General features: G+C 43.7%; 50 protein-coding genes and 2 pseudogenes (1 of these 52 running past the window's edge). 33 read left to right on the top strand and 19 right to left on the bottom strand.

The annotated features are described in order from the left end of the window. The 4 genes from pabB to R3D86_14610 form a co-directional block, all read left to right on the top strand. Positions 1 to 1,085: the 3' portion of an aminodeoxychorismate synthase component I gene (pabB, locus tag R3D86_14625; protein MEZ5759452.1), read on the top strand. Its footprint begins 730 nt before the window's first position; 1,085 of the gene's 1,815 nt are visible here — the last part of the coding sequence; its start codon lies beyond the left edge, outside the window; its stop codon occupies positions 1,083 to 1,085. Positions 1,086 to 1,298: 213 nt separating this feature from the next. Then, entirely contained in the window at positions 1,299 to 2,012 is a 714-nt protein-coding gene (locus R3D86_14620; GenBank protein MEZ5759451.1) for a ParA family protein, read from the top strand. Between the two features lie 14 nt (positions 2,013 to 2,026). Further along, positions 2,027 to 2,557, top strand: coding sequence for a hypothetical protein (locus R3D86_14615; protein MEZ5759450.1), 531 nt, complete (start codon positions 2,027 to 2,029; stop codon positions 2,555 to 2,557). A gap of 38 nt (positions 2,558 to 2,595) precedes the next feature. Then, positions 2,596 to 4,047 carry a tetratricopeptide repeat protein gene (locus R3D86_14610; protein MEZ5759449.1) on the top strand — a complete coding sequence of 484 codons (1,452 nt, stop codon included), beginning with the start codon at positions 2,596 to 2,598 and terminating at the stop codon, positions 4,045 to 4,047. 55 nt (positions 4,048 to 4,102) lie between these two features. Here the strand turns inward: R3D86_14610 and ptsN are convergent, their stop codons facing one another. The 7 genes from ptsN to R3D86_14575 all read right to left on the bottom strand — a co-directional run bounded on the left by ptsN (position 4,103) and on the right by R3D86_14575 (position 9,806). Next, positions 4,103 to 4,570, bottom strand: a complete 468-nt coding sequence (ptsN, locus tag R3D86_14605) for a PTS IIA-like nitrogen regulatory protein PtsN (GenBank protein ID MEZ5759448.1) — start codon at positions 4,568 to 4,570, stop codon at positions 4,103 to 4,105. Between the two features lie 27 nt (positions 4,571 to 4,597). Continuing rightward, positions 4,598 to 5,179, bottom strand: coding sequence for a ribosome-associated translation inhibitor RaiA (gene raiA / locus R3D86_14600; GenBank protein MEZ5759447.1), 582 nt, complete (start codon positions 5,177 to 5,179; stop codon positions 4,598 to 4,600). Between the two features lie 214 nt (positions 5,180 to 5,393). Then, entirely contained in the window at positions 5,394 to 6,953 is a 1,560-nt protein-coding gene (gene rpoN / locus R3D86_14595; protein MEZ5759446.1) for an RNA polymerase factor sigma-54, read from the bottom strand. 14 nt (positions 6,954 to 6,967) lie between these two features. After that, entirely contained in the window at positions 6,968 to 7,741 is a 774-nt protein-coding gene (gene lptB / locus R3D86_14590; protein MEZ5759445.1) for an LPS export ABC transporter ATP-binding protein, read from the bottom strand. 79 nt (positions 7,742 to 7,820) lie between these two features. Then, a complete protein-coding gene (locus R3D86_14585; GenBank protein MEZ5759444.1) occupies positions 7,821 to 8,345 on the bottom strand; it encodes an LptA/OstA family protein in 525 nt (174 codons plus the stop codon). Further along, on the bottom strand, positions 8,342 to 9,034 hold the full coding sequence (gene lptC, locus R3D86_14580) for an LPS export ABC transporter periplasmic protein LptC (protein ID MEZ5759443.1): 693 nt from the start codon (positions 9,032 to 9,034) through the stop codon (positions 8,342 to 8,344). The genes R3D86_14585 and lptC overlap by 4 nt, the downstream gene beginning before the upstream one ends. A gap of 157 nt (positions 9,035 to 9,191) precedes the next feature. Then, entirely contained in the window at positions 9,192 to 9,806 is a 615-nt protein-coding gene (locus R3D86_14575) for a ribonuclease H-like domain-containing protein (protein MEZ5759442.1), read from the bottom strand. Positions 9,807 to 9,960: 154 nt separating this feature from the next. On the opposite strand from R3D86_14575, the gene R3D86_14570 reads away from it, so the two are divergent. The 6 genes from R3D86_14570 to eda all read left to right on the top strand — a co-directional run bounded on the left by R3D86_14570 (position 9,961) and on the right by eda (position 16,820). Continuing rightward, complete coding sequence (locus R3D86_14570) at positions 9,961 to 11,238, top strand: PQQ-dependent sugar dehydrogenase (protein ID MEZ5759441.1); 1,278 nt, start codon at positions 9,961 to 9,963, stop codon at positions 11,236 to 11,238. Positions 11,239 to 11,397: 159 nt separating this feature from the next. Beyond that, positions 11,398 to 12,957 (top strand): sodium/sugar symporter, encoded by a 1,560-nt coding sequence (locus R3D86_14565; protein ID MEZ5759440.1) that lies wholly within the window; start codon positions 11,398 to 11,400, stop codon positions 12,955 to 12,957. Positions 12,958 to 13,055: 98 nt separating this feature from the next. Further along, entirely contained in the window at positions 13,056 to 14,471 is a 1,416-nt protein-coding gene (gene zwf, locus R3D86_14560) for a glucose-6-phosphate dehydrogenase (GenBank protein ID MEZ5759439.1), read from the top strand. Further along, the gene (gene pgl, locus R3D86_14555) at positions 14,468 to 15,166 is read left to right on the top strand and encodes a 6-phosphogluconolactonase (GenBank protein ID MEZ5759438.1); all 699 of its coding nucleotides are present in this window, start codon (positions 14,468 to 14,470) and stop codon (positions 15,164 to 15,166) included. Before zwf ends, pgl begins: the two co-directional genes overlap by 4 nt. A gap of 106 nt (positions 15,167 to 15,272) precedes the next feature. After that, the gene (glk, locus tag R3D86_14550; GenBank protein ID MEZ5759437.1) at positions 15,273 to 16,235 is read left to right on the top strand and encodes a glucokinase; all 963 of its coding nucleotides are present in this window, start codon (positions 15,273 to 15,275) and stop codon (positions 16,233 to 16,235) included. Between the two features lie 15 nt (positions 16,236 to 16,250). Beyond that, on the top strand, positions 16,251 to 16,820 hold the full coding sequence (gene eda, locus R3D86_14545) for a bifunctional 4-hydroxy-2-oxoglutarate aldolase/2-dehydro-3-deoxy-phosphogluconate aldolase (GenBank protein ID MEZ5759436.1): 570 nt from the start codon (positions 16,251 to 16,253) through the stop codon (positions 16,818 to 16,820). Here eda and R3D86_14540 read toward each other — a convergent pair. Next, positions 16,817 to 17,590 carry a DUF1080 domain-containing protein gene (locus R3D86_14540; GenBank protein MEZ5759435.1) on the bottom strand — a complete coding sequence of 258 codons (774 nt, stop codon included), beginning with the start codon at positions 17,588 to 17,590 and terminating at the stop codon, positions 16,817 to 16,819. The genes eda and R3D86_14540 overlap by 4 nt on opposite strands. 1 nt (position 17,591) lies before the next feature. Further along, on the bottom strand, positions 17,592 to 18,575 hold the full coding sequence (locus tag R3D86_14535; GenBank protein MEZ5759434.1) for a LacI family DNA-binding transcriptional regulator: 984 nt from the start codon (positions 18,573 to 18,575) through the stop codon (positions 17,592 to 17,594). Positions 18,576 to 18,706: 131 nt separating this feature from the next. On the opposite strand from R3D86_14535, the gene R3D86_14530 reads away from it, so the two are divergent. The 12 genes from R3D86_14530 to R3D86_14475 all read left to right on the top strand — a co-directional run bounded on the left by R3D86_14530 (position 18,707) and on the right by R3D86_14475 (position 32,556). Further along, a complete protein-coding gene (locus R3D86_14530; GenBank protein ID MEZ5759433.1) occupies positions 18,707 to 19,885 on the top strand; it encodes a Gfo/Idh/MocA family oxidoreductase in 1,179 nt (392 codons plus the stop codon). Positions 19,886 to 19,897: 12 nt separating this feature from the next. Next, a complete protein-coding gene (locus R3D86_14525; GenBank protein MEZ5759432.1) occupies positions 19,898 to 20,950 on the top strand; it encodes a sugar phosphate isomerase/epimerase family protein in 1,053 nt (350 codons plus the stop codon). Positions 20,951 to 20,952: 2 nt separating this feature from the next. After that, entirely contained in the window at positions 20,953 to 21,498 is a 546-nt protein-coding gene (locus R3D86_14520; GenBank protein ID MEZ5759431.1) for a gluconate 2-dehydrogenase subunit 3 family protein, read from the top strand. 12 nt (positions 21,499 to 21,510) lie between these two features. Continuing rightward, on the top strand, positions 21,511 to 23,226 hold the full coding sequence (locus tag R3D86_14515) for a GMC family oxidoreductase (GenBank protein ID MEZ5759430.1): 1,716 nt from the start codon (positions 21,511 to 21,513) through the stop codon (positions 23,224 to 23,226). 11 nt (positions 23,227 to 23,237) lie between these two features. Continuing rightward, positions 23,238 to 24,110: a sugar phosphate isomerase/epimerase gene (locus R3D86_14510; protein MEZ5759429.1), complete on the top strand. Its 873-nt coding sequence runs from the start codon at positions 23,238 to 23,240 to the stop codon at positions 24,108 to 24,110. Between the two features lie 5 nt (positions 24,111 to 24,115). Continuing rightward, positions 24,116 to 25,810, top strand: a complete 1,695-nt coding sequence (locus tag R3D86_14505) for a GMC family oxidoreductase (GenBank protein ID MEZ5759428.1) — start codon at positions 24,116 to 24,118, stop codon at positions 25,808 to 25,810. A gap of 11 nt (positions 25,811 to 25,821) precedes the next feature. Beyond that, complete coding sequence (locus R3D86_14500) at positions 25,822 to 26,673, top strand: sugar phosphate isomerase/epimerase (protein MEZ5759427.1); 852 nt, start codon at positions 25,822 to 25,824, stop codon at positions 26,671 to 26,673. Positions 26,674 to 26,709: 36 nt separating this feature from the next. Continuing rightward, entirely contained in the window at positions 26,710 to 27,249 is a 540-nt protein-coding gene (locus R3D86_14495) for a hypothetical protein (protein MEZ5759426.1), read from the top strand. An 82-nt stretch (positions 27,250 to 27,331) separates the two neighbouring features. Beyond that, complete coding sequence (locus R3D86_14490) at positions 27,332 to 27,733, top strand: BlaI/MecI/CopY family transcriptional regulator (protein MEZ5759425.1); 402 nt, start codon at positions 27,332 to 27,334, stop codon at positions 27,731 to 27,733. Then, entirely contained in the window at positions 27,720 to 29,945 is a 2,226-nt protein-coding gene (locus tag R3D86_14485) for a M56 family metallopeptidase (GenBank protein ID MEZ5759424.1), read from the top strand. Before R3D86_14490 ends, R3D86_14485 begins: the two co-directional genes overlap by 14 nt. A 28-nt stretch (positions 29,946 to 29,973) precedes the next feature. Continuing rightward, positions 29,974 to 31,494 (top strand): hypothetical protein, encoded by a 1,521-nt coding sequence (locus R3D86_14480; protein MEZ5759423.1) that lies wholly within the window; start codon positions 29,974 to 29,976, stop codon positions 31,492 to 31,494. 120 nt (positions 31,495 to 31,614) lie between these two features. Then, the gene (locus R3D86_14475; protein MEZ5759422.1) at positions 31,615 to 32,556 is read left to right on the top strand and encodes a complex I NDUFA9 subunit family protein; all 942 of its coding nucleotides are present in this window, start codon (positions 31,615 to 31,617) and stop codon (positions 32,554 to 32,556) included. On the opposite strand, the gene galE is transcribed toward R3D86_14475, so the two are convergent. Continuing rightward, entirely contained in the window at positions 32,553 to 33,566 is a 1,014-nt protein-coding gene (gene galE / locus R3D86_14470) for a UDP-glucose 4-epimerase GalE (protein ID MEZ5759421.1), read from the bottom strand. The two genes, R3D86_14475 and galE, sit on opposite strands and share 4 nt — an antisense overlap. 122 nt (positions 33,567 to 33,688) lie before the next feature. Between galE and R3D86_14465 the strand changes: the two genes are divergently transcribed. Together R3D86_14465 and R3D86_14460 are read left to right on the top strand one after the other, a co-directional pair. Beyond that, positions 33,689 to 35,437: a protein-disulfide reductase DsbD family protein gene (locus R3D86_14465; GenBank protein MEZ5759420.1), complete on the top strand. Its 1,749-nt coding sequence runs from the start codon at positions 33,689 to 33,691 to the stop codon at positions 35,435 to 35,437. Next, complete coding sequence (locus R3D86_14460; protein ID MEZ5759419.1) at positions 35,434 to 35,772, top strand: thioredoxin family protein; 339 nt, start codon at positions 35,434 to 35,436, stop codon at positions 35,770 to 35,772. The genes R3D86_14465 and R3D86_14460 overlap by 4 nt, the downstream gene beginning before the upstream one ends. Here the strand turns inward: R3D86_14460 and R3D86_14455 are convergent. Next, positions 35,769 to 37,211 (bottom strand): annotated as a pseudogene (locus R3D86_14455) (pyridoxal-dependent decarboxylase). The gene R3D86_14460 and the pseudogene R3D86_14455 sit on opposite strands and share 4 nt — an antisense overlap. A 264-nt stretch (positions 37,212 to 37,475) precedes the next feature. On the opposite strand from R3D86_14455, the gene R3D86_14450 reads away from it, so the two are divergent. Next, positions 37,476 to 37,949, top strand: coding sequence for a MarR family transcriptional regulator (locus tag R3D86_14450; GenBank protein MEZ5759418.1), 474 nt, complete (start codon positions 37,476 to 37,478; stop codon positions 37,947 to 37,949). Positions 37,950 to 37,973: 24 nt separating this feature from the next. Here the strand turns inward: R3D86_14450 and dnaJ are convergent, their stop codons facing one another. The 4 genes from dnaJ to hrcA all read right to left on the bottom strand — a co-directional run bounded on the left by dnaJ (position 37,974) and on the right by hrcA (position 43,207). Then, positions 37,974 to 39,104, bottom strand: coding sequence for a molecular chaperone DnaJ (gene dnaJ, locus R3D86_14445; protein ID MEZ5759417.1), 1,131 nt, complete (start codon positions 39,102 to 39,104; stop codon positions 37,974 to 37,976). 96 nt (positions 39,105 to 39,200) lie between these two features. Continuing rightward, positions 39,201 to 41,114, bottom strand: coding sequence for a molecular chaperone DnaK (dnaK, locus tag R3D86_14440; protein ID MEZ5759416.1), 1,914 nt, complete (start codon positions 41,112 to 41,114; stop codon positions 39,201 to 39,203). Between the two features lie 456 nt (positions 41,115 to 41,570). Beyond that, entirely contained in the window at positions 41,571 to 42,158 is a 588-nt protein-coding gene (gene grpE, locus R3D86_14435; protein MEZ5759415.1) for a nucleotide exchange factor GrpE, read from the bottom strand. Beyond that, on the bottom strand, positions 42,158 to 43,207 hold the full coding sequence (hrcA, locus tag R3D86_14430; protein ID MEZ5759414.1) for a heat-inducible transcriptional repressor HrcA: 1,050 nt from the start codon (positions 43,205 to 43,207) through the stop codon (positions 42,158 to 42,160). The genes grpE and hrcA overlap by 1 nt, the downstream gene beginning before the upstream one ends. Before the next feature lie 141 nt (positions 43,208 to 43,348). Here hrcA and rph point away from each other — a divergent pair, with 141 nt between their 5' ends. The 3 genes from rph to hemW are packed head-to-tail and all read left to right on the top strand — an operon-like array spanning position 43,349 to position 45,827. Continuing rightward, positions 43,349 to 44,065 carry a ribonuclease PH gene (gene rph / locus R3D86_14425; protein MEZ5759413.1) on the top strand — a complete coding sequence of 239 codons (717 nt, stop codon included), beginning with the start codon at positions 43,349 to 43,351 and terminating at the stop codon, positions 44,063 to 44,065. Positions 44,066 to 44,071: 6 nt separating this feature from the next. Further along, positions 44,072 to 44,680, top strand: coding sequence for an RdgB/HAM1 family non-canonical purine NTP pyrophosphatase (gene rdgB, locus R3D86_14420; protein MEZ5759412.1), 609 nt, complete (start codon positions 44,072 to 44,074; stop codon positions 44,678 to 44,680). Continuing rightward, positions 44,661 to 45,827, top strand: a complete 1,167-nt coding sequence (gene hemW / locus R3D86_14415; GenBank protein MEZ5759411.1) for a radical SAM family heme chaperone HemW — start codon at positions 44,661 to 44,663, stop codon at positions 45,825 to 45,827. The genes rdgB and hemW overlap by 20 nt, the downstream gene beginning before the upstream one ends. Positions 45,828 to 46,032: 205 nt before the next feature. On the opposite strand, the pseudogene R3D86_14410 reads toward hemW, so the two are convergent. Then, positions 46,033 to 47,223: pseudogene (locus R3D86_14410) on the bottom strand (penicillin-binding protein activator). A gap of 87 nt (positions 47,224 to 47,310) precedes the next feature. On the opposite strand from R3D86_14410, the gene rsmI reads away from it, so the two are divergent. The 4 genes from rsmI to gshB all read left to right on the top strand — a co-directional run bounded on the left by rsmI (position 47,311) and on the right by gshB (position 50,377). After that, positions 47,311 to 48,165 (top strand): 16S rRNA (cytidine(1402)-2'-O)-methyltransferase, encoded by an 855-nt coding sequence (rsmI, locus tag R3D86_14405; GenBank protein ID MEZ5759410.1) that lies wholly within the window; start codon positions 47,311 to 47,313, stop codon positions 48,163 to 48,165. Continuing rightward, a complete protein-coding gene (locus R3D86_14400) occupies positions 48,158 to 48,436 on the top strand; it encodes a YraN family protein (protein MEZ5759409.1) in 279 nt (92 codons plus the stop codon). The genes rsmI and R3D86_14400 overlap by 8 nt, the downstream gene beginning before the upstream one ends. Positions 48,437 to 48,535: 99 nt before the next feature. After that, positions 48,536 to 49,432 carry a transglutaminase-like domain-containing protein gene (locus tag R3D86_14395; GenBank protein MEZ5759408.1) on the top strand — a complete coding sequence of 299 codons (897 nt, stop codon included), beginning with the start codon at positions 48,536 to 48,538 and terminating at the stop codon, positions 49,430 to 49,432. A gap of 3 nt (positions 49,433 to 49,435) precedes the next feature. Next, positions 49,436 to 50,377, top strand: a complete 942-nt coding sequence (gene gshB, locus R3D86_14390; protein ID MEZ5759407.1) for a glutathione synthase — start codon at positions 49,436 to 49,438, stop codon at positions 50,375 to 50,377. 69 nt (positions 50,378 to 50,446) lie between these two features. Here the strand turns inward: gshB and R3D86_14385 are convergent, their stop codons facing one another. From R3D86_14385 to R3D86_14375, 3 genes are read right to left on the bottom strand one after another with little or no spacing between them, the layout of a single operon-like run. Next, a complete protein-coding gene (locus R3D86_14385; protein ID MEZ5759406.1) occupies positions 50,447 to 51,865 on the bottom strand; it encodes an HlyD family type I secretion periplasmic adaptor subunit in 1,419 nt (472 codons plus the stop codon). Further along, the gene (locus R3D86_14380; protein ID MEZ5759405.1) at positions 51,865 to 54,063 is read right to left on the bottom strand and encodes a peptidase domain-containing ABC transporter; all 2,199 of its coding nucleotides are present in this window, start codon (positions 54,061 to 54,063) and stop codon (positions 51,865 to 51,867) included. The genes R3D86_14385 and R3D86_14380 overlap by 1 nt, the downstream gene beginning before the upstream one ends. Continuing rightward, entirely contained in the window at positions 54,056 to 55,759 is a 1,704-nt protein-coding gene (locus R3D86_14375) for an ABC transporter transmembrane domain-containing protein (protein MEZ5759404.1), read from the bottom strand. Before R3D86_14375 ends, R3D86_14380 begins: the two co-directional genes overlap by 8 nt. 421 nt (positions 55,760 to 56,180) lie before the next feature. On the opposite strand from R3D86_14375, the gene R3D86_14370 reads away from it, so the two are divergent. Next, positions 56,181 to 57,671: tandem-95 repeat protein (locus R3D86_14370; protein ID MEZ5759403.1), on the top strand; the 1,491-nt coding region annotated here is incomplete at its 3' end.

Raw genomic sequence — 57,671 nt, 5'->3', positions numbered from 1 at the left:
TCGTTGATCTGCTACGTAATGATCTTTCGAAATTTGCTGACAAGGGGTCAGTTGAGGTTGCTAAGCTTTTTGAGGTTGAGAAATACAGAACCCTTTTTACCATGACATCAACGGTCGAAGCGACAGTCGGTCCTGAGGTTTCGGCCCTTGACGTCATGACGTCAATTTTTCCATGCGGATCTGTGACCGGCGCACCAAAAATCAGGGCGCAGGAAATCATTAGTGAACTGGAAGACGGGGAAAGGGGAATTTACACAGGCGCCATCGGTTATTTTACGCCGGATAATGATATGTGTTTCAGCGTGCCGATCAGAACAGTTACGCTTGATAATAATGGCAGAGGAGAGCTTGGGATCGGCGGTGCAATCGTTGCCGATTCAGTGGCGCAATCGGAATATGACGAATGTTTGCTCAAAGCACAGTTTCTTACACATGATTATCCGTCCTTTGCGCTGATTGAAACAATGTCCTGGTCGGCTAAAGATGGATTTGGATTTTTATCAGAACATCTTCAAAGGCTTCATAGCTCGGCCAGTTATTTTTCTTTTTCATTTGATCCGGATGAAGCGGCTGCTTCGCTTAAAGAACACTGTGAATATATTTCCAATGCCCCGGATCAAAAATATAAAGTCCGCCTGCTACTTGCAAAATCCGGCACGATTTCCATCACATCGGAAAAGATAAAAATGATGGCAGATAATGTGGTGGCAACAGCTAAATTATCAGACCTGGTTATTGATAGCCAGGACCCTATTAGGTTTCATAAAACGACCCTACGAGGGCAATATGTATCGGAATATAATAAACACCATAAGGAACACGGTTGTTTTGATGTGATATTTACCAATGAGCGTGGTGAAGTAACAGAAGGCAGCTATACCAACATATTTATTGAAAAAGACGGTATATTTTTTACACCACCGGTTCAATGTGGTTTGTTAAGCGGTATATTAAGACATTCCCTACTAAAGTCAGATCCAAAGAAATATCAGGAAAAGATCTTATTTCCCAGTGACTTAACGGATGCAGATCATGTTTATTTATGCAATTCTGTTCGTGGCATGATTGCCGTTAAAATGACCTGAAGAGGGGCAAAATTTCATAAAATTATCTCGAAATTAATTAAATGTTTAACAATTAAATGTTTATTTTCAATGGGTTAATACCTTAATCATCCTTAACTATTTTACGATTTATTAAGATATATCAGGCATTATGCATTGGATGGGTGGTTTGGGCGAGTCTGTATATTCTCGCAATTTACCACATTTTAGTTAATTTGAACCGGGGTAAGATAAATGCGTGTATTAGCGGTAACATCTCAAAAAGGCGGGTCAGGAAAAACGACCTTAAGCGGACATTTGGCCGTGCAGGCAGAACTTTCTGGTGCCGGACCAGTTGTTTTGGTTGATACTGATCCGCAAGGCAGTTTGACAGCATGGTGGAATGAGCGTGAAGCGCCAACACCGGCCTTTGCCCAGACAAATGTTTCAAGGCTTCTTTCAGATCTGGATCAGCTGCGTGAGCAGGGCTTTAAACTGGCCATCATTGATACGCCACCGGCCATTACACTGGCTATTCAGAGTGTTATTGCCGTTTCCGACCTTATTATTATCCCGACCCGCCCGAGCCCGCATGACTTGCGCGCAGCGGGGGCGACAGTCGAACTAGCAGATAGAAGCGATAAGCCATTTATGTTTGTGCTTAACGCGGCCACTCCGAGAGCAAGAATTACCAGCGATGCGGCCATTGCCCTTTCGCAGCATGGAACAGTTTCGCCCGCCACTATTCACCAGAGAACGGATTTCGCATCAAGTATGATTGATGGCAGAACGGTTATGGAAATCAATCCGGACTCTAGGTCCTCCAAAGAGATAGCTGATTTATGGGAATATGTGAGCGACCGTCTTGAAAAGAATTTCAGAAGGATCGTGTTTCAGCATCAGGCGCAGCAGTTAAGACGCACACCGGTTCAGAATACAGGGTTTGGTCGCCGTCAGGCCGAAGGTTAAAAGAGGGTAGAGTTATGAGTTCAGTAAAAAAAGAAGCTAGACTTTCAGGATTACTCCTGGCGAGAAAAGGGACTGCCATACCGGCACATACGGATCATCGCCTGACGATACAGGCTTTAAATCCGGTTCAGCATCACCGCGTATTGTCCCATCCGACAGAAGATTTTTATACTGAAGAAGCTGATAGCAGCAAATTTGCTGAAGCGGTAAAGGAAATCAATAACGTCAAGAAAAGACAATATAATAATGTTGATTTTGATGAAGATGCGGCACCAAAAGCGTCAAAGGTGATAGCAAGAACCAATACCGGTCAGCAATCAGTTAAAATGAAAAATGACGAAGTTCCAGCCAGTCGTAAGGATGTAAGCGCTAAAAGGATTGCTATGACACTTCGCATGGAACAGGAAGATCATCTTAAACTCAGAATTTATGCGGCACATTCAAGAAAAAGCTGTCAGGAAATAATTTCTGCTGCTCTTGAAATGTATCTTAATGAAGACAAAAAAGTATGTGATTTGGGCGAGTGTAGTTGTCTTACGAATTAAAGAAAAAGAATGACAGATAAAGTCGAATGGAATTGAAAATGACACAACTCAACGAAGACAGAAAATTGACTGTAAGTATGAAGCAGAGGATCAAATATGATTCTCTTCTTGCTGTTGGATTAACGTTTTTGGTAACAGCGTGTTCCAGTGGAAATATAAATAATCAGGCCACAGCTGTTTATAAGCAAAGCGATAGTGAAACCCGTATGGAAGCGGTAGAGGCTGGTGTCGTAGATAACAGCTTTCTTGCCCTTGCCAATGAAATGGCCGAACAGGGTGATTATAACGCAGCAATTCCTCTTTATCGTCGCGCTCATAGCTATGAAAGCTCAAACATAGAACCGTTGATCGGATTAGGTGAAAGCCTGGCAGCGATCGGTCAGTATAATGAAGCCAATGAGACCTTCCAGAAAGCACTTGGCAAAAATGGCCAGAATATCAGAGCTCTTAAAGGTTTAGGATCCAGCTATCTTGCGCTTAACCGCCCAACACGCGCCTTGCCATTCTTGCAACAGGCAGTACGCGTCAACCCGCGTGATGTGGACGCGATGAGTTCTCTGGCCCTTGCCCTGGATATGCAGGGCCACCGTGCAGCTTCACTTGAAGTCTATAAAGACGGGCTTGCGGTTGATCCTGATAATCTGAAACTTCTGAATAACTATGGGTTATCGCTTGCATTGCAGTCACGCTACGACGAAGCGATTAACATTCTGAAACAGGCCGCACAACATAAGGATGCGGGTGCTGCAAACCGTCAGAATTTGGCGATGGCTTATGCACTTTCTGGAAATGAAATTATGTCTTCTCGACTTCTTTCCATTGACAGTGGACCTGATATTGCTGCTGAAAACCTCCATTATTATCGGATGCTGAGCAATCTTCCTACGGATGACCGGTTTGATTCAGTACTTAATCAGTCTCCAAGTGATATGACCGATAAGACCAAAGCGGCAAACGAAGTTTATAATGACGACGATAATCAGCTGACCAAAGCCATTACGGTTGCACGGCTGACAGAAGTGCCACCGGAACCTGTTGCTGTTGTTGAACCGGAGCCGGAACCAGCAGTGGTTGAGCAGGCAGCAGACGATGATGGTGTTCCCGCCCTTTTAGGCCCTGAAGGATGGGCATTACAGATTGCAGCTTACCGGACAAAAGAAGAGTTGCGCCCGGGCTGGGAAAAACTGAAAGCAAAATATTTTGACATTATCGGTGGGCTGGAACCACGCCGTTCAGAAATTGATTTCGGTAATCGTGATACGCAGCCAACCGGATATTTTTATCGTCTGAATGCTGGCCCGCTTACCAGCTATGAGGAAGCCCGTGATGCCTGTAAGAAAATACAGGAACTGGGTACTGATTGCTGGGTTCGTCCACCTGAGGTTACCGAAGGTGAAATTCCTGAATCTGAAAAAGATAAAAAACTGGCAGAGCAGTTTAAATACAGGGATGAACTCCCGCCCCAGCAGGATGATGGGGAAACGCTTTAAATTCCAGCTTGATAGATTTAATGAACACTCCGTAATGTCATTACGGAGTGTTTTTTTATGCGGCTTTGTTCGTGCTGGCTGCTGAAGTCAGAATGGCATATATTGCATCGGCACTATCAGTGCCGCGCAATTTTTCACAAACAGACTGGTCGCGAAGTACGCGTGAGACCTTAGCGAGGGCTTTCAGGTGGTCGGCTCCTGCCTGTTCAGGAACAAGCAGGAGAAAGACAAGATCAACCGGCTGATCGTCAAGGGCGTCAAAATTTACCGGTTTTTCCAGTTTGGCAAAAATTCCGATAATTTGGTCAAGATCCGGAAAGCGGCCATGCGGGATGGCGACACCGTGCCCGACACCTGTAGAACCAAGTCGCTCTCGTTCCATAAGAACGTTGGCGATCTCATAAACTGGTTTGCCGATTTTATCTTTTGCAATATTCCCAAGTTCCTGCAACAATTGTTTTTTGCTGGATGCTTTCAGATTAGGAAATATCCGGTCCAAATTAATCAAATTTGAAATGTCCATTAAGATTAAGGTCTCTTATTATTTTTATTATGATAATTTAGGATCAATCCATCCAATATTGCCGTCCGGTCTTCTATAGACGACATTGATGCCGCCATGACCGCTGTTACGGAACATTAATGTCTGAAGGTCACCAAGGTCAAGTCTCATAACAGCATCACTTACTGTAACTTCCGGAATTTCCATATCCATTTCGGCGACAATAACCGGCATGCTGTCTTCTTCTTCGAGTTCTTTATTTTCAGAGACATCAAACACATTATAGCTCGCTTTATAGACCGCATTCATTTCTTCCTTGGCTTTACTGCGTTCTTTATGGTGATTTGTAATACGTCTTTTATAACGGCGTAAACGGGTTTCCAATTTGTCAGCAGCAGTGTCAAAAGCGGCGTATATTTCCGTTTCTTCTGCACTAGACTGCAGATAAATACCGTGACCGATATGGATTTTACAATCCGCACGGAATAAATGAGCATTTTTAGAAAGGGTCACATCCCCTTCAATTGAATGACTGAAATATTTTTTTACACTGCCTTCAAGCCGTGATTGAACATGTTCCTGCAATGAAGCGCCAACATCAAGTTGTTTTCCAGTAACCGTAATTCTCATTTTAATTCTTATCCTATCTCAGATAGCTTAAATATTGAACGTGCTGATGACAGCACCGATATTAAGGTCGCGGAACTTAGTGATATGTGACCTGTCTGTCAAGCTTTCACGAAATACCCGCATATTTAATATATCATATTTACCTATGATTATTGTTGTTTCCAGTCCGGTTGAGAAAAAACGCTATCTGTAAATTCTTTCTCTTGGCTTAAAATTAAAGGACCGGATTCTTCATTCTTCTTCTAATAATTGAAGACGGGATTTCTAGGGATTCTCTGTATTTTGCCACGGTTCTCCTTGCAATATCAATGCCTTCGCCCCTAATAATCTCTACGAGTTTATCATCCGATAAAATTTTCTTAGGGTCTTCGTCATCGATCAGTTGTTTAATTTTATATTTAATGGATTTGGATGAATACTGATTATCACTGTCCAGTGATCCGATCGCGTTGGTGAAGAAGAATTTCATTTCAAAAATCCCTCTTGGTGTCGAGATATACTTGTTGGCTGTAACCCGACTCACTGTACTTTCATGCATTTCAATCGCATCGGCAATCGTTTTCAAATTGATCGGTGCAAGATACTGGATGCCATCATCCAGGAATTTCTTTTGCAGCTTAACCAGCTCACTGGATACTTTAAGGATGGTCCGTGCTCTTTGATCCAGGGCCCTGACGAGCCAGTTAGCCTTTGCAACGCATTCGTCAATATACTCTTTGTCTTTTTTGCTGGTTGCTTTTTCACCTATTTCATTCAGGTAACGATTATTCATTAAGACTTTTGGCAGACTGTCATTATTAAGTTCTACCGCCCAGGTGCCCTTGGGGGTCTTTTTGACATAAACATCCGGGACAACCGTATAGACAATATCTTCACCATATTCGAGGCCGGGCTTAGGATTTAACGCTTTGATTTCCTCGACCATATCAAGAAAGTCTTCCTTGCTAACCCTACAAAGTCTTCTCAGTTCATTAAATTTACGGTCGCCCAGCATTTCAAGATTATCAAGAAAAATGGCCATGGCCGGATCATATCGATCAGCCTGGATTTGTTGGATTTTAAGGCATTCGCCAAGGCTTCTGGCAAAGACACCAAGCGGTTCCATAGTCTGGGCAATTTCAAAGATGCGATTGACGTCCTCAACACTGCATCCACAGCGATCGGCAATCAGGGTTGTCTCTTCATTAATATAACCGGCTTCATCCATCAGCCCGATAAGATACTGGATAATAACCTTTTCATAGGGCTGTGCCTGTAAAAGAGCGAGTTGATCTTCAAGATGGGCTTTAAGTGAAAGAACGGTGGATTGTTTTTGTTCAGCAGAACTTTCGGTAAAATCAAAACTTCCGACACCACCTGTGATCATATTACTGCCATTTAGACCCAGATTTTCATTAGGCATTGTACCAATATTATCAGAAAAACTGTTATCGTCATACAGTTCGCTATAATCAGTATCCAGTGGTGAATCGTCCTGTGTATTAACCTGGGTTGTTTCATTCAAATAATCGTCAGATGACTTTTGTGATATATCTATTTCGGAGCTGTTTTTTTCATCATTGCGCTCACTATCGCCATTATTGGCTGATCTGCGATCATCTTCGCCGTCGGAATTTTCGCCATATTCCAGTAGAGGATTTTGTGCGACTTCCTCAGCGACAAATTCAACAAGTTCAGCGCTTGAAAGCTGCAGCATTTTGATAGCCTGCTGCAGCTGCGGTGTCAGCACCAGAGATTGAGATTGTTTTATGTCAAGGCGAGGCGTTAATGCCATTTATACTTTTCCCATTACAAACTGAAATTTTCACCAAGATATACGCGTTTCACATCTTCGTTCTCTACAATTTCCTCCGGTGTTCCGGACATGAGAACCTGTCCGTCATGAATAATATAGGCACGGTCAATAATATCGAGAGTTTCTCTGACGTTATGATCTGTAATCAAAACGCCGATATCCCTGTCTTTCAGGTGAGAGACAAGATTTCGGATATCGGCAATGGCAATAGGGTCAATACCGGCAAATGGTTCATCAAGCAGCATATATGATGGACCTGATGCAAGGGCACGGGCTATCTCGGCTCTTCTGCGTTCACCGCCGGAAAGGGCCAGTGCAGGGGATTGTCTTATATGCTGAATGGCAAATTCATCAAGCAGGCTTTCAAGGGCTTCGGCCCGTTTGGTCGGATTGTGCTCACAGATTTCCAGGACGGACCAGATATTTTCTTCTACGGTCATACCACGAAAAATAGATGATTCCTGCGGAAGGTAGCCAATGCCAAGCCGGGCGCGTCTGTACATTGGCATATGTGTAATATCATGACCGTCAAGAAGAATTCGGCCACTGTCCGGCTTAACCAACCCTACCATAGTGTAGAAGCTTGTCGTTTTCCCGGCACCATTAGGGCCCAGAAGGCCGATCACTTCCCCTTTTTTGATCTGCATGGAAATACCGCGAAGAACTGTTTTTTTTCGGTATTTTTTCTCTACCGCGTCAACAACAAGTCCTTCATCTAATGAGGTTGGATGATGATCCGTTGGTGAGAGCTGTATTATTTTTTCCATCTTTTTATTTTACTCTAAAAGTGATTAACAATAAGTAATTTTTTTCTCGTTATTTCTATTACTATCAATCGCTTACTTGTTAGTTTTTTGGTGGTGTAAATTGTCCGGTTACGCGGTCTGGGCTTCCCTCTACACGTCCACCATCCATTGTTATTTGTCCTGTGGTCAGATTGACCTGCAGGCGGGGACTTTTAATTTGTCCGTCCGAATTATTAAATTCTACATTGCCACCAAGTGTAATGATTTTTTCCGTGAAGTCATAAACACCCCATGTGCTTTTTATGGTTTCAGTTGGTGATGTCAGTGTCACATTGCCGGATGCATCAAGTCTTGAAATCGACGATGAATTATTTTCATCACGCTCTCCCTGATAAAATACGGTGATACGGTCGGACACCAGTGACATATCATCCTGGGTGACCACAACATTGCCGCTAAAAAGAGCAATATTTTCCTTTTGTTTGACTTCAAGCCTGTCGGCACTGATATCAACAGGGTTTTCTACCTCGTGATTTTTTAAGGATGATATCTGCGCCTGAGCAGACATACATAAGCAACTGAAAGCGAGCAAATTAATGCTGACAATATTTCTGAGGCCGATCAATTATTTATTCCTTTTGTGTTTGTTTGTTCGTTCGATGCAAAAATATTCATAGGTTTATTCGGATCGAAACTGATTTTTACATTTCCGCTTAAGGTAATGACCTCATCCTGAATATCCGCTTTAAAGTTATTTGCATTAAAATGACCGAATGGAGCAATGCCGGATACGCCGTTCCGACCAGATGCAATTTTATCCCCAATCAGAAAAGTCGCTTCTGTCGCACGAAGCTGGAACCCTGTTTCAGAGGTAATGGTTATTTCACCGCCAAGATCCATAATCTGGGTTCCGGTGTTCAGCGTTCCATTCTGAGCAAGTATTTCGATACCTTCACCGGAAGGGAGTGACATCTGCGCATCCAGGTTCGTAAAGAAATAATTGGTTTCACCATTTTCTTCACGTGTTGCGGATTCTGCTGAAATGTTTACAGGGTTGTTATGGCTGTCAATATCAACATAACTTGGTTTAATCAGTTTTGCTTTTTCATCACGTTCCGGCAGTTTGTCAATGGCCAGTGTAAAGCTGTTTTCACGGGAAGCCAGAATAGGAAAAAGAACAAGACACAGAAATGCGAGCAACGTTAGGATCGGGATCATTTTCTTCAGCTGACTGGCACGATTGATCTGACGTTCATTTTCATCGAACGTCACATTTTCGTGTGTTTCTAAATAATGATCAGGCTGTGTATTCACTATATTTATTTCCAATATTGCTTCCATAACCCATTAGATATCACCTTGCTAAAATGCAAACGTGGCAAAATAATGAAATAGCCTATGACTATAGTTTAAATGTAGTGCTTTCGCATGAATGCTTCAAGTTAAAAGGCACGATTTTTGCATGGAAATTTTAGCTATGAGCAAAAATATCAGTTTCCTGCCAGCCGGCAAGATCAAGTTCACATCGAGTCGGTAAAAAATCGAAACATTTCTGAGCAAGACTGGCCCGTCCGCTGCTATCCAGCATGTTGTTTAAAATATTCATTAGATCATGCAGGTGATAAACATCTGTCGCCGCATATTCAAGCTGTGCCTGGCTTAGTTCAGTACTTCCCCAATTGGAACTTTGCTGCTTTTTGGAAATATCAATATTCAAAAGTTCATTCAGTAAATCTTTAAGGCCATGACGGTCAGTATAGGTGCGGACAAGTTTAGAGGCAATTTTTGTACAATAAATGGGCGCGACATCTGCATTAAGATATTTTTTCAGAACAGCAACATCAAAACGTGCAAAATGGAAAATTTTTATAATATCAGGATTTTCAAGCAGTTTTTTCAAATTTGGTGCTTCGGTCTGCCCATCGGCAATCTGTATGATATGGGCATTGCCATCCCCCGCTGAAAGCTGAACAAGGCAAAGTCTGTCACGATTGGGATTAAGGCCCATGGTTTCAGTATCGATGGCAACTGAGCCAGAAAATTTAACGTTGTCGTTAAGATCACCTTTATGGAAAGTTATAGTCATTCTTTATCCCGTATTTTTATGAACTTCCTATTTATAACGCATTCACAATAATTTAGAAATAAATAGTTGAACAGCGCAGGATCATTGCTAATCGGATTGATTTGGAAAATGTCTTCTTCTATACTCTGCCGACATAAACCCATGGGAGAGACTAATGAAATTAAAAAAAGGAATTGGCGCCGTATTAACGGGCCTTGTTATGGTAGCGACATCATCGATGTCTACTTCAGCACAACAGGTATCTGAAGGAACGCAGGCAGTCCCGCCACTGTTTGCGGGGCAAACAAGAGCGCCTCTCGCCAGTAAAAGTGCTCCATTTGTTGTCAGCGATTTTGTTGCCGGATTAAATCACCCATGGGCAATGGCCCATATGCCAAACGGCAAAATGATTGTTACAGAGGTACCAGGAAGACTGAGAATTATAACACCTGATGGAAAAGTTTCAAAACCGGTAACCGGCATGCCTGCTGTTCGTGCCTGGGGATCACGAGGATTAAATGAAATAATCCTTGATCCAGATTTTGCAAATAATCGTATGATTTATTTCAGCTATCTGGCGGCACCCGACGGGGTTAAAAGTGACAATTCCGATGCGGCCTATAAAAAATTTGCGGAAGAATGGCAAGCCTGGAATAAGCTTTCCAGAGAAGAGCAGTCAGCAAATCCATGGGGGATATGGCGCGTTGCTAGTGCAAAGCTTTCTGCTGATGAAAAAAGTATTTCTGACCTTAAAGTGCTGATTGAAACAACGCCAAGTCGTATGATGTTTGATGATAGTGGTAAACTTCTTATTTCCACTCAGAGGAAAAGCCCGATGGGCGAACCCAACCTGAAAAGCACTTTTGGTATGATCCTGCGACTTAACAAGGATGGATCAGTGCCAAATGATAATCCGTTCGTTGGTAATCCTGATGTCAATGACATGGCTTATGCAATTGGTCTGCGCAACACTATGGGACTGGCTAAAAACCCCGAGACAGGGGATATTTGGGCCGGGGATATGGGGGGCGATGGCGGTGATGAAATCAACGTCGTCTGTGCGGGCTGTGATTATGGCTGGCCTTATGTTTCCTATGGTCGTATGGGTGGAACAAAACCTGTGGGTACCGGTTATACGACAAAGCCAGGAACAGTTCAGCCTATTTATTACTGGAGCCCCGTCGCTATAGCGCAGTCATCGATGATTTTTTATACCGGTGATATGTTCCCGGAGTGGAAAGGAAACCTGCTTCTGACAGGCTTATCATCAATGCATTTGGCAAGGCTGGTTCTGGCTGGTGATCATATCATCGGCGAAGAAAGACTGCTTGATGAACCTGGCCACAGATTACGTCATGTAAGCGAAGGCCCTGACGGTGCAGTATATGTCATTCAGGATATGCCAAATCCAAAAATTCTGAAGCTGACAGCACCCAAGCCGGCAAATAACTAGGCAATAAGTAATATTGTAAAAAATTTAAACACCCCGTGAGCCAGACTTATGGGGTGTTTTTTATATTCTTGAGATAGCCGAATATTTTTTATTGGCAAGACCAATATATTACGAGTAAGCTAAATTTAAAAATACAGCATAAATAAAAGGGGATGGGAGATGAGGCTGACAGGAGTCGATATCGGCATTTTTGTAGCCTATGTGGTTGGGCTTATCCTGATCGCTAGTCTGGTTTCGCGTGAAAAGGCGGGACATGAAAAAGATACCAAAGATTATTTTCTGGCCGGAAATACGCTGACTTGGTGGGCGATCGGTGCTTCGCTTATTGCTGCCAACATTTCAGCGGAACAAATCATTGGAATGTCCGGTTCCGGTTATGCCGTTGGACTGGGAATCGCCTCCTATGAATGGATTGCGGCAATTATTCTGATGATTGTGGGAAAATATTTTCTGCCGATCTTTTTAAAATATGGCATCTATACCATGCCACAATATCTGGAAAAGCGATATAACCATAATGTGAGACTGGTGCTCGCCATATTCTGGATTGGGGTCTATATTTTCGTTAACCTGACATCGGTACTGTGGCTTGGCGCTCTCGCCATTAATACGGTAGCCGGCGTTGATCTTGTATATGGTCTTGTTTTTCTTGGTGCATTTGCCGCGGCATATTCCTTATATGGCGGGCTAAAGGCCGTTGCCTTTACCGATATTATTCAGGTCGTGCTTCTGATCATCGGCGGTCTTTATCTGTCCTATCTTACTCTGAATATGATCAGTGATGGGGACGGGGTGATTTCAGGGTTTATAACCCTGACAGAAAAGGCACCGGAAAAGTTTGATATGATCCTGTCGCCGGATAATCCGTATTATAAAGATCTTCCCGGCATTACCGCATTGATCGGCGCCGTCTGGGTTCTGCATTTTGCCTATTGGGGATTTAACCAATATATTATTCAGCGGGCTCTAGCGGCCAAAAGCATTCAGGAGGCACAAAAAGGGATTGCTTTTGCTGCCATTCTTAAACTCATCACGCCGATTATAGTGGTGCTTCCCGGCATTGCTGCTGTCGTTATAAAACCGGGACTTGAGACGCCTGATCAGGCCTATCCCCAGCTGATGACATTAATGCCTCCAGGGATGATGGGACTTGTTTTTGCGGCACTGGTGGCGGCGATTGTTTCATCGCTCGGTTCAATGACCAATAGTATATCGACCATCTTTACGATGGATATCTATAGTTATTATAAGCCAGGAAAAACTCAGCATCATTATGTAAAAGTGGGCCGAATTGTCAGCTTTTCATCGCTTATTATCGCTATGATCTGTGCCAAGCCGCTTCTGGGTAATTTTGATCAGGCCTTTCAGTATATACAGGAATTTACCAGCTTCTTTACCCCCGGGATTGTCATCATCTTTTTCCTCGGTATGTTCTGGAGCAGGATGACACCAACGGCGGCTCTTGCAGCAGCAATCGGCTCATTTGTCACATCGCTTGGTTTTAAAATTTTCTGGCCTTCTTTGCCGTTTCTTGATCGGATGAATTTTATTTTTGTGATTTGTCTCGCTCTTGCCGTAGGAACTTCCCTTCTGGTCAAAGAGGAAAGTGTGCATGTTCATAAAATTGAAAAGGCGGATTTCCATACGACAACGGGCTATAATCTTGTTGCGCTCGCAATTTTCATGGTATTGACAGCCATATACTATACCTGGTGGTAAGGGCCTTTCGAATTTTTGGACTTAGGAATAATAGATGTTGAATAAGATTGTGTAACCGATTACATTTTTGAATATTGAATTAGTAAAGCGCAAAAAATATGCTTGATATTGTTATATTTGGTGGAATGGGTGACCTTGCATTAAGAAAGTTGCTACCGTCACTTTATTATCTTTTTAGAGACGGAAAAAGGGAGCAATGCCGCCTATTATGCGTTTCCCGATCGCCGCTAGAAAGAGATGCATTTTTAAAACAGGTAAAAGAAAAACTCGAACAGTTTGTCGGTGCCGATTTTAATGAACAGGGCTGGAAGAAATTCAAATCAATCCTTTCCTATATGGATATTGAACTTTCGGGGCAAGATGGTTGGGAAAAACTGGTTGATTTTATTAATTTAAAAGATAACAACTGCAAAAGGGATATTATTTATTATTTATCTGTAACACCATCGCTTTTTGCACCGATCTGCAGACAGCTTGGCAGAAAGGAATTAAATCCTGACTGTTCCCGGGTGGTGGTGGAAAAACCGCTTGGGGAAGATTATGAAAGCGCCAAAGAAATTAATGCTATTCTGGCATCATGTTTCAATGAGTGTCAGATTTACAGAATAGATCATTATCTTGGCAAGGAAGCAGTACAGAATATACTCCATCTTCGGTTCAGCAATCATCTGATTGAAACGGTATGGAATAATCAGCATATAGACCATGTGGAAATTACCGTATCGGAACAGGTAGGCGTTGAAAGCAGGGCCCAGTTTCTTGACCGGATCGGTACGTTGCGGGATATGGTGCAAAATCATCTGATGCAGCTTCTGACCTATATAACAATGGAAACGCCTAAAAGCCTGTCAGCGGATGATATTCGCGATCGCAAGATTGAAGTGATCAATGCGCTTCAGCCAATAACGGTCAGGAATGTTGCCGAGAGATCAGTCAGGGCGCAGTATACCGCCGGCGAAATTGACGGTAAAAAAGTGCCGGGATACCTTGAGGAGCTGGAACCGGTTCGAGATAAGGTCACTGGTAAAGGGGAGACTTTTGTAGCCCTCAAAGTCAATATTGATAATGGTCGCTGGCGCGGTGTGCCGTTTATTTTAAAAACGGGAAAACGCATGGCCCGGCGCATTGCGGAAATCAGGGTAAAATTTAATCCGCCTTCAAACGATTTATATGATACGCGTGACGGCAATCAGATGGTGATTGAAATTCAACCCGCTCTTACCGTTTCAATCCAAATGTTGATGAAGCAGCTTATGGGGGCTGATGCCGCTGTTAAATCGCATGCAAACCGGATGCAGATAGCAACTGATGATGAAAATTTCAAACGGGTTCCCGAAGCATATGAAAGACTGATAGGCGAGGTCATAAAGGGCAACCAGACATATTTTGTCCGTGATGATGAAATAATGGCTTCCTGGAAATGGATTGACCGTATCCGCAATGCCTGGGAAGAAACGGGACAGGAAATGAAAACGTATGCGGCCGGGACCGACGGTCCGGATTTTGAAGAATGACAAAACTAAGTGAATATATATTCAGTAGCCGGGAAGAACTATTTCAGCAATTGGAACTGGATAGTCTGGAAAAACTTCGTGAAGGAATTTTGGCGCGCGGAAAAGCGTCCATGCTGCTTTCCGGAGGGACAACCCCGGGTCCTCTTTATGAACGATTGTCGAAGCGGAAATTTGACTGGGATAAGGTTTGGTTCTCTCTAACCGATGAAAGGTGGGTAAATACAGATCATCCTGAGAGTAATGAAAAGCTTATCAGAAATACTCTCATAGAAAAGGAAGCTAAGAAAGCCCATTTAATCGGATTAAAAACCCCTGACAAAGATGTGTGGGAAGGATATAAGGTCACTGAACAAATTTTAAAAAATCTTCCATTTCCAAGTGATGTAGTTTTACTTGGGATGGGGGAGGACGGTCATATCGCATCATTATTTCCGGGACTTGAAGATACTAAAACGGCGATGGATTTAAATAATAAAAATCTTTGCCAGGCGATTATCAGGGAAAATGGGGAAATTCCCCGTATCAGCATGACCCTTAGTGCATTACTGGACACAAAACATATTTTTTTATTATTTTTTGGTGCGAAGAAAAAAGAAGTATTTGAGAGGGCAAGAAAAATAAAAACCTCAGATTTACCTGTAAGTTGCATACTTCATCAGGAGAGTGTCCCCATCAGCCTTTACTTTGCAAATTAGTCCCCTTCTTATTTGGGAGTGCTATTGACTTTGCCTTATGATAATGATGAACTTGAATTCAGGAAATTTACATTAATAATGATATTAATCGGGATAGCAAAAAATAATGAGTGAGGAATTTCTGGTTGCTGATATTGGTGGAACCAATGTGCGGTTCGCTATTGCTCATATCAACAATAAAAATGATATAAGACTTGAAAAACTGACAGTTCTGGCGACAGAGAACTGGTTATATCTGGAAGACGCCGTTACAGATTATCTCAATCTAGTAGGGGCAAGACCACGACGGGCAGCGATAGCTTTTGCCGGTCCGGTCAATAAGGATGAAGTTTCCATGACCAACGGGACATGGCAATTTAACCAGTCTGAACTGGCGCCTTTCTTAAAAATGGATGAAGTTAAGGTCTTTAATGATTTTTGTGCCAAGGCCTGTTCATTACCCCTACTAAAAGATGATCAGCTTTTACAAATTGGCGGCGGCGCTATTGAAGAGCGAGGCAATAAAATTGTTGTGGGGCCTGGTACAGGTATAGGTGTGGGTGCGCTTGTTTCTGTTGGTGATAAATGGAAAGCGGTGGCAAGCGAAGGGGGGCATATCGGCTTTTCGCCAAGCGGTGATCTGGAAAAAGAAATTGTTTCAGTTCTTTATAAGGAGTTTAACAGAATTTCGGTTGAGGATATGGTCTCGGGGAGAGGCTTAAGCCATATTTATTATGCGCTGGGTTTGATTAAAGGAAAGCAATATTCCAAGCTGGATGCAGAAATAATTAATTATCAAGCGCATGAAGAAAGCGACCCGGACAGTATCGAAACTTTCAAAGTGTTTTCAGGAATGCTCGGATGTTTTGCCAGTGATATGGCCGGAACATTTAACGCGACAGGCGGGGTCTATTTGGCAGGAGGCGTGCTTCCAAAATTAAAGAACCTTTTTGTTACGGAGGATTTTAGAACAAAATTTGAAGAAAATAACAATCTGCCCTTTGTCAGGGAAATCAGGACAAGTTTAATATTGGAAGAACAGCCCGCGCTTTTTGGAGCAGCGGGTTACTTTAGCGGTATGTTTTTATAATTAGGGGTTAAAAATATGGCTCATAAGAATGCCGACCTAGGCAGGCTATTAAAGGGTACATCAGTAATACCGGTGCTCGTCATTAAAGAGATGGACGAAGCGCTGCCCCTTGCCAGAAAGCTGGTTGCAAAAGGATATAAAACCCTGGAAATCACTTTAAGAACCGAATTCGGACTTATAGCGATTATGGAAATTGCCCGGGAAATGCCGAATGTTATCATTGGTGCCGGTACCGTAATCAATAGAGGCCAGTATGAGGCGGCGATTGCCGCAGGGGCACAATTTATTGTGAGCCCCGGACACACGGATGAGTTAATTGAAGAAGCTGATCAAAGTGAAGTGCCTTTCCTGCCCGGTGTGGCAACGCCTTCTGAAGCGATGAAACTTTATAATCTCGGCTATGAATATTTTAAGCTTTTTCCGGCAGAAGCGGTTGGCGGACTTAAATTGCTAAAGTCGCTTATATCGCCCCTTCCTAACCTAAAATTCTGCCCGACAGGCGGGATAAATGAGAAAAGCGTCAGTGACTATCTGGCACTTTCAAATGTTTTTTGTGTTGGCGGGTCGTGGATGGTGACTTCTTAATCCTGATCCAGATTTAAAAGCATTATATTTCTAAAATCAAATCCCTGACTTTCTGCCTGAAGAGCAATATAGCCATCATAAAGCGGAGTAAGATCAGGTAAATCATGAACTGGTGTTTCCGGGTCATGGGCATCAATTTGCGGATTGGTATATTCCATAACGACAATGCCATTGATTTTATGGCGTATCAGCTTGTTTCCCCTCACTTCCACTTCAACCTGTACCCAATCTTCACCTTTATTGGTTACGGAGTTGGAATTTATACAATGTTGCCTGATCAGCTCGCCATTCATGACAATATGGGTGCCGGGGGTACAGACATTTCCATTTGGGGTTTCAATCTCATCATTACCGTTTAATATCTGAACCTCAATAGACCGCGGGAAGAACTGCTCTTTTTCCATGCTTTCAGGGGACTGACTATGGACCATTATGCCATTATTGCGATCCCCCCAATCAGGGCCACCTTTGGCTTGTTTCCCTCTCATCCTGTATTCGAGTTTCAGAATATAGTTTGAAAATTTATCCTTATAAAAAAGATGGCCGAAATTATTGTCAAATACATCATAATCATCATAACTGACTGACAGATTACCGTCTGTTGCGCGAAATGTGTTTTTATAATTAACACCCGCTTCATAACCGACAAATTTTGGCGTCCAGCCATCAAGATTTTCGCCGTTAAACAAAGATATCCATTTTTCCTCAGCATGGGAAAACTGAACCGAAAGCAGAAGCGCTATTAAGGTAAATATAATTTTTTTAGTCATATCAGATCGGTCCTGTGCTGTTGCGTATGATAAGTTCAAAATCCAGAAAAACATTTCTTTTGACGGTCCCCTCCTGGTTTATAATCCTGTAAAGAGTTGACATTGCTTTTGAGCCGAACTCTTCTGCCGGTTGGGAAATAGTAGTGAGTGGAGGATCACAATATTCTGAAAAACTGATATTATCAAATCCGGCGACTGAAATATCATCAGGAACTTTTAACCCCATTTTTTTGACCTGCTTAATTGCCCCAATGGCCATTTGATCATTCATGCAGAAAATGGCGCTTGGAGGAATCTGATTTTTCATCAGCATCCGGGTAGCCGACATGCCGGAGAGAAAGGAATAATCGCCGACATTAATATTTTCAGGTTTAAATTTAATTTCTGATTTTTTTAGGGCTGCTTTATAGCCGCTTAATCTGTTCTGGGTTATGGTGCTGTCCAAAGGTCCGGTAATGATCGCTATATTATTATGTCCTAGCGAAATAAGATAATCGGTCATTTTTTCGGCTGCCGCGGCATTATCAAGTTCAATGGTCGGTATATTGGCACCACGTACACAGTCACAGGCATTAACAATTGGTACGTCTGAATTATTTTCAAACGGGTTATGGCTGTCGAGCTGAATTATGCCATCCACCTGTGATGTATTGACCATATTGGCGTATGTGCTTTCCCGTCCCAGATCTCCTTGCGTATCGCCTAGCAATACGGCATAGCCCAGGCTTTGGGCCGTTTGCTCAATACCGCGAATTACCCTGGAAAAAAACGGGTTGGCAATATCAGGGACAAGTACCACAATGGTTGAAGATTTTCGGGTTCTGAAATTGCGGGCCAGGATATCAGGTTTATAGTTCGTCTCTAGGATAGCCGCATTGACAATTTCACGGGTTTTAGCGGAAACTTTGTCCGGTTTGCTTAGGGTTCGTGATACAGTGGCGACTGATACGCCGGCTATTCTGGAGACGTCACGAATGGTGGCCATCTAATTTCCTGACTTATTTTTTTATTTAAATTTGTTGTTCTGAATTTCATCTTACACGAGGAAATATAGCTTGCCAATTAAAATGTAATTGATTACATTTTTGAGAATGGGGAGACGGACGGGGAGGTTCAATGTCTGAAAATAAAACTAATTCTTCAAGCCGCAGAATAAAAATGGGAATGATCGGTGGTGGTCCAGGCTCATTCATTGGTGAAGTTCACAGAATTGCAGCGCGACTAGATAATCAGATAGAACTGGTCTGTGGGGCCTTTAGCAGTGACCCGGAAAAATCAAGGCAGACGGGCAATGACCTTTATCTTGATCCGTCACGGGTCTATGATGATTTTGAACAGATGATTGAAGCTGAAAAAAAACTTCCCGAAGGCGTGCGGATGGATTTTGTCGCTATCGTCACACCAAATCATATGCATTATCCACCCGCTGCAGCAGCGTTACAAGCCGGATTTCATGTAATGTCCGATAAACCTGCTACCCTTAATTTGGAAGAGGCAAAACTGCTGCGCAATCTGGTCAGGGAAAGCGGACTTCTTTATGGGCTGACACACACTTATCTCGGCTATCCCATGGTCAAGCAGGCAAGAGCGATGGTTCGTGATGGGAAACTGGGTGAGATTAGAAAAATTCTGGTTGAATATCCACAAGGCTGGCTTTCGCAGTTTGAAGAGGGCTCTGGTGAAAACAAGCAGGCGGAATGGCGTACCGACCCTGCAAGGTCCGGGATCAGCGGGGCGATGGGGGATATCGGAACCCATGCCCACAATCTGTCTGAATATATTTCCGGGGCGCGCATGACCCAAGTATGCGCTGACATTAATATTTATGTGCCGGGCAGAAGGCTAGATGATGATGGTTCTGTGCTATTCAAAATGGATAACGGTGCCAGCGGTACTCTTACCGCCAGTCAGATTTGCGCGGGCGAGGAAAATGCCCTTAAAATTAAAATTTACGGTGAAAAAGGCGGGCTGGAATGGCATCAGATGATGCCTTTTAACCTGATTTATAAACCGTATGGGGCGGCAATGCAGACTTTAACCGCAGGGCTTGATAAAAATAATCTGTCTGCCGAAGCTTATGCCGCCTGCCGTCTGCCATCAGGGCACCCTGAAGGGTATCTGGAAGCATTCGCCAATTTATACACCGGATTTGCTGAAGCTATTCGGGCGCAGGGCGGTAAATACCGTGGCCACGGCATTATCGGGATTGAAGAAGGCGTGCGTGGAATGGCCTTTGTCGAGGCGGTGATAAAAAGCAGTAATTCGACAGAAAAATGGATCGAAATAGAAGCTTAAGGATAAAATAATATGAAGGAAATCAAAGGACCGGCATTGTTTCTTGCACAATTCGCCGGTGATGACGCCCCCTTTAACAGTTTTGAAGCTATCATAGAATGGGCCGCATCGATCGGGTATAAAGGGGTTCAAATTCCCTCATGGGATAAGCGGTTATTTGATCTTGAGCGTGCTGCTGATGATCAGGATTATTGCGATCAATTAATAAACACTGCGGCGAATTACGGAGTGGAAATCACAGAGCTATCCACCCATATACAAGGACAACTTGTGGCCTGTCATCCGGCTTATGATACGCTTTTCAATGGCTTTGGCCCGGATCATGCCCGGGATGATCCAAAAGCAAAACAAAAATGGGCAACGGAACAGCTTAAGTGCGCAGCGAAAGCCAGTGCGAAGCTTGGGTTAAAAGCTCATGCCACATTCCCCGGTGCGCTGCTCTGGCACACCGTTTATCCATGGCCACAGAGGCCAGCCGGACTGGTTGAGGACGGTTTTAAGGAACTGGCAAGACGCTGGGGACCAATCCTTGATGCATTTGATGAAGCAGGTGTCGATGTCTGTTATGAAATTCATCCGGGTGAGGATCTGCATGACGGGGTAAGTTTTGAGCGGTTCCTTGCCGCGGTTGATCATCATCCGCGCTGTAACATTCTTTATGATCCCAGTCACCTGATTTTGCAGGGTATGGATTATCTGGAATTTATCGATATTTATCATGAACGGATCAAAATGTTTCATGTTAAGGACGGGGAATTAAACTGTAACGGCCGTTCCGGTGTTTATGGCGGGTATCAGGCATGGATTGACAGGCCGGGGAGGTTCAGGTCCCTTGGCGACGGGCAGATTGATTTTAAAGGGATTTTCAGCAAGCTGACCCAGTATGGTTTTGATGGCTGGGCCGTCGTCGAATGGGAATGCTGTATCAAAGACCCCGAGGACGGTGCCCGCGAAGGGGCACAGTTTGTCAAAGACCATATTATAAAGCCATGCGCCCGAAGTTTTGATGATTTTGCCGGTGCAGGGGCAGACGACGAATTGAACAGGAAAGTGCTGGGGATTTAATCATGGACCGGAAGAATGAATTAAACAGACGCGAGCTTCTTAAACATGTGGCGATCATGACGGGCGGGGTTTTGTCAGCATCGGTGATCAGTGGCGTTCTGTCCGGTGCCCTGGCGCAGGAAGTGATCAGTGTTGATCACCCGGTCTTTTCGGATGATGAGCTTAAACTTGTTGCGGAAATAGCGGATATGATTATTCCAGATACCGATACGCCGGGGGCTAAGGCGGCACTCGTCCATGATTATATTCATGCGATTGTCGGGGACTGGTATTATGACGATGAGCGGGAAAATTTTATGCGCGGCTTAAAAGCCGTTGATGGCAATTTCCTGAACGGATCACCGGCCGAGCGCATGGCGATAATGACGGCGCTGGATAATGAAAAAAGCGATAAGAAAACTTTTTTTGAAGAATTTAAGGAACTAACCCTCGTTGGATATTTTTCTTCCCAGATCGGGGCAGAGGAAGAACTTCGCTATGAACAATATCCCGGGCCATATCAGGGGTGTGTCCCGTTTGAAAAAGTCGGCCGGACATGGGCGACATAGCAGAGCTTAATTATGGAAAAAACTAATCCACAATCAACAGAATTTGACGTGCTTATTGTTGGTTCCGGCATTTCCGGCGGCTGGGCGGCAAAGGAATTCTGTGAAAAGGGAATGAAAACCCTAGTGGTGGAACGCGGTAGATTTGTTGAGCACGGCACCGATTATACCGGTGAAAATAAAGACCCCTGGGATATGAAATTCCGTGATGATGTTGACCGTAAGCTGGCCGATACACGCTATCCGGTTCAGAAACGCTGTTACGCCTTTAAGGACAGCACCAAACATTTCTTTGCCGATGATATTGATCATCCCTATTCAAAAGAGCAAGGAACCAATTTTGAATGGATCAAAGGATTTCATTTAGGAGGTCGTTCCCTGCTCTGGCATCGGCAAAGTTATCGCTGGAGCGAAATGGATTTTGAAAGCAATGCCCGTGACGGCCATGGCACCGACTGGCCGATCCGCTATCACGACCTTAAGCCATGGTATGATTATGTGGAGGAATTTGTCGGCGTCAGCGGCACTCTGGAGGGTTTGCCACAGCTTCCGGACGGTGTGTTTCTGCCACCGATCGGCTTTAACTGCGCGGAGGCGGATTTCAGCAAAAGGATCAGGGAAGCCTATGATGACCGGGTTCTAATACCCGGGCGCTGCGCCCATCTGACGGAACCGCAACCGATCCATATTGAACTGGGGCGTGGCACATGCCAGTCGCGAAACCAGTGTCAACGTGGCTGTTCGCTTGGCGCCTATTTTTCCAGCCAGTCGGCAACATTACCGGCGGCGGAACGTACAGGCAATCTGACCATTGTAACTGACAGTCTTGTCCATAGTGTTATTTATGACGGGGACAGCAAAAAAGCTACCGGTGTGCGGGTGATCAACAGCAAAACAAAAGAAACCAGAGCATATAGCGCCAGGGTGATTTTTCTTTGCGCCTCGACTTTGGGGACTACACAGATACTCCTTAATTCCACAAGCGAGCATTTCCCGAACGGCTTTGCCAACAGCAGTGATGCGGTGGGACGCTATCTGATGGATCATCTTTGCTCCGCCGGGGCAACGGGAGAAATTGACGCCTTTGAAGACCGTTATTATATCGGGCGAAAACCAAACAGTATCTATATGCCGCGCTTTACCAATCTCAATCGCGATGAAGAGGATTTTGTCCGCGGGTTTGCCTATCAGGGCAGTGGCCGTCGAAAGGACTGGACCGACCGACTGACCGATAAAGGATTTGGTGCGGCATTTAAAGAAAGCTTTAAAACCCCCGGTGTCTGGGAAATTAATCTCGAAGGTTATGGTGAGATGCTGCCCGACGCGGGTAACCGGGCCAGCCTGCATAAAACAAAAAAGGACCAATGGGGCCTGCCGCAAATTCACATTGATGCGAAATTTGGCGAAAATGATAAAAAAATCCGTAAATCAATGATGGAAATGGCAGCGGAAATTATGAAAAAAACCGGCCTTAAAAATGTAAAAACCTATGATACTGAAGATTCACTGGGGCTTGGCATCCATGAAATGGGCACGGCTCGGATGGGCAGGGATCCCAAAACATCGGTGCTCAATGGTCATAATCAATGCCATGATGTGGATAATGTTTTTATCACCGACGGTTCGGCAATGGCGTCATCAGCCTGCCAGAATCCGTCACTGACCTATATGGCCCTGACGGCACGGGCTGTTGATTATGCGGTTGCGAATATGAAAAATCACAAAATATGAATGGAAATATCATGACACACTTAAATAGGCGAACATTCATGAAATCCACCCTTGCGAGCGGTATTGCCGTGTCAACAGGCTTTGGAAGTTGTTTTGAAACCTTTGCTGCCGCCAGAAATATAAATGCGGGCGGTAAAATTAATGATATCGGGTTACAGCTTTATACGGTTCGTGGTCTGATGCGGGAAAATCTTGAAAAAACTATAGCTGATGTTGCCAAAATCGGATATTCGCAGGTTGAATTTGCCGGATATTTTGACCGGACAGCTGCTCAGATAAAAAATATGCTTGATCAAAATGGCTTAAGTTCCCCTTCGACCCACGTGGATCTTAATCTGGTTCAGGGCGATAATCTGAAGCGGACCATCGAATATTCAAAAACAGTTGGTCATAAATATGTGATCGTGCCATTTCTTCAGCCGGAGGATCGTCAGACACTGGATCAGTATAAAAAACATGCTGAGGCGTTTAACCGGATCGGTGAGGAATGTCATAAAGCAGGGCTTAAATTTGCCTATCATAATCATGATTTTGAATTGAAGGCCATTGATGGAGTGGTTCCGCTTGATATTCTGCTTCAGGAAACTGATCCTGATCTTTTTAGTATTGAAATGGATCTGTTCTGGACCATTGAAGGCGGTGGTAACCCGGTTGACTTTTTTAAAAAATACCCGGGCCGGTTCCCGCTTTGTCATGTCAAGGACCGCACTGGTGATGGTCAAATGGTTGATGTCGGGCAGGGTGTCATAGATTTTGCGGGCATGTTCGCGCTTAGTGAACTGGCAGGGCTTGACTATTATATTGTTGAACATGACCAGCCGGAAGACCCACTGGCCAGTATTAAAAACAGTTATAAAACGCTTAGAGAAATGAAGATCGGATAAGCGAGATGGATTTTGATGCAATCGTTGTCGGCTCCGGCATGTCAGGGGGATGGGCGGCAAAGGAATTTACCGAAAAAGGATTAAAAACCCTGGTGATTGAACGGGGTCGCCATGTCGAGCACCGGGAAGATTATATCGGTGAAGGACTTGGGCCGTGGGAAATGAAATTTCGTGACAAGGTTGACCGCAAACTGGCCGACAGAGAATATCCCATTCAAAAACAGTGTTATGCCTTTCTGGACAGTACCAAACATTTTTTTGTCAATGATCAGGATCATCCCTATTCACAGGAGGAAGGAAAGCCATTCAGCTGGATCAGGGGTTATCACCTCGGTGGCCGGTCATTGACCTGGCATCGGCAGAGTTACCGGCTGAGTGATCTTGATTTTGAAGCCAATAAGAAAGACGGGCATGGGGTCGATTGGCCGATCCGTTATGCGGATCTTAAAAAATGGTATGATTATGTTGAGGTTTTTGCCGGTATTACCGGCAATAATGATGGCCTGCCGCAGCTGCCGGACGGGAAATTTCAGCCGCCGATGGAGCTTAACTGTGTTGAGCGTGAAATTAAAAAACGGATGGAAGAGCTTTATGAAGACCGCCGGCTTATCATTGGTCGGGCCGCCCACCTGACAGAACCGACTGAGGAACAACTGGCTCTGGGGCGTGGCACATGCCAGTCGCGCAATCAGTGCCAGCGGGGCTGTTCATTCGGGGCTTATTTCTCAAGCCAGTCAGCAACCCTGCCAGCGGCAAGGAGAACCGGCAATTTAACGGTGATTACCGATAGCATTGTCCGCAGCCTGATTTATGATGAAAAAACCGGAAAAGCCGTTGGGGTACGGGTTATTGATGCCAAAACCAATGAGATGAAAGAATATAAATCACGGGTGATTTTTATGTGTGCCTCGACACTTGGGACCACACAAATCCTTCTTAATTCGACCAGCGAGCATTTTAAAAACGGTTTTGCCAACAGCAGCGGCGTTTTAGGTCATTATCTGATGGATCACCTTTATGCCCAGGGAGCGAAGGGGGAATTTGAAGGCTTTGATGACAGATATTATATCGGCCGTCGGGCAACCGGTATTTATATTCCGCGCTTTCAAAACCTTCGCGGTCAGGAAGAAAAATTTTACCGTGGTTACGGGTTTCAGGGCGGGGCTGAGCGTCGTGGCTGGAAAGATAAGATTGGTGAAAAGGGCTTCGGGGCTGATTTTAAGGAAAGTTTCAATAAGCCCGGTCCATGGATTTTCAGTATTGCCGGGTTTGGTGAAATGCTGCCGGATTATAAAAATATGGCAAGCCTGCATAAATCCAAAATAGATAAATGGGGTATTCCACAACTTCATGTTGACTGCGCATATGGGGAAAATGACTGGAAGATGAGACGGGAAATTGTTGATGTGTCGGTTAAAATGCTGAAAGATCTGGGGCTTAAGAATGTTGAAGGCTATCTTGATGAAAATGCCTATCCCGGTATCGGTATTCATGAAATGGGGACGGCACGAATGGGGCGTGACCCCAAAACATCAGTGCTTAATGGTCATAACCAGTGCCATGATGTGGATAATGTGTTTATAACGGACGGGTCCTGTATGGCTTCATCAGCCTGTCAGAACCCGTCACTGACCTATATGGCGCTGACCGTACGGGCAGTTGATTATGCGGTAACGCAAATGAAGGCGAATATTTTATAGAGAGGGAAGAAATGGACAGAAGAAAATTTATAAAAACTGCGGCAGGCGCCAGTTTGGCCAGCATGGCAGGGATGACCGGCATAATGAATGCAGCAGCAACTTCCGGAAAAATTAGCAATTACGGGGTTCAGCTTTATACCGTAAGGCATCTGATAGCGGAAAATATGCCACGTACTATTGAACAGATCGCGCAGATGGGGTTTAAGGAAGTTGAGGCGATTATTAATCTGGGTGGCACGGCGAAAGAATTTAGAAACGCGCTTGACCAGAACGGCCTTAAATGTGTTTCCCGCCATATGGACCCTATCCAGCTTGAACTTGAAACTTTAAAAAGCTTTATCGAGGATGCCCACACATTAGGGCAGGAATATCTGATATTGGGCTGGATACCGCCGGAAGACAGAGTGAGGCTCGACCAGTATAAATCACTGGTCGAAAAAATGAATGTGGCCAGTCATATGTGTAAGGATGCGGGTATTCAGTTTGGCTATCATCATCATGATTTTGAATTTGTCGAGCTTGAAGGTGAACTGCCCTATAAGATTTTATTTGGTCAGACCGATCCTGAGCTGACCAAAATTGAAATGGATTTTTACTGGATCACCTATGCCGGGGTTGATCCATTTATGCTATTTGATCTTTATCCAGGCCGTTTCCCAATGTGTCATTTGAAGGATATGGACAAAAACCACTGGTTTGCCGATGTGGGCAAGGGAACTGTTGATTTTGAAAGATATCTAAGCCGCATCAGTCAGGCAGGGTTTAAGCATTTCTTTGTAGAACATGATGAACCGGAAGATCCGCTGGCGACAATCCGTTATGGTCTTGAAAGCATGAAAAAGCTGACCATCAGTGGTATTTAAGGGAATTCTCCAGATATAAATACAAGGTAAATTATTATGTATCAGCAGAAAGTCGGAGATAGCCTCAAACAATTAATCGATGATGTTTGTAAATTGCAGGGGAGCGGTGATAATTCCGGTATATTATCACGGCTGCAAAAAATGGCGGAAAATCCGGATGATATAATCATGGCGCTGCCGGACTTCGATTGTGAAGAGGTGCTTTTATATAGCGATGATAATCTGGCAGTTTATTATATAGCCACACCGCCGAAAATATTATACCCACCCCATGAACATGGAATGATTGCCATTTCCGCTCTTTTTAAAGGAACGGAAACCCATGTTATTTATGATCGGCACGGAGAAAAAGTGGTTGAACGATCCCGGGTTACATTTGAAGCGCCTGCGGTCGTTGATCTTGATATTAATGCCGTTCATGCAATCTGTACCCATGATACTAAACCCAATGCAGGCATTCATTTTTATCTGGGGGATCTTGAAAATCAGGAAAGAACCATGTGGGATGTTTCGGGCGACAATCCACGTCAATATGTCCATGAAGATTATCTGAAATCTGCCCGTCCTTTGAATTAATACTAAAAAATTAGTATTTTGTTCTTGACTCCTGTCTTTAAATCCTAAATTATTAGTAATTAAAAATATAAGGAAGCAATTTATGGCAAGAAAAGCGTCATCAACACTTACTGAAGCGGAAAGCAGGATTATGGATGTGCTTTGGCAGAAGGGAGAAGCCAGCGTTCATGATGTCATTGAGGCGACCGCGGATGAAAAGAAGCAGGCTTATACCACCGTACAAACGTTTCTGGGAATTTTAAAGGAAAAAGGGTTTGTTGAGGCCAGAAAAGAAGGACGGGCATTTTTATATCGCCCTTTAATCAGCCGTGCTGCCGCCAGAACACAGGCTTTAAAGCAGTTAATCGGCAATGCTTTTGGTGGTTCAACCAATGCACTTGCCCAGCATTTGTTAAAAGACAGCGATATTGATGAAAATGAAATTGCAACATTGGAACAGGCAATTGAACAGGCTTTAGGCACAAAGGAAAATGATGATGATTAATCTGGATCTGAATTTTGGCATTATTGCCGGACATAATCTGTGGCAGAGCATGATTATTTTTGCAGTTGTTATGGGCGTTTTGAAAATGCTGAAGGATACAAGTGCCGAAGAAAAATCATGGAGCTGGAGTGCGACACTCTTTGCCCTTGCCGTGTTACCGCTAGCCACTTTTTTACCGGGAAAAGGGGTCAGCTGGCAGAGCGTTCAATCACCATTTCAATCCGGGTATGCTCAGGTTCAGAGCGTGATACCATCCGGTCCGTCAGCGGTTGCGACCCTTATGGAACAGTCAAAGAAAAACAAATATAAGCTAAAATTTGATGCGTCGCCGATCCCTGTGAAGGAAAAAGCGGGTATAAATGAAGAAATAATACTGACAAGCTTATTGGGATTTTGGATTTTGGGAATGCTGATTGCTTTTTCACGATTGGCGCTTGCTGCAAATAATGCCTGGAAATTAAGAAAATATGCTTATCCATTCGCCGCAGGCTCTACTGATCTTGATGAAAAATGGCCGGACCATGTGGAAATTGCTGTCAGCGATGAAATCACCGGCCCTATTGTGGTGGGGTTCTTAAATCCAACGATCCTTATTCCGCACACTTTTTCGCAAAAAATGAAAATGGATGAATTATTACCGCTGCTTTATCATGAACTTGCCCATATCAAGCGTCATGACAATATTCTACATTTGTTTGAGCGCATCATTCTTGCCATATATTGGTGGAACCCGGTTATGCATTTTATCGCCAGCCATATATCTGAAGAACGGGAGCTCGCCTGCGATGACAGGGCGGCAAAAAGCTGCGGTGATAAGATTATATATGCAAAGTCGCTTGTTAAAGGGGCAAAACAGTTAATCGGGTATAATAAACCTGTGCTGGGCCTGGCGGTGTTAAGACGGGAAAGTCCCTTAAGCAAACGTGTTAAACGTCTGACATCAACGCGTGTCTTTAACAGCCTGAATTTCGTCAGCCTAGCCAGAAATCTGGCGATCGTATTTATCAGTATAATTGTACTTGGTCTTATGACACCACGGGTTGCCCGGGGGCAGATGGAAATTAACAGTGATGGTCACAGCTCTGTTGAGACCACAATCGAGGATAAATTCCTTGAAGTCGAATGGCAGGGTAAAATTGAACTGAATGGAGAAGAAACGGATATCACAGGCTTGGATAGTGATGGATATTTTTCACTCGAAACAAGACAGAATGGTGAGAGCCGTAAACTCGTTCTGACCGGCAAAGATAATAAAATTGACCGTCGCTACTTTAAGGAAGGTAAACCTGCTGATCTGGATGAGATGGAATATGCCTGGCAGGCAGATAATCTTAAATCCATGCTGCGCCTGTCTGGTATAAATGCAGAAAAACGGGTTGATCAGATTTATGGCCGTGGCGGTGCGGATGCGGTTCTAGAAGAAATGGACCTGCTTCTCAGTGATTATGCTGTTCGTCTTTATACGGAAAGTCTGGTTGATGTTTATGATCTTGATCAGAAGCAGATTACCCGCCTTATCAAAAAAGTTGACAGTATGAAAAGTGATTATGAAAAAGGATTGGCCCTTTCTGCGATTGGATCAGAACAAAAACTTGATCAGACTACGGAAGTTTTACTCAGTAATGCTTCAGTAGATATTCCGGATTTTTATCTTGATACGCAAATGAGTATTAAAGGTCTGCCAACAGAGGAAGAGATTAAAAAAATAGTCAAGGAAGCGAAAAAGAATGCGCTGAGCAAAGAAGAACTTGAACGGATTATAGAGGATGCAAAGAAGGACGTTCCGACCGAAGAAGAACTTGAAAAAATCATCAAAGAGTCACTGGCAAATCTGCCGACGGAAGAGGAACTGGCAGAAATCGTGAAAGAAGCCAAAGAAAATATGCCAGATGCGATTGAGCTTAAGAGAATTGTCGAAGAGGCCAGAGCCAATGTACCTGACCAGGAAGAATTAAAACGCATTATTGAACAGGCAAAAGCAAATGTACCGACTAAAGAAGAGCTGGAAAAGATTATAAAGCAGGCTATGGCCAATATGCCGAGCGATCAGCAACTTCAGGAAATGCAGATTGAGTTGAATAGGGATTTGAACGAAAATTTGAGTAAAATTCCCAGCGTTGATGGAAGAGCAAAAATGAAGGAAAATATCCAACGGGATATTGAAAATGTAAGACGTGACCGTGAGAGATTAAATCAGAATATACAAAATTAATTTTCTCTGGGGCCGGAAAATCCTAAAAATGCAAATGCCAAAACATATAAAAACTATTCTGACCGGAATTTTATACTCCTTTTTTAGCTTTTCTTTTTCAGTGCACGGGGCGGGTAAGAACTCGGACTTTTTTCAAATCACAATTCTCTCCATCGACGCACCATATGCCAGTGTTAATGCCAGAATGAAGGTAACAGAGGGAAAGATCGTTACAGGGACAGGCGGGTCATATGACTGGAAACGGGGATGGGCAGATTTTATTACCAATCTTAATGTAAAAACGGTTAGCGGAGATAAACTGTCGATCGAGCAAAAAGGTGATGGTTTTGATGCTTATTGGTTATTGTCAAGAAAAGGGGAACCATATAATGGAGAAGTTTTACTCAACTATAATGTTGATTTAAGCTATGCCCGAAAAGACTGGAGCTTTGGCAACGAACAGGCGGGAAAAATCTATAATGGCGGTCTTTATTCGGTAACTAAGCCTTTTTTTATGAACTCTGACGGGAAAAGAAGTGCAAAAGTAAGCTTCGATGTTCCGGTCGAATGGGAAATTGCTGTTCCATGGCCTGAGATAAACGGGAAGAAGTACTTATATTTTGTTGAAAACTGGCAGTCCTTGGAAAAAAATGGCTTCGCCTTGGGCCACTTTAATCAGGCGAATATGAGTGCAGGCGGTTTTGATCTGAGCATTATATTGCTAGGGGACTTCGGTGGGGCATCGCCACTTGTCGGGCAGGTAATAAATAAAATCGTTCCCGTGTATCTTTCCATTTTTCCGGGTACGCCAAAAACTAAATACATCATGTTTTATTTAAGGGGGGAAGTGGAAGATGCAGAAGCCTTTAATAATGGTGCTGCCTTTACCACAAATCTTACCCTGTCTGAAGATAATACGATTTTCTGGGCGGATTTTATTGCCCATGAACTTTTCCATTTTTGGAATGGACAGAGGATCCGTCCGGCTGATCGCGGACAGGGTAGCTGGTTTTCGGAAGGGCTGACCGATTATTATGCCAATCTGGTTCTTGTGAATAAAGGTATTCTCAGTGAAGACTGGTTCGTCCGGCGAATGGAAAATATTATCGGTAATTATATCTGGTTTGAAACCTCAGATGTTTTTAAAGGGTTGAGCGTAGTTGATGCAGGAAAGGAAAAGGGCAGAAACCGGTTCGGTGTATATGATGCGGGCTGGGTGCTTGCCTTCGCGCTTGATACTGAAATAAGGACAAAAACAAAAGGTCAAAAATCCCTTGATGACGTTATGACGTCATTATTTGTACAATATGGTAAAAGCGGAAAGCAATTTCAGCTTGAAGACCTGATAAAAACTATGTCAGAATCAACTGGCGTTGATTTTTCACTTTTTTTTGAAAAATACCTGAAAACTAGAGTAGCGCTGCCGATGACTGAAATTATGAATTCCTATGGCTGGATCGGATATTCAAACCCTTATGCCAATGAATTTTATCTAACGAGAAAGGCTGATGCTACATCCGTAGAAAAAGAAAACTGGATTAGCATCACCAAAAACAGATTTTCCCATTAAAAAGTGGCATAGCGACATTCCTGACGCTGTTAAATGCATATTATTTTCATTTGTATCTGGACTATTCTGTCCAAAAATGTGTAAAACGTGAATGCACAAATATAAAACTGGAGACAGAATATGAGCGGTGAGTTGGTTACTATTTTTGGTGGCTCGGGCTTTATTGGAAAAACGCTGGTACAGCATCTTGCAAAAGCGGGTTATCGCATCCGTGTGGCAGTACGGCAGCCAAATAATGCTTTATTCCTTAAACCGCTGGGCGAGCTTGGCCAGATACAAATTGCCCAGGCCAATATCCGCAACCGATTATCTGTAGAAGCAGCCGTGAAGAATGCCGATTACGTCATCAATCTTGTTGGTATTCTTTATGAAAGCGGGTCCCAGACCTTTGAAGGCGTTCATCATAAAGGGGCGGAATTGATTGCCGAAATTTCGGCAATTGCCGGAGTTAAGCATCTTATACATTTGTCGTCAATTGGTGCTGATAAGGAGTCCTCATCGAAATATGCCCGCTCAAAGGCGGCAGGGGAGGAAGCCGTTTTTAAGAATTTTCCAAATGCCACAATTCTTCGCTCAAGCGTTGTTTTCGGGCCGGATGATGGCTTCTTTAATAAATTCGCGGCTCTTGCCAAAATGTTCCAGATTTTACCTGTTGTTTGTGGCGACAGTAAAATGCAGCCGATTTATGTCGGTGATCTGGCGTCTGCCATGGGTAAAGTTTTAGGGAACAGCAATGCTTATGGCAAAACTTATGAATTGGGCGGGCCGGAAGTTTATAGCATGCGGAAATTGATGAAGCTGGTTAATGAAGAAACCCAGCAGAATGTACCCATGATCAACCTGCCGCTGAAGCTTGCCTATTTTAAGGCATTTTTCCTCGGTATGCTGCCAAACCCGATGTTGACGATGGATCAGCTCAGAATGCTGGAAAAAGATAATATTGTCAGTGGTGAATTACCGACATTATCAGATTTGGGTGTAACCCCAACGCCGGTAGAAGCGATCATCCCAAAATATCTTATTCAGTACAGACCGACAGGACAGTTCAAAGCGGCACATTAATAACCGTTTGGATTTTTTGACTGCCAGTTCCAGGCATCACGGACCATGTCATTAAGGTTTTTTGTCGCCTGCCAGTGTAGGTCAGTTTTTGCGCGGGTGGGGTCGGCGTAGCAGCTGGCAATATCCCCGGCACGCCGTGGCGCGATTTTATAAGGGATTTTGATTTTATTCACGTTTTCAAAAGCGTGAATGGCATCAAGCACACTATAGCCGTTGCCTGTACCAAGGTTAAAAGTTACCAGCCCTGGCTTTTCCTCTAATTTTTCTAATGCTTTTAAGTGACCGTTTGCCAGATCGACAACATGGATATAATCACGTACGCCTGTGCCGTCCGGTGTGTCATAATCATCACCAAATACCGATAACTCCTTTAATTTGCCGGCGGCAACCTGGGTGATATAGGGCATCAGGTTGTTGGGAATTCCGGTGGGGTCCTCACCAATCAGGCCGCTTTCATGGGCGCCAACCGGATTAAAATAGCGAAGACGGGCAATATTCCATGCCCCGTCGGAATTATATAGATCGGAGAGCATCTGTTCGATCATCAACTTTGATGTGCCATATGGATTGGTGGTTCCACCGGTTGGAGCATCTTCATTAATCGGCACGGTTTTGGGATCGCCATAAACGGTTGCGGATGAGCTGAAAACCAGTGTTTTAACCCCCGCTTTTTTCATGGCTTCGCAGAGAACCGTGGTGCCGCCAACATTATTGTCATAATATTCAAGGGGCTTTTGGGTGCTTTCGCCGACTGCTTTAAGTCCGGCAAAATGGATGACGGCATCGAAATTATGATCACTAAACAGTCCATTCAGGCGGTCAGCATCACGAATATCCATCTCATAAAAGGATATTTCGTTGATGCCGGTAATATTTTTAATCCGGTTTAGGGATTCGGGCGACGAATTGCACAGATTATCAATTACCGTGACCTGATGTCCTGCTTCCAGTAATTGTAATACGGTGTGGCTTCCTATATATCCGGTGCCCCCGGTAACCAGAATGTTCATATTTCTGTTTTCTCCGATCCGATTATTTTTTAATAACCATAGTGACTATATATTAAATAAGTGTGTGCGTTACAGATAAAATTTGCTTGCCCTGAATGTTTAAAAGGGTGTAAGTCAGAGGCATGATAAGTCGTCCATTCAGGCAGGTGTTATTAGCCACAATTCTGATGTTCCTGTCTTCGCTGACCGGCAGCATTGCGGCGGTTGTACAAACGGATCTTGCCACGCTGGAACTCAATGCCGATCAGAGTTCGGTTTCCCCGGGGGATCATTTTCAGATTGTGATTCAGATGACCCCTAATCCCGGGTGGCATGGGTATTGGGAAAACCCGGGGGATGCCGGGCTTAAGCTCACCATGGACTGGAAGTTGCCTGAAGGACTGGAAATCGGGGATTTGCAGTTTACCACACCACATCTGATCCCGTTTGAAGATATTGTGACATATGGTTATGAAAGCACGGTAACCATGATTGCAGATGCCAGCCTTTCAGAAGATTATAAAGGCGCTGACCTGGATATAGGTGGAAATGCCTTCTGGCTGATTTGCTCTGATAGTCTATGCGTGCCGCAGGAAACGGGAATAACATTCAAACTGCCGGTTGGACAATCCGTTCCGAATGAGCGGATGGCATCTGTTGTCCAGATGGCAAAGGCTGATATGCCGGATACAGTAAATTGGCAAAGTTCTTTTTATACCGATGAAGAAAATTTTACCGTTAAGGCAAGAATCCCTTCTGATTATCCGGTCATTGAAAGCGCATATCTGTTTCCTTTTAATGAAGGTATGATGGCCAATAGTTACCGGCAGGATCTTTCATTTGTGGACGGTGAAATTATTGGCCGTTTTAAAAAAGCCTATGGGTATACTGATAATGAAGAATTCAGCTATGTCCTGACTTTTAAAACAGGTGACGGGAAAAATCTTGCATTTCAAATTTCTGCAAATAAGTCCTCATTGCCGATTGCTTCGCCAATGGAGAGAATGAATACGGAAGCCGCTGTTCCAAAGTCAACACTTAACCTTTTAAGTGCACTTGCCTTTGCTTTTATCGGTGGCATTATCCTTAATTTAATGCCCTGTGTTTTCCCGATTTTAAGTCTGAAAGTCATGAGCATTGTTGCCTTAAACAATAAGGAAGAGAAAGAAGCGCGACTAAGCGGTCTTCTTTATACGGCAGGGGTTGTAGTCTGTTTTGGCCTGATTGGGGCGGTCGTTAGCTTGCTGTCTGTTGGGTGGGGTTTTCACATGCAGATGCCGGTGGTTAATTTTGCTCTTGGCCTTTTGATGGTTTTAATCGGTCTTAATCTGCTGGGTTATTTTGAATTTGGAAGTCAATTTGCGGGTCTCGGGCAGGGACTTATTAATTCTGAAAGCAATAGCCGACGGGCTTCATTTTTTACTGGGTTTCTGGTGGTTGTGGTAGCCACACCCTGTACCGCACCCTTTATGGCCAGTGCATTAGGGTACGCATTTATTGCTGGCGGCTTAAGCGGGTTTTCCATTTTTATTGCGCTTGGGCTTGGGCTTTCTTTTCCCTATCTATTATTCTGTTATGTGCCATCGCTTAGAAAGCTATTGCCACGTCCCGGGGCATGGATGGAAACGATGAGAAATATACTGGGATTTCCAATGCTGGCAACGGCCGTCTGGCTTTTCTGGATATTGGGTAACCAGGCTGGCGTTGATGCAATGGCCATTAGTATTATTGCCAGTTTGTTGCTGGCCCTTCTGTTACTTTCCTTAAAGAAAGAAGGTATTGTCTGGAAAGCGGTGCTGGGGCTTTGCTTGGGGCTAATCGTTTATTCAGGATTTTATATTTCAGATCATAAAGCGGAACAGCTGACGACTGTCTCAGGGAAGATGGATTGAATGCCGTTTCATTTGCACCTGATAAACTAAAATCATTACTTGACCAGAAAAAACCGGTATTTGTTTATTTTACTGCTGACTGGTGTGTCACCTGTAAGTTGAATGAACGGGTTGCTCTTTCCAGAAGCGAGGTTCATCAGGCTTTTCAAGAAAAAAATATTCAGGTTATGGAAGCTGACTGGACCAACCAGAACCCCGAGATTACAAAAACCCTTCAAAGTTATGGCCGGATTGGCGTGCCGCTTTATCTTTATTTTCCGGCAGGCAGAACATTGGATAATCCGGAAATCTTACCACAGATTTTAACAGCTGATACGATCATTAACGCCCTTTAGTTTTGATCAAGTTCGCTGTTTATTTTCCGGACTTCATCAAACAGACCTTTAAGATCATTCAGTGTCGTTTCCGGATTAATCAGTACGCATCTTAACCAGCGGGCATTTTTATATAATGTTGTTGAAATATAATAATGACCCTTTTGCAGGAGCTTTTTCCGTATTTCAAGCTGACGTCTGTTATCGCTTCCAATACGAAAACAAAGAATACAAGTTTCCGGCATCACAGGGCATTCAAAATCGTCAAGGTTATTAATATAATTTGCAGCATCAATGGCAAGCCTGTTGCGGCTACTGATATAATCACATAGACCTTTTTCACCCATTGCCGCCAGGGACATAAACATTTTTAACCCAAGGCCGCTTTTGGTACATTCAACAGCGCGCATCATAAGATCAATGCCGGGCTGTTCCTTGTCATGGACAAGGTAGCTTGCTTCCTGGGAAAAGGCATGCTCGATATGGCGATGATCCTTTACAAGTACTGCAGCACACAACACTGGAGTTCTGAACATTTTATGGGCGTCCCAGATCACACTGTCAGCGCTTCTGATGCCCCGCACCAGATGACGATATTCATCACATACAATGGCACCGGCGCCGTGGGCGGCATCAACATGAAACCAGATTTTTCGCTCATTGCAAATTACGCCAATTTCCTCCAACGGATCATAAAGCCCCGCTGCCGTGCCACAGGCATTCCCCACAATAGCCATGATCCTTTTGCCGTCATTTTCAAGTTTGTCGATTAACGCTGGAATTTGGGCTGGAAGCACTCTTCCATCCTCATCGGCAGGCATCGAAATGCAGTTTTTCTCTCCCAGTCCGATAATGCCGACCGTACGTTTAAGGGACTAATGGGATTGTTCTGGTACCAACACCACTATATTGCCCGGGTTGCCATCCCGCCATATTTCAGGGAACATGGCAGTCCTGGCAGCTGTCAATGCTGTTAAATTGGCAAGTGATCCGCCGTGTGTCATTACGCCACCACCATAAGAACGAGCAGGATCGATGCTGCCCGTTCCCGGCACAGGGGATGGGGTCCAGCCAATTTTTTCAAGCATCCAGTTAATCATAAAAAATTCAATTGCCGTGGCAGAAGGGCCCATTTCATAAATGGCCATGGCATTATTGGTCACGCCATCAATGAACGAGCCAAGTGCACCCATTGTATGAGGAACACTCACCTGATGAGCCATATAATGCTTATGATGTAGTCTGGTTGTATTTTTTAGATAGGTTTTTAAAAAGTCAGATAATTTATCACCGTTCAAGCCACCTGTTTTTACATATAGTTCCAGGCTTAGGTCTTCAATAATATTTGAAATCGGTTGTTGGTTTATTACAGGACACTGATCATTTTCACAGTCTTCCAGGTAATCAGTCAGTGCTTCAATAACCAGCTTTGAGTTAAAATGGAAATTTTCTTTTACCATCTTTGGCCTATGAATTAATCCAATAAAAAACCTATTGTTATCGTTATGTTAATTAAATTGCAATAGAAGCAGTTAACGGTTTTTTAAGATGTATAAAATATATATGTTTGATTTATATCAATGATCTTAATATAAGTAAAATGTTACATAGTAAGGGGAAAAGCTAGACAAATAATAATCTAGTGATATTGTAACAAATCTTGTCGCAGGGTGTTTGTGGTTTTTCCAGTAGAGTATTTGAGTTGGGTGTTAGGAGTAGTTTCTATGAAGTTTGCAAAAATTGTAGGGGGACCTTGTCAGAAAACCAAGCTAATGAGCCGAATGATTGGAAACAGTTATCGCCTCACACAGGAGCTTGACCGCCGGATGAAACAGGCATTTTCCATGTCCCTAGCTCAGTATGAAGTGCTTCTTGCAATTGACTGCACTGAGGGCGGGCAGATCACAATGAGCAACCTTTCCCGTACATTAAATGTATCTAACGCCAATATGACCGGAATGACTGCGCGCTTGCAGGCAAGTGGGCTTTTGAAAAAAAAATCGCTTCCGACAGATCGGCGCATCTATAGTGTTGCCTTGACGGAAGAAGGAAAATCCAGATTGTCAGAAGCAATTGAAAAATACAATATCTGGATAAATGAACTGATGTCCTTTGCCGATGGTGAAGAAGTTGATCTCATGAACAGCTTCCTTGAAAAAATGGAAAATCAGGCAGGGTTTGTTTTGGAAGAAGAATAAACCAGTTATCCTGTTCTTATTTTTCTAGTCCGTTAAATCTTCCCATAATTCCTTAACTTTATTAAAAAAACCGGATGCTTCAGGGCTGACATTATCTCCGCATTCCTCAGCGAAGGCCCGTAACAGTTCTTTTTGTTTTTTATTGAGATTGACCGGCGTTTCAACGCGCGCCTCAATCACCATGTCACCATATGTATCCCGGTTCAAAATGGGCATGCCTTTACCTTGTATTCGGTATCTTTTACCGCTTGAAGTGCCCGCCACGATTTTAACTTCGGCTTTTTCTCCGCCGACAGTTGGAATTTCTATTTTGCCGCCCAGTGTAGCCGTTGTCATAGGGATTGGAACTTCGCAGAAAACGGTTGAGCCTTCCCGTTTAAAGATCGGGTGATATTCTATATCGATAAATATATATAGGTCTCCACCTGGCCCACCACGGGAACCTGCTTTTCCTTCACCAGCGAGACGAATTCTTGTTCCTTCCTCCACACCGGCAGGGATTTTAACATCCAGTGTTTTATTTTTATTCTTTTTGCCGCTACCGTGACATTCTTTACAGGGGTTTTCAATAACAAGCCCTTTGCCCTGGCAGGTCGGGCAGGTTCGCTCAACCATGAAAAAACCCTGCTGGCTTCTGACCTTGCCGATACCGTTACAGGTGGTGCAAGCTGATGGTTTTGTACCATCGGCCGCCCCGCTGCCGTCGCAGGTGTCACAGTTAATTTCTGTTGGGATCGTTATTTTTGCAGACTTGCCACGGAAGGCGTCTTCCAGGGTTATGCTGAGATTATAACGGAGGTCCGCTCCGCGTCTGGCCGCATTTGGATCTCTTCGATGCCCACTGGCCATGCCAAACAGATCTTCAAAAATATCAGAAAAACCCGAAGCTTCAAATCCATGAAATCCTCGGCCTCCACCCATGCCGCCATTTTCAAAGGCGCTATGGCCAAACTGGTCATATGCGGCGCGTTTTTGATCATCCTTAAGGATATCATAGGCTTCATTGACTTCTTTAAACTTTGCTTCTGCCTCGTTATCATTCGGATTTCGGTCCGGGTGATATTGCATGGCAAGTTTGCGATATGCGGCTTTGAGCGTGACAGAATCGACTGTGCGACTGACACCCAATAATTCATAATAATCCTGTTTTGACATATAACTACCCGATTAGCCTCTGTTTATAATAATTGCGCCGCCTGTCATAAATGAAGCGACGCAATCATTATTTAGTTATTATCGAAACATGTCCGATTATTTTTTATCATCATCAACTTCTTCAAAGTCAGCGTCAACAATATCGTCATCGCTTCCTTCTGCATCGGATGATCCGGCACTTGCTGTACCGGCATCACCGCCCGCTTGCTGATCCTTGTAAATCACTTCACCAAGTTTCATCGCGGACTGCTCAAGCGTTGCTGTGGTTGATGAAATTGTGTCAATATCATCACCTTCAAGTGCTTTTCTGACGGCACTGACGGCATCTTCAATTGCAGATTTATCACCAGCCTCAAGCTTGCTGCCATGCTCCTTAAGCTGACCCTCAATGGTATGGGCAAGGGATTCTGCCTTGTTTTTGGCATCTACCAGTGCACGACGCTTTTTATCCTCTTCAGCATTGGCTTCGGCCTGTTTGATCATCTCTTCGATGTCTTCCTCGCTTAAGCCACCTGATGCCTGAATTTGAATATTCTGTTCTTTTCCGGTTCCTTTATCTTTGGCGGAAACATTCACAATACCGTTGGCATCAATATCAAAGATAACCTCGATTTGCGGAACACCGCGAGGGGCCGCAGGAATGCCGACAAGATCAAACTGGGCAAGATATTTATTATCTGCAGCCATTTCGCGTTCACCCTGGTAAACACGGATGGTCACCGCTGACTGGTTATCTTCCGCTGTTGAGAATGTCTGTGACTTCTTGGTCGGAATTGTTGTGTTTCTGTCAATCAGGCGTGTAAACGCACCACCCAGTGTTTCGATACCGAGTGACAGTGGTGTCACGTCAAGAAGCAGTACGTCTTTAACGTCACCCTGAAGTACACCCGCCTGAATGGCGGCACCCATTGCAACAACTTCATCCGGGTTAACACCTTTATGTGGTTCCTTACCAAAAAATTCCTTAACGGTTTCGATTACCTTAGGCATACGTGTCATACCACCAACCAGCACCACTTCATCAATTTCGGATGCTTTAACGCCTGCATCCTTAAGGGCTGCCTGACATGGTTTAACAGTGCGCTGAAGAAGATCTGAAACCAGTGACTCCAGTTTCGCCCGTGTAAGCTTTAGGGTTAAGTGTTTGGGTCCGCTGGCATCGGCAGTGATAAACGGAAGGTTGATTTCGGTCTGTGTTGCAGATGAAAGCTCAATCTTGGCTTTTTCAGCGGCTTCTTTAAGGCGTTGAAGGGCCATTTTATCATTTTTGAGATTAATGCCATTTTCTTTTTTGAATTCGTCTGCCAGATATTCAACAAGACGCATGTCAAAATCTTCACCACCAAGGAATGTATCGCCGTTGGTTGATTTTACCTCAAACACGCCGTCACCAATTTCAAGAATGGAAACGTCGAAGGTACCACCACCAAGGTCATATACAGCAATTGTTTTGCCGTCACTTTTATCAAGCCCGTAAGCGAGCGCGGCAGCTGTTGGCTCGTTGATAATCCGCAGGACTTCAAGACCGGCAATTTTACCGGCATCCTTTGTTGCCTGACGCTGGGCATCATTAAAATAAGCAGGTACTGTAATAACAGCCTGGGTTACAGGTTCACCAAGATAATGTTCTGCTGTTTCCTTCATTTTTTGCAGGATTAATGCAGATACCTGACTTGGGCTCATTTTTTCGCCGCGTGTTTCAACCCATGCATCGTTGGTGTCTGATTTGATAATTTTATAAGGCACCATTTCAATATCTTTTTTGGTTGCCGGATCATCAAATGAACGACCAATCAGACGCTTAATTGCGAATAGAGTGTTTTCTGCGTTGGTTACCGCCTGGCGTTTTGCAGCCTGTCCAACCAGTTTTTCGCCATCCTCAAGAAAGGCGACCATTGAAGGTGTCGTACGACCCCCTTCTGAATTTTCAATAACTTTTGGTTTTGACCCATCCATGATCGCAACACATGAATTGGTTGTTCCTAAATCTATGCCAATTACTTTTGCCATACTGTCCTCGTTTTCTAATCACCGAAGCCAGGTCAATTATGCCCCTGATCCCGGTATTGTCATTAAATTAATAAATTATCATGCGCTTTTTTTGCGCTTTACTCATGGAGCTTATATAGGGGTGTTTTTTATGACTGCAAGGTTTTTCTTGTAAGTTTTTTTATTTTTTAAAAATTGCGACAGTGTTGCTGTTTGTGAATAGGGAACAAACTTTAAAAAATACCATAAAGACTCATATTCGGAGGCACCAAAATGAAGAAAATCCATAAGGTGTTTTAGCCCTGACAGCACTGCCTGTATATCGTTTTGCGCAATCAGATTGTGTTGTCGCATCAGACGGCTGGGCACGGTCGCCAAAGTAAACCATCTTAAAACTCATAAAAAATAAAACATAAAATATAAAAAAGGGATGAGCCAGAAAGATCATCCCTTTTTTCATTCACTTTAATTACATCGTTATGCAGTGGTATCAACACCTTCTACAGGTTTGCCAGAGCCACCTTTAGAAACACCGACCATAGCGGGCCTGAGCAGGCGGTTTTTGATTTTATAACCAACCTGCATCACCTGAATAACCGTGCCGTCAGGATCATTTGTTTCGCTTTCATACATTGCCTGATGGTGATTATGGTCAAATGCTTCACCTTTTGGATCAATTTTATGAATGCCGTGTCTTTCAAAAATGTTATGAAGCTCACGGTCCGTCATTCTGACACCTTCGATAAGATTTTTAATTTTTTCCGGCAGTTCGGCATTTTCAGGAATTGAGTCCAATGCACGGTGAAGGTTGTCACCAATCGCCAGCATATCACGGGCGAAGTTGGTGACGGCATAATTTGCGGCATCGGCTTTTTCTTTTTCAGCACGACGGCGCACATTTTCCGCTTCAGCGACAGCGCGCAGCAGTTTGTCACGAAGATCATTGATTTCTGCTTCGGCAACACTAAGTGGCGTTACTTCTTCTTCCTTTTTGGAAGAATTTAGCTGATCAACCAGATCTTCTTCCGGTGTTTCAGCATCCTGTTTTTTGTTTTCGTCAGTCATTAGAGTATTTTTCCAATTATTTTAGCAGTGTAATCAACCATGGGAATGATACGTGCGTAATTAAGCCTTGTTGGACCTATCACGCCGATCACCCCGAGTAAATTATTATTTTCATCCATATAAGGGGCAGCGATAACAGAAGAACCTGAAAGAGAAAAGAGATTATTTTCGGAACCGATGAAAATTCTTACCCCTTCGGCATCTTTTGCCAACGCCAATAATTCGATCAAATCTTTTTTCCGCTCCAGATCACTGAACAGCAATCGGATCCTCTCCAGATCCTCTTTTGCCTGCAAATCCTCAAGCAGATTTGCCTGTCCTCTGACTATTAAGGATTCTCTTGTTATTTTATCCTTGTCGCCAAAACTTCCGCTCCATACGGCCAGTCCCTGTTTAACAAGATCCTTGGTCAGGTTATCCAAATCAGCCTGGTGAATAAGGATTTCCCGTTCTATCTGTTCCTTTGCCTGTTCAAAACTTTGGCCGATGAGCTTTGAATTGATATAATTTGCGGCCTGGATTAATGCAGAGGATGTAATCCCTGGAGGTACATCAATAATACGGTTTTCCACATCGTCGCCCTCGCTGACCATCACAACCAAAGCCCGGCCAGGGCTGATGGCGACAAATTCCACGTGCTTTAGTGGTCTTTCCTTTTTAGGAGCAACAACGACACTGGCACATTTGGAAAGTCCGGAAAGCATACTTGTTGCCTGCACAAGTAGATCTTCCATTCTTTCCCCATTATTTTTGCAGTGGACTTCAATTTCGTTCCGTTCTTTTTTGCTGAGGTTGCCGATTTCTAGCAGGCCATCGACAAAAAGCCGCAAGCCGATCTGTGTTGGTATCCGACCGGCAGAGGTATATGGGGAATAAATCAAACCGCTTTCTTCAAGATCGGCCATGACATTTCTGATAGAAGCAGGGGAAAGCGGCATTTGAATTTTTTTTGAAAGCGTGCGTGATCCTACTGGCTCGCCTGTCATAATATAGGCGTCCACTATCTGGCGGAATATTTCCCGTGATCTGTCATTCAATATATTCATCATAATTCTCTGTCATAATGTAGGTATGCTCATTCATCAGGTCAACGGTGGAAGCTAAAAAATAAAATTCCCTATATTTTGTGGAAAAGAATTCAATTAGCATGTAAAACCGTTGAAATCATTTTAATCATATGGAGAAAATATATGCGTCCCTCTGGCCGAAGTGCGGATCAAATGCGAGACATTTCTATGGAGCCCGGCTTCTCAAAATATGCCGAAGGATCATGTCTGATAAAATTTGGTGATACCCATGTTTTATGCACGGCAACATTGGAGGATAAGGCACCACCATTCCTAAAAGGAACTGGAAAAGGATGGGTCACCGGTGAATATGGTATGCTGCCCCGTTCCACCCATGGACGAATGGGTCGGGAAGCTGCCCGGGGTAAACAGTCAGGGCGCACGCAGGAAATTCAGCGTCTTGTTGGCCGTTCTTTAAGGGCGGCGGTTGATATGGATGCACTTGGGGAATGTCAGATAAAAATAGATTGTGATGTCATTCAGGCGGATGGGGGTACAAGAACCGCATCTATCTCCGGTGGTTATGTTGCCCTTTACCAGTGTTTACAGAAAATGGTGGCGGATGGTATGCTTAAATCTATTCCCATCAAGCATGAAGTTGCGGCCGTATCCTGCGGCGTATTTAATGGTCAACCGATCCTTGATCTTGATTATGATGAAGACAGCAGTGCTGAAACCGATGCCAATTTTGTCATGACTGGCTCGGGCCAGATTATTGAGATTCAGGGCACAGCTGAAGAAAAGCCATTTAGTGAAGAAGAATTACTGCGCATGATGCGCCTTGCCCGAATGGGGATTGATCAGATAACAAAAATGCAGCGAAAAACGCTGGGGATTTAACGTTTGATGGCCCGAAAATTTGCAGAGAATAAACTGGTTGTTGCCAGCCATAATAAAGGGAAAGTACGCGAAATAAGTGACCTACTCGCCCCGTTTGGGGTGGAGGTTTTATCGTCAGCGGAACTTAATCTTTCGGAACCTGTGGAAGACGGGGACAGTTTTATTGCCAATGCCGAGATAAAATCAAAAACGGCCAGTCATGAATCAGGGCTGGTTGCCCTTGCTGATGATAGCGGTCTGGTTGTACCGTCGCTTGATGGGGCGCCGGGCATACATTCAGCACGTTATGCCTATAACCCCTGGAAAGAAGAACGGGATTTTAATTATGCCATGGGCAAGTTAAATCTTGAACTTGGGAAAAAGGACCGTGGTGCCTATTTCGCTTGTGCGTTATCGCTGGCATGGCCCGACGGGCATGTCGAAACTTTTGAAGGGCAGGTTCATGGAAAACTGGTCTGGCCGATCAGGGGCGAAAATGGATTTGGCTATGATCCGATGTTCGTTGCTGACGGGTATGAGCAGACCTTTGGTGAAATGAATGCTGATGAAAAACATGCCATCAGCCACAGGGCCAATGCCTTTAAGAAATTGATCGATGCGTGTTTTAAATCCTGAAACAATTTCCGTTTATGTTCACTGGCCATTTTGCCTGTCCAAATGCCCATACTGCGACTTTAACAGTCATGTCCGTGAAAAAATAAATGAAATGGAAATGGCAAATGCCTTACTTAGCGAAATTGATCATTTTTCCCAACTTGTCGGTAAGAGACTTTTAAAAAGTATTTTTTTCGGTGGTGGCACGCCATCATTGATGTCGGCCGGGACGGTGGAAGCGGTGATAAGCAGGCTGGTAAAAAATTTCACAATCAGTGACGATATAGAAATCACGCTTGAAGCCAATCCGACCAGTGTTGAGGCGTCAAAATTTGCCGATTTTTCCGGTGCGGGGATCAACCGGGTTTCATTGGGGATACAGGCCCTGAATGATCAGGATTTAAAAGCGCTCGGCCGGGAGCATTCAGCGGCAGAGGCCATGGCAGCAATTGAAATTTCACAGAAATATTTTAAAAGATCAAATTTTGATCTGATTTATGCCCGCATGGGACAAACCACGGCTGAGTGGGAAAAAGAACTGATGCAAGCCATTAAAATGGCGAACGGGCATTTGTCCCTTTACCAGCTGACTATTGAAAAAGGGACGCCCTTTTACGGCCGTTGGCGGTTAGGAGACCTTATCATTCCGGATGAGGATTTATCAGCGGAAATGTATGCGCTTACAAATCAAATATGCGCTGAAAATGGCTATCCGGCTTATGAAATTTCCAATTATGCAAGACCGGGTGAGGAAAGCAGACATAATCTCTGTTACTGGACTTATCAGGATTATATTGGTGTGGGCGCGGGAGCCCATGGCCGCATTACGATAAAAAATGAGACTTACGCAACTGAACAGAATAAAAAACCCGAAACCTGGTTAAAGTCAGTTTTATCGCGCGGTCACGCAACAAAAATATCAGACCCATTAAGCGGCACTATGATGGCAGAAGAAATGATTATGATGGGGCTGCGGTTAACAAAAGGAATTGACATCAAAGATTTTGAAACACGTATTGGTTTTCCACTGGAAACTTTTATTCAAAAGGAGAAGGTGGAATTGCTGAAAGCTCAGGGTTTCCTGTCGGCAGAGCATTCAGATCTGTTTCAATTGACAGAGAAGGGCCGTCCCCTGTTAAACCAAATACTGGGTCAAATTTTGGTTTGAAATCTATCGGCAGTTCGACATAAAGCGGTCTGTCTTTTTCAACAAAGCTCGTTGGTGCCGGATCAATTTTCAAAAATTCATTAGTGGTGATTTCATAGACCGCAAGGCCGCGTTCGACCAGACCGGAGCGGTGAAAACGGAAAATGCCGTCAAGACCGGCAAAACCATCAGGATTAGTCAGAATTCTGTCAGAAAATGTCGGGGCTTTCTGGCTGCGGACAATATTGGCAACCAAGGCCATGGCGTCATATCCCAGCGTGACAAGTCGTGGCGGCGTTCTTGTAAATGTTTTTTTATAGCGCTCAATGAATTTATTGGCCAGTTCATCTTCGGGGGAGGCAAACCAGCCGCCCTGAAGCTGTGGTTCATTAAAGAGCATCGGGTCATGCCAAAGTCCGGTTCCAAGGACTTTTACCTTTTCCAGATCAATTTCATAATAGGAAAGCAGTGGCGCAATTGAGCCCAGCATTGAACCACCTTCCGGCACCAGTATGGCATCAAAATCGACATCTCCAAGTGTTTCCATATTTTTTATCTTATTCATATATTCCTGACCCATATCATCATTCTGACCTAATGATCGCAGGAACCTCATTTCATCAATAAATTCTTTTCGTCTATAATCATAATTGGCGATACGTTTTACGGGGTCATCCAGCATTGATGAATCAGACGGGTAAATTTCCAGTTCGGTCAATTCATTAAACTGGCTGGCAACAAGTGGTTCGAGAACGCTCATAATGCGTTTGCCATAAAGTGTATCCGGGATCAGGGCGGCAAATTTTGTATGTTTCTGCCTGGATGCATATTTGATAATTCGTCCCACCTGTTCTTCAGGTCTGAAGCTGAAAAGATAGACACCATCACCAGCAACTTCCTCATCCGTTGAAAAGCCGATCATTTTTATACCGGCTTCTTTGGCAATAGGGTGTGCCGCTTTAATATTTTCTGAAAATAACGGGCCGATGATAATATCCACATTTTTTTCAATCAGCTGATTGACTGCGTCAATAGCGCCCTGTGGTGTGCCATGGGTGTCGGTCGGTATCATCACCAGGCGTTTATCTTTTGCATCAAACAGGGCCAGTGTCGCTGCATTCAGCAGGGCCTGACCGACCTCTGCCGTATCACCGGTCAGTGGCAACATAATGCCAATATTGATTTTCAGGCGTGCCGGCCGATTATCCTCCTCAGCGAAATAGTCATCATCATCCGGTACTATGATATTCTGCGGTGGTGCATGTTCAATGTCCCCGTCTGGTGCAGGTGGTGCACTAAGGGCAACAGGAGTGGACCCTTCTTCAGGGCCACAGGCAGTAATAATCACGGAAGCTATAATTATTATAACAAAGTCTGCGAGTTTTCTAAGTGACAATTGCCAACCTTCTAATTTCATTGCAATTTCAATATTTCATTAGTTATACCAAAGGAATTCAGTTAGGCTAGTGCTGAATTATGGCAATGGTGTGGAATTCACGTAAAAATGGATAAAAAAAGAAGAAATACCTTTACCAGTGGGCTCTATATTACCGCGACACCCATTGGAAATCTGGGTGATATTACCAGTCGTGCGCTCGATCTTTTGAATGAAGCCGATCTTATTGCCTGCGAGGATAAAAGGGTCAGTGGAAAACTTTTATCCTATTATGATATCAAAAAACCATTGATATCTTATCACGATCATAACGCCACAAGCGTTATGCCCAAACTGATTGAAGACTTAAAATCCGGAAAAATTGTTGCCCTTATCAGCGATGCAGGAACGCCATTGATTTCAGATCCCGGATATAAGCTGGTTAATGAATGCCGCAAAGAAGGCATAATGGTTACAAGTCTTCCCGGTGCCAGTGCCGTTTTATGTGCGCTGACCGTTTCCGGTATGGCAAGCGATAATTTTCTTTTCTGCGGGTTTCTTCCTTCCAAAACTGTGGCAAGGCAAAAGGAAATTGAAAGATTTTCATCCGTTCCAACCACGCTTGTATATTATGAATCGCCTAAAAGACTTCTGGATTCACTCAAAGATTTGAGAACCGTTCTGGGTAATCGCCCGGCAGCTGTTTGCCGGGAGCTTACAAAACTATATGAAGAGGTTCAGAAAGGCGATCTTGATCATCTTATTGAACATTTTGAAGCGCGGCAGACACCCAAAGGGGAAATTGTCATCATTGTCGGCCAGCCCGCAAAAAATGATCAGCAAATTGACGATCTTGATGACGCCCTCATAAATGCCTTAAAAACACTTTCCGTTAAAGAGGCGGTGGCCGCGGTGACTTATATGAGCGGGCGCAAGCGTAAGGAAGTCTATAAACGCGCGCTAGAGCTTTCGGATAATGGTTAAACCGGCAAAGAAAAAAGCATATAAATGGGGGCAACTTGCCGAGTTATTTGCAAGCCTGATGTTAAGGTTTAAAGGCTATTCAATTGTTGCCAGGCGCTATAAAACCCGGGTCGGCGAAATTGATATTATTGCGAGAAAAGGACCGCTCACTATTTTTTGTGAAGTGAAGGCACGGGATGATTATTCAAAAGCTAGCATATTCCCTTTCACAAAAACAGATCAACCGTATCAACAGGGCAGCAGAATACTATATGGCACACTTGAAAAGTGAATCTGATCACAATAATAATGAGAATAACCTATACAGATGTGATATGATTCTGATTATCCCCTGGAGGTGGCCTGTTCATATTAAAAATGCGTGGTAGGAATGATCCCGACTTTAGATAAGCAAATTGAATTTTTAAAAAATGTTGGGAATATCCCGGAAGACGAAATTGAGCTGGCAGAAACGGCACTGATGCTTGCCAGTCTCGACCGTCCGGGGGTTTCCTTGCAGAAATACCGTCATCACCTGGAAATCATAAAACTGGATATGGCAACCGAAGGTCAGGAAGCAATCAGTGCCGAGGAAAGAGCCGCAGCCCTAACCGAAGTCATGTGGGGCCGCCATGAATATAAAGGGGATGATGAATTTTATGATGATTTGCAAAATGCGAACCTGATGTCTGTTATCGACAGACGCAGGGGGTTGCCGATCAGTCTGGGAATTTTATATCTTCATGCAGCTCATTCGCAGGGATGGATTGCTGAGGGGGTAAATTTTCCGGCTCATTTTCTTATCCGATTATATGGTAAGAATGACCAGGTGATTATTGATCCTTTTCATAAGGGAAAAATACTTGATGCCAAGGATTTAAGAGAACTGGTTGAAACAATTTCCGGCGGGAGTCAGAAATTGGAGCATTGGCACCATGCGCGCCTTGGTAAAAGGGCAATTTTGGTCAGGCTTCTTAATAATATTAAAATACGCTGTCTAAATGTCAGTGATTTTGATCTGGCGATGAATGCATTAAAAAGGATCGCGTATATTGATCCCGGGAAAATCATACATAAATATGAACTTGGCATGCTTCAGATCCATACCAGAAGTGTTGAGGAAGGAAAGAAAAACTTGCTTGATTGTTTGGATTTTATGGACGAAAACATGGATAGCAATGATGAGGAAATGAGAAAACAGATTCTCAGAACATTAAAAGAAATGCGGGCCTATAATAAACCGAACGTCTTCGAACTTATTAAAGGTGATATAGATAAAGGTGAATAATAAATGAGCTTAAATGTGGCACTGCAGATGGACCCTGTGGAAACAATTAATATAAACGGGGATAGTACATTTGCGCTGGGGCTTGAGGCACAAAAGCGTGGTCATAAGCTCTTCCATTATCTTGTAGAGGATATGTCCTATATTAAGGACAGAGTGAAGGCACACGCCAAACCGCTCACTTTCAGGCGGGAGCTAGGACATCACTATACTGTCGGTGAGAAAGAACAAATTGATCTTGGTTCTGATATTGATGTGATTTTAATGAGGCAGGATCCGCCCTTTGATATGGGCTATATCACAGCAACACATATTTTAGAACATATTCATCCAAAAACGCTGGTTGTAAATGATCCGGCGTCGGTTAGAAATGCCCCTGAAAAAATATTTTTAACCCGTTATCCGGGACTGATGCCACCAACGCTGATTACCAGAAATAAGGACGATGTTAAGGCTTTTAGGAAAGAATTTGGCGATATTATTATAAAGCCGTTATATGGCAATGGCGGCGCCGGAGTATTCCGGATTGCAGCAGGTGATCAGAATATGGGCAGCCTTATTGAAATGTTTCAGGAATTTTATGTCGAACCTTTTATCGTACAGAAATATTTACCTGAGGTCAGAAAAGGCGATAAAAGGATTATCCTTGTTGACGGCGTTGCTGTTGGTGCCATTAACAGGGTGCCCAGCGATGATGAGGTCAGATCAAACATGCATGTGGGTGGGGATGCGCGAAAAACGGAGCTCACCGCCCGTGAAAATGAAATTTGCGAAGCCATTGGTCCGGAACTTAAAAGGCAGGGACAGATTTTTGTTGGTATAGATGTTATTGGCGACTATTTAACGGAAATCAATGTAACATCCCCAACCGGCATTCAGGAAATTCAACGTTTTGACGGCACTGATATAGCCGCATTAATCTGGGATGCGATTGAGCAGAAAATTTGATTTTCTAGTGAATCAGAAATAAAAAAGCCCCTTCAGAAATGACGGGGCTTTTTTTGAAATTCGATATAATCAACGTTCCCGGAATGAGGTGCTGACGGCATTTCTGATTGGTCTCATCAGATAGGCCAGAAGCGATTTTTCACCGGTTTTGATATCGGCAACGAGTGTCATACCAGGGGTTAGACGATTGGCAGACGGATCAGAACCAACATAATTCTGCGGCAGGTCAATATAACCTTTGAAATAGGCATTGCCATTTTCATCGACAAAGGATGAGGCAGACACATTTGTCAGCTTTGTTGAAAGACCGCCATAAAGAGAATAATTATAGGTATCGACTTTGAGAAGGACTTCACTGCCAATTTTCACATGACCGACATCACGCGGTGAAATGCGAACCTCAGCGGTAAGATTATCCCCATTCGGGACGATCTGGGCAACCATATCCCCAGGGGGAATAACACTGGCATAGGCACGGTATTTTAAACCCTTAACAACACCATCAACGGGGGAGGTGATGGCAAGTCGGGCCACTTTATCATTTAGTCTTTTTAGTTCAGATTGCAGCTGTGTGCTTTCTTCAACCATCTGGCCAAGCTGATCAAGTGCATCCGAATTCAGTCTTTCGCGAAGCTGAACAAGATTTCCTTCGGCTTCGTTAATATTAGCGATAAGACCTGTTTTTTGTTCAACGGTTGTATCGTAAATGCTTTTGGCGCCATTATATTCCCGCTGAATTTCAAGCAGGCGAATTTTTGATCCCAGTCCTTTTTCAGTCAGTTCTTCACGAATTTTGAGCTGTTCACCGACAATATTCATGGCTTCAAGCTGGGATTTTTCCTGTTGCTCAAGAACAGAAAGCTGGTTTCTGGAATTGTCAATTTTGGACAAATAAACACTTTCCTGCGCTTTTCTTGTCTGTTTCTGCTGATTTAGGATTTTTTCCTGGTCCAGCGCGATGACAGGATATTCATCTTCATAATCGGAAAAGTCGGCCTTTTCCCCAAGAGCAAAATCACGCAGGCGGCGCATCTGCATATCCAAAGACACATAACGGGCTCTTACCCTGTCCAGCTCGGAAAGTGTTGAGGTCGCTTCAAGCTGAATTAGCGGCTGTCCTTTTTTAACAACATCACCGTCTTTGACAAGAACAGCTTCGACAATCCCGCCTTCAAGATGCTGGACAGGCTGTACGGATGTGGAAGGAACAATTTCCCCCTGAGCGACACTGGTTTCGTTCAATGTTGCAAATATAGATCCGACAATCAGCAATAGAATAATTGACGCAATAATTCTTATGGTGCTGATGGATGATTTTGGTGGTCCGGATTCCTCAAGCAAAGTCGCGCGCGAAAGAAACTTGGCATAATATTGGGTCGGTTTCTTTGTGTCGACAAGTAATGAAGCCAGTTTTTTCCTTTCAGAACTAACGGCCAGGGCTTTTGCATTTTTTCCATCAATTGTTGGATTTACATTTTCGTCAGTCATTATGCTCTATTTCCGTTTTCAACTTGCTTTGTTTTTGGGGCCTGCTCTGGATATAAATCTTCAGGCGTGCCTAAATTGACAACCATGCCATTTTCCAGCGAAAGGACCTTGTCACAAAGTTTAATATGGCTGGGACGGTGCGAGATCATAATAATGGTACACGTCCCCTTTAATTTTTTCAGTGAATCGATAAATGCTTTATCTGCTTCAAAATCAAGCGTTTGTCCTGGTTCATCCAGTAATATAATTGGTGCTTTTTTAAGAAATGCCCTGGCCAGTGATAATCGTTGTTTAAAACCGGACGGCATGCTGTAAATGGATTGATCACCAATTCTGGTTTCAAATCTTTCCGGGAGCAGTTCAATATCCGGCATCAGGTTCGCCAGTTCACAGGCTTCAAAAAGTTCTTCATCCGAAGCCGTTGGGTTTGAAAGGCGAAGATTCTGAGCAATCGTACCATGGAAGAAGCGTGACTCCTGTGGCACATAGGCAATATTTTGCCTTAATGTAATTGGGTTAATCTGCCGGATATCCATACCATCAATAATAACTTGGCCGGCCTGGTTCTGATACATGGCGAGAATAATTTTCAGGATCGTTGATTTACCGGAGGCATTGGGGCCAACAATTGCCAGCATATCATGCGGAAGCACTTCGAAACTGGTGCCAAGAAGCGCAGGTTCGCTGCCCTGACGATAACGGAAGCTGACGCGGTCAAAAAGAATGTGACCGGAAAATTCGCGTTGGCTGATATTATCCGGGCTTGGGTTGGCCTCAGTTTTAAGCTTCATCAGCGCGTTAATCTGTTTAACGCTGTTCAGTGTATATTCAAGTCTTGTGAGCGTCAGAAACAGATTTTGAAGTGGTGAAAGAACACGCCAGATCAAAGCCATTGTCGCGATCATAGCACCGACCGACATCTCACCATCAATTACTTTGATGACACCAAAGCCAATGGTTGCCACCCCTGAGCCAAGCATGATTGCCTGGGCAAGATTTTGCAGCAAGAATGACAGCTGGGATGACTGAAACTGGGCATATGCAGTATCTGCGGAAAGGTTTCTGTAACGCTCAATCCATGCGTCTTCTGATGCAGTTTGTTTTATTGTGCGAAGATTTGTCAAAGTTTCAACGAGAAAACCATGCCTGTGAGCACGTGCCCTTGTTGATTTGCTAACCCTTCTTTTTGTTGCGGGGATCATGATTGCAGCAATTATAAAGAATAAAAGCATCATCACGACAGGGATCAGGGCCAGCCATCCGGCAAGAGCGGCAATGACAGCAATAAACATAAAGACAAATGGCAGTTCAAGCACCACATTTATGAGTGTGCTTGAAAATAGTCCTTTTATGACATCAAATTCTTTCAGTCGGGAGACCTGGGTGCCAATAGGCGCAGATTCAGTCATAATTGATGGAAGACCAAGCAGTTTCTCAAACGTCGCGGTGGCCACAATATTTTCAACCCTTGCCCCGATATAGGCGACAAATTTAGACCTGTGCAGACGAATAACAATTTCACATAAAATGGCGAAACTGATGCCAAGGACAAGATAAAACAGGGTTTTTCCTGATTGAGACGGGATAACCTGATCATAAACGGCCATAATAAATAGCGGGACGAGCAGGGCAAAAACATTCAGAAGAAACGTCATCCACAGAAGTTCTTTTATCTCTTTCTTAAATCTTAAGAACAGATCGCCAATCCAATTTTCCGGCGGGATTTCTTCTTTTTCCTTGTTGGTTTGACTTGCATATTTGGTGGAAAGGAAATAGGCATTGCCTGTCATTTCCCCTTCATCGAGATAGACTTCCGACTTGAGCTCACTGTCAAAAACCTTTATTCCATTATCATCTTTTGATAAGAGTACATATGGCTTGCCATCCATGTTAGTGAAAAGGCAGGGAAAAAGCCTTGGATCAACTGTATCAAGATCAACATCTTCAACGGGCTCTGTTTTATAATGCAGATTTGCCAGCGTGTTTCTGAATTCTGTTAAGGTTAGTGTGTCGGCAAAATGCGGAAGTGCTTCAAACAGGTAGCGTATCTGTCCACGCCAGCCGAGGGCTTGTAGAAGCGGAAGCATACAGGCAGCAAATGATGATGTTGCAGTGAATGACCCTATCTTTCCGCTGTTTAATGCCTGCTCGAACTGATCAGCTTTGGCAATTATCAATCGATTTCCGGATTTAGCCATTTGTCAGCTCCCCCACAGATTTCGGTGATTTGATTTCGGTCAGCTCGCCATTTTTCAAATCATAATGTCTGTCTGCCAGTTTAAGCAATGACGGACGGAAACTGACAAGAACTATGGTGCATTTTCCTTTTAATTTTTCCAGTAATTCCTTCAAGTCTTCATCAGAACTACTATCAAGGCCGGAGTTTGCCTCATCAAACAGAATAACGTCAGGATTTGAAGCCAGTGCCCTGACAATAGCAATTCTTTGCACTATACCAGCGGGCAATTCATTTTGGGACGCGTCGCCCACCATCGTTTCAAAACCTTCGGGCATGCGCACCAGAATTTGGCCAAGGTCCATTTGTTCAGCGGCTTTCATGACGGCATCAATTTTATCGTCTCCCTGAAACATTGTCAGATTGTCAAGTATGGTGCCCTGAAATAAGACCGGTTGGCTTGGCAGGTATGCCATTCTTTTCCTTAGACTGTTTGTGCTGTATTTTTCCGGGTTTTCACCGTTGATCAGCAATTCACCACTGGTTGGTTCAAGGCCGCCCATAAGTGACCAAAGTAATGTTGATTTACCGCTACTATTGCCGCCACGAATACCAATAATATCGCCATGATCAAGTTTCAGATTTATATTCTTAAGTGCAAATTCATTATTATTATTATATTTGAAGCAGAAATTTTTGAGTTCAACTGTCCTGACAGCTCCCAGTTCTTTGGTCTCTTTAGTGCGTTCCTGACCAATATTATTAACAAGAGTGAGCTTTTCATGCGCAATCTGAATGTGTTGATATCTGGTCCAGATGCCCAGCGCCCGAAGCAACGGCTGAACGGTACGACCGGATAGCAAAATACTTGCGGCCAGAATACCTAAGGTGATTTGATTATCTATCACAAGAAGACTGCCGATTGCGGCAACAGCCACCATTGTTATCTGTGAGAAAATAGTGCCGATACCCTGGGCAAGACTGTTAAGATAAATTACATTATAGCTGGATTTGGAACAGTTCTCCATCAGCTTCTCATAACGACGACCCATGAGATTTTCCATGGCCATGCTTTTGACGGAGTGAACACCCCGCAAAACTTCAATGATAAAGCTGTATTTACGATCTTCCCAAAGGGCATCTTCTTCAATCGCATCACGCAGTTCTACGCCGAGCTTGAAAGCAACCGATCCCAAAATGGCAAGGAGTAAAACGGGAACAACAAGCAGCCATCCTCCTATATATCCTAAAATTGCCAGGAAAAGGACCACAAAAGGTAGGTCCATAATGGCAAGACTGGCCTGGGTTCCGTAAAAGTCCCGAATAGAGTCAATAGCGCTTAGTCTGTCCAGCTGTTCGCCTGATGGCACGGATTCGAGTTCAACCAAATTACCGCGCAGGATGCTTTTCATAGCTCCCAGACCGGTTTCATGCTCATATTGAGCGCCGATCCACCCTACAAGATAGGACCTCGCTGAGCGAAGCAACACATCGAGAATAAGTATAACAACAAGACCAATAATCAGCATGCTGAGTGTGTTTAATGCCTTATTCGGTATAAGGCGGTCATAAACCTGTAAAAGCACCATTGGTAGAGCCAGCGACATAATATTAATCACAGCTGATGCCAGTATGATATCTTTTCGAAATACTGGTTTAAGGCCTTCTTTTATCTGCTCAACATTATCTTTTGAGAATTTATTATTACTCTGAATCATAAAGCATTTCTTTTATTTGTTTTCTCAATTATATTAACCATAAAAATTAACCATAACCAGTTATATATTGTTCCGTTGACGTTTGTAACTGTTTATTTGAATTGATTATTAAATTTATTTGGTTTGAAATTTTAATAAGCGAATATTTATTATTCGTTAAAAAATGAATTTTATCTAAAAATCATAATAATTAAAGGGTTAAGCTAATCTTAATCTTTTATTTAATTTTATTTTTTATGCTTATTTAAGACATATTTATAATTATTATTTACGAAGTATTTACCATCGCTGGAAACCAAATATTCACCATTGATTGGTATGCTATCTGTGAATTGTTATATATATAGTATATTAACAGATACTAATTTAGAATTCTGATATAAATTATTTTATATCTAATAAGGTAAGTTGGAGTATTTTTATGGCTGATCAAAGCTCAAAAACGAACATCGCAAATTCAGGGCAACAGGACCCGAATGATCCTATTCTGCAGGGGATAGACAGGGTTCAGAGCAAAGAGCAGATTGATAGCCGTCTCTCTTCGGAAGCGCCGATACAGACTGATGATACTCATACAAAATCCAACATCCATTTGGGCAGCGGTGATGATGGCGGAAAAGCCTCCGGACCCGAAGACAAAGTAGGAGGATATGAAAATCAATCCCCCCAGTCACCTGATCTGGCTGCGCGTGCTTATAAAATTCCTGACGGTGGATTTATTGAAGGGCCTGGCAATCAGTATGTCCCTGAAACACCGCCTGAGCAGGAAATTACGGAATATCAATCATCAGGTCGGGCCACTCCGCAGATTGAGTTGGAAGACGATCAGAATGCAAGTCAGCCTGACCAAATTAATGGCATTGGTGGATCGCCACTTATTCAGAATGCATTTGTAATAAATCCGCTTTTTAATGAAGTTAATCCTGATTTGCCTGTTGATAATGGCAATCAGAATGAAAATTCTCCACCAACTACGTCTCTTATTGATTTGGGGGCGACGAACGAAGATAACTCAGTCACATTTTCAGACGAGGATCTTCTGGCCAATGCCAGTGACCCTGATGATGATCCGCTGACAGTGGGCGATGTAACTATTGACCCGGAATATGGCGAAATCATTGATAATGGTGATGGGACATACACATTTGTGCCATCTCCCGATTTTAACGGCGATGATTTGCCGATCACCTATACTATTTCTGATGGAACTTCCACCATACCAGGAAGTGCCATAATTGATGTGCTGCCCGTTAATGATCCCCCTGCATCTGCAGATAATGATGCCGTAATTGAAGAAGACCATATTCATACTTTCAGCCTTGATGATTTTGCCTTCAGTGATGTTGACGGGGACAGTTTTGACCATATTACCATTATTAATCTGCCGGTGCAGGGGTCACTGACTTTTAATGGCAATCCTGTAACAGCGGGTGATGAGATTGCGGCGGCTGATCTGGGACTTCTTGTATTTACTCCAGATGCCGATGAAAATGGAAATGATTATGCCACATTTGACTTTACCGTCAATGACGGCACGGATGATAGTGAGCAATATACGTTCAGCATTGATGTGACGCCTGTGAATGACGCACCAACATCTGCTGATGGTGATGCCATCACCAATGAAGATACCTTATATACCTTCCAGCCTGCGGATTTTACTTTTGATGATATCGATGGCGATAGTCTTGATCATATCACCATTGTTGATCTGCCGGCAAACGGCACGCTTTATTATGACGGCAATCCGGTTAATCCGGGCGATAATATTGCAGCGGGCAATATCGGTCTCTTAAGCTTTATGCCGGATGCGGATGAGAATGGGGACAATTACGCAACATTTAATTTTACCGTCAATGACGGATCGCTCGACAGTGATCCGCAGACAATTACGGTTGATGTGACACCAGTC

Source organism: Emcibacteraceae bacterium, from assembly GCA_041396985.1.
GTDB lineage: Bacteria > Pseudomonadota > Alphaproteobacteria > Sphingomonadales > Emcibacteraceae > Pseudemcibacter.
This window is presented reverse-complemented; position numbering and strand designations above follow the sequence as displayed.

Excerpts from the sequence above, each read along its gene's own strand:
- R3D86_14620 (MEZ5759451.1), top strand. The coding sequence starts at position 1,299 with ATGCGTGTATTAGCGGTAACATCTCAAAAAGGCGGGTCAGGAAAAACG.
- R3D86_14615 (MEZ5759450.1), top strand. The coding sequence starts at position 2,027 with ATGAGTTCAGTAAAAAAAGAAGCTAGACTTTCAGGATTACTCCTGGCG.
- R3D86_14610 (MEZ5759449.1), top strand. The coding sequence starts at position 2,596 with ATGACACAACTCAACGAAGACAGAAAATTGACTGTAAGTATGAAGCAG.
- ptsN (MEZ5759448.1), bottom strand. The coding sequence starts at position 4,570 with ATGGACATTTCAAATTTGATTAATTTGGACCGGATATTTCCTAATCTG.
- raiA (MEZ5759447.1), bottom strand. The coding sequence starts at position 5,179 with ATGAGAATTACGGTTACTGGAAAACAACTTGATGTTGGCGCTTCATTG.
- rpoN (MEZ5759446.1), bottom strand. The coding sequence starts at position 6,953 with ATGGCATTAACGCCTCGCCTTGACATAAAACAATCTCAATCTCTGGTG.
- lptB (MEZ5759445.1), bottom strand. The coding sequence starts at position 7,741 with ATGGAAAAAATAATACAGCTCTCACCAACGGATCATCATCCAACCTCA.
- R3D86_14575 (MEZ5759442.1), bottom strand. The coding sequence starts at position 9,806 with ATGACTATAACTTTCCATAAAGGTGATCTTAACGACAACGTTAAATTT.
- R3D86_14570 (MEZ5759441.1), top strand. The coding sequence starts at position 9,961 with ATGAAATTAAAAAAAGGAATTGGCGCCGTATTAACGGGCCTTGTTATG.
- R3D86_14565 (MEZ5759440.1), top strand. The coding sequence starts at position 11,398 with ATGAGGCTGACAGGAGTCGATATCGGCATTTTTGTAGCCTATGTGGTT.
- zwf (MEZ5759439.1), top strand. The coding sequence starts at position 13,056 with ATGCTTGATATTGTTATATTTGGTGGAATGGGTGACCTTGCATTAAGA.
- pgl (MEZ5759438.1), top strand. The coding sequence starts at position 14,468 with ATGACAAAACTAAGTGAATATATATTCAGTAGCCGGGAAGAACTATTT.
- glk (MEZ5759437.1), top strand. The coding sequence starts at position 15,273 with ATGAGTGAGGAATTTCTGGTTGCTGATATTGGTGGAACCAATGTGCGG.
- eda (MEZ5759436.1), top strand. The coding sequence starts at position 16,251 with ATGGCTCATAAGAATGCCGACCTAGGCAGGCTATTAAAGGGTACATCA.
- R3D86_14540 (MEZ5759435.1), bottom strand. The coding sequence starts at position 17,590 with ATGACTAAAAAAATTATATTTACCTTAATAGCGCTTCTGCTTTCGGTT.
- R3D86_14535 (MEZ5759434.1), bottom strand. The coding sequence starts at position 18,575 with ATGGCCACCATTCGTGACGTCTCCAGAATAGCCGGCGTATCAGTCGCC.
- R3D86_14530 (MEZ5759433.1), top strand. The coding sequence starts at position 18,707 with ATGTCTGAAAATAAAACTAATTCTTCAAGCCGCAGAATAAAAATGGGA.
- R3D86_14525 (MEZ5759432.1), top strand. The coding sequence starts at position 19,898 with ATGAAGGAAATCAAAGGACCGGCATTGTTTCTTGCACAATTCGCCGGT.
- R3D86_14520 (MEZ5759431.1), top strand. The coding sequence starts at position 20,953 with ATGGACCGGAAGAATGAATTAAACAGACGCGAGCTTCTTAAACATGTG.
- R3D86_14515 (MEZ5759430.1), top strand. The coding sequence starts at position 21,511 with ATGGAAAAAACTAATCCACAATCAACAGAATTTGACGTGCTTATTGTT.
- R3D86_14510 (MEZ5759429.1), top strand. The coding sequence starts at position 23,238 with ATGACACACTTAAATAGGCGAACATTCATGAAATCCACCCTTGCGAGC.
- R3D86_14505 (MEZ5759428.1), top strand. The coding sequence starts at position 24,116 with ATGGATTTTGATGCAATCGTTGTCGGCTCCGGCATGTCAGGGGGATGG.
- R3D86_14500 (MEZ5759427.1), top strand. The coding sequence starts at position 25,822 with ATGGACAGAAGAAAATTTATAAAAACTGCGGCAGGCGCCAGTTTGGCC.
- R3D86_14495 (MEZ5759426.1), top strand. The coding sequence starts at position 26,710 with ATGTATCAGCAGAAAGTCGGAGATAGCCTCAAACAATTAATCGATGAT.
- R3D86_14490 (MEZ5759425.1), top strand. The coding sequence starts at position 27,332 with ATGGCAAGAAAAGCGTCATCAACACTTACTGAAGCGGAAAGCAGGATT.
- R3D86_14485 (MEZ5759424.1), top strand. The coding sequence starts at position 27,720 with ATGATGATGATTAATCTGGATCTGAATTTTGGCATTATTGCCGGACAT.
- R3D86_14480 (MEZ5759423.1), top strand. The coding sequence starts at position 29,974 with ATGCAAATGCCAAAACATATAAAAACTATTCTGACCGGAATTTTATAC.
- R3D86_14475 (MEZ5759422.1), top strand. The coding sequence starts at position 31,615 with ATGAGCGGTGAGTTGGTTACTATTTTTGGTGGCTCGGGCTTTATTGGA.
- galE (MEZ5759421.1), bottom strand. The coding sequence starts at position 33,566 with ATGAACATTCTGGTTACCGGGGGCACCGGATATATAGGAAGCCACACC.
- R3D86_14465 (MEZ5759420.1), top strand. The coding sequence starts at position 33,689 with ATGATAAGTCGTCCATTCAGGCAGGTGTTATTAGCCACAATTCTGATG.
- R3D86_14450 (MEZ5759418.1), top strand. The coding sequence starts at position 37,476 with ATGAAGTTTGCAAAAATTGTAGGGGGACCTTGTCAGAAAACCAAGCTA.
- dnaJ (MEZ5759417.1), bottom strand. The coding sequence starts at position 39,104 with ATGTCAAAACAGGATTATTATGAATTATTGGGTGTCAGTCGCACAGTC.
- dnaK (MEZ5759416.1), bottom strand. The coding sequence starts at position 41,114 with ATGGCAAAAGTAATTGGCATAGATTTAGGAACAACCAATTCATGTGTT.
- grpE (MEZ5759415.1), bottom strand. The coding sequence starts at position 42,158 with ATGACTGACGAAAACAAAAAACAGGATGCTGAAACACCGGAAGAAGAT.
- hrcA (MEZ5759414.1), bottom strand. The coding sequence starts at position 43,207 with ATGATGAATATATTGAATGACAGATCACGGGAAATATTCCGCCAGATA.
- rph (MEZ5759413.1), top strand. The coding sequence starts at position 43,349 with ATGCGTCCCTCTGGCCGAAGTGCGGATCAAATGCGAGACATTTCTATG.
- rdgB (MEZ5759412.1), top strand. The coding sequence starts at position 44,072 with ATGGCCCGAAAATTTGCAGAGAATAAACTGGTTGTTGCCAGCCATAAT.
- hemW (MEZ5759411.1), top strand. The coding sequence starts at position 44,661 with ATGCGTGTTTTAAATCCTGAAACAATTTCCGTTTATGTTCACTGGCCA.
- rsmI (MEZ5759410.1), top strand. The coding sequence starts at position 47,311 with ATGGATAAAAAAAGAAGAAATACCTTTACCAGTGGGCTCTATATTACC.
- R3D86_14400 (MEZ5759409.1), top strand. The coding sequence starts at position 48,158 with ATGGTTAAACCGGCAAAGAAAAAAGCATATAAATGGGGGCAACTTGCC.
- R3D86_14395 (MEZ5759408.1), top strand. The coding sequence starts at position 48,536 with ATGATCCCGACTTTAGATAAGCAAATTGAATTTTTAAAAAATGTTGGG.
- gshB (MEZ5759407.1), top strand. The coding sequence starts at position 49,436 with ATGAGCTTAAATGTGGCACTGCAGATGGACCCTGTGGAAACAATTAAT.
- R3D86_14385 (MEZ5759406.1), bottom strand. The coding sequence starts at position 51,865 with ATGACTGACGAAAATGTAAATCCAACAATTGATGGAAAAAATGCAAAA.
- R3D86_14380 (MEZ5759405.1), bottom strand. The coding sequence starts at position 54,063 with ATGGCTAAATCCGGAAATCGATTGATAATTGCCAAAGCTGATCAGTTC.
- R3D86_14375 (MEZ5759404.1), bottom strand. The coding sequence starts at position 55,759 with ATGATTCAGAGTAATAATAAATTCTCAAAAGATAATGTTGAGCAGATA.